Raw genomic sequence first — 57,671 nt, forward strand, 5'->3', positions numbered from 1 at the left:
TAACCCTGCTGCACACCCACATACTGAATTAATCACAACAAAAGTTGTTTCATCTTCTTTCACTTGATTAAAATAATCTTCGACCGATTCACTTGTTTCTAACGATTCAAAACCATGATTGGTTAGTTCACTTCTCATTCCATTGGCAAGTGATTTCATATATTCTTCATAAGCATTCATTTCATTATTCTCCTTTATTTCGGTTAGCAATTTGCTTCCAAACGGAACCAACAGCTGCTTCACCGTTCTTAATTCGTTCATAAGCCATTTGTACTTGAAGTTTGACATCAAATGCCGGATCTTCTAAATGTTGCTCTAAATAAGTTAAACTACTTTCATCACCTTCGTCAAAGATAAACATTGCTGCACGCCATCTGACAATCGGATGTTTATCATTTAATGCTGCATGCATTATTGGTAAACTTTCTTTATAACCAAGGTCACTTATAGTATCACCTGCAGTTCGACGCACTGTTAAATTATTATCATTCATCGCTTTATGCAAGGCCGGTAATACTTTTCTATCTTCTATCATACCTAAAAATACGACAGCAAGACGCCTAATCTGAGGCTTGTCATCTAGTAGCACAGCTTCAAAAAATGGCAGATCAGATAAGTCTGGATTCGGATAATGATCTATCTTTCGATAACGCTCCTGCCAATCTTCAATCGTATTATATTCATCCAAAGTAATTTTTTCTAATTTCTTGGATGTATCTATATACTGATTTACTTTACCTTTTGCAATATATTCTGTCAGAACATCATCAGGAAATTTAGCATCAATTTCTTCTTTAATAGATTGGATGATTTCATCTGTCTCACCATATCTTACACCGTAATCAATCCATTTACGGAGTAAAATAACATTATCATCATCATTTTGTGCAGCTAGCATCGCATCGATAAATCTTACATCCAGTTGTTTACGTGATTCTCCATCTTTATCTGTAACTTTTATTTGATAAGGAATACTTTTAAATTCTAGTACTTCAACTTTCTTTTCACCATTATCCACAGTTATTTCTTGCTGAACATCAATCTCTTTTTCAAAAACAGATTTAATTTGTGGTAGCACTATTTCCCAATCGGACTTCGGCGATTTATCAACAGAAATAAAATCCATAACATGAAAAACTGATTTTACATCTTCTATTTGAAGTAATGCATTGATAAATGCGGGATTAGTCTCATGTATTGTTGAATATGTATTGCTTTTCATATCTTCTTTTTTATAATCAAGTGTTATCTTTAATGTGTTAGGACTTGGTGTTGGTTCGATTTTTATGATTCTCATAATAGCTCCTTACTGCAATATATTGCCGAGTTGTTTTATTTCAATACCTACAGAACATTTCTTTATACAATAGTGATGTGCGTATGTTTTGCCATACGCTTTGCGATGGTATGATTTAAGCATACATCCTTCACAATAATGATCCGTTAAAGTATCGATTTGTTTTAAAGTCACTTTTTGTTGCAGGTTCATAATCTCACCTCAAAAAATAGTATATCAAAACTGCAAAAAAATTGATGCTCATTTGTTTCCTAATAGATAACTTGCAAATTCCACAGATACACTCTATAATACATAAGTTGAATTTTTATAGAAAGAGGTTTGCTATGAGTAATGAGTTATGGGCAGCAGCTGCCTTTTTGTTAACGTTTTTATGTATGGTAATAATGTACCGTTTTTTTGGAAAAGAAGGTTTATTTGTATGGGTTGCGATTGGTACAGTAATTGCAAATATACAAGTAACAAAATCTGTTGAATTATTTGGTATTACTGCAACTTTAGGGAATGTACTTTTTGCGTCAATTTACTTAGCAACGGATATATTAAATGATAGATATGGACGTAAAGTAGCGAAAAAAGCGGTATGGTTAGGATTTGCTTCTGCTATTATAATGACAATATTAATGACGGTATCATTACAATTTACACCAACCGAAACAGATATCGCACAAAAAAGCATGCAGACATTATTTGGTGTCGTACCTAGAATTGTATTAGGATCAATCATTGCATATATTATCGGACAATATGTAGATGTATATTTATTTAATTTAATTAAAAAATATTTTTCGTCAGAAAAAACATTTATCGTTCGAGCTTACGGTAGTACGATATTTAGTTCTATCGTTGATACAGCTCTATTTTCATTGATTGCTTTTACCGGATTGATGCCAAATAATATCGTATTTGAAATCTTTATTACTACTTATATCTTTAAATTAGCTTCAACGTTATTAAATATTCCTTTCGGTTACTGGGCAAAAAGTTATCATAAAACAGACAACCTTTAATAACGTTTAAATAATATACACAAAAAAGAACACGAGGTATATATAATGGCTCAAATATTTATTGATGCATCAACAAAGCAGAATCCACTTCATAGTGCATGTGGAATTGTACTCAAACTTGACGATAAAACGATTGAATATGGAGAATATTTAGGTGCAGTTGACAATCATATTGCAGAATGGCAAAGCCTGATTATCGGGATGAAGCTTGCCATAGCTAATGATTGTAAAACATTACTGATAAAAAGTGACGCCAAAATTGTTGTTGATTCTATTGATAAAAATTTTGTGAAACAACCTCTGTTTAAACCTTATTTACAGGAGTATCTTCAGTTGAAACCAAATTTTGATTTAACTATTATCAATTGGATACCTAGACATCAGAATAAACATGCAGATACAATAGCGAGAAGAACTTTGCAGCAATACTTATAATATTGCTCAAAGTTCTTCTTTTAATATCTTCTCCATTGTAATCAATACACCATTTTCGTCATTACTTGGTATTTCATGCTTTGCGATTGATTTAACTTTGTCATTTCCGTTTGCCATTGCAAAAGAATTTTTAGTAAGTTTTAGCATTTCAATATCATTATCACTATCACCAAACACATATAAATCATGCATTTTTGCACCCAATATATTCATTACCTTTTTAATCGCAACCGCTTTATTTATTCGTTTATGAGTAATGTCGATACAATTAAACCCACTATCTACTGCAATGCTTGACTGGCATAAAGCATTTAACTGAGCAATCAACTCTTTCATATCACCTTTTATTTCAATTGTGATTTTAGTAATATCATTCATTTCATTCAAATTATTTATAATTAAATCGTTATAATAATGCTGCATTCGACTAATAAATTGTTCTCCAGCCGCCTTATTTACATAAGATTTTTCTAATATACTAATTACATAAGAATAAATATGTTTATTATCTAAATACATTAAGACACGATTTATATCAGTTGTATCAAGAAATTGTGTATCAATTATTTCCTCTTCTCTCGCAATGACTGCACCATTAGAGCCAATAAAGTATATATCGTTGTGCTTAAAAAAAGTTTTAAGATGAGAAATGGTATTGCTACTTGCTACTATCAACTTAAATTCATCTTTATATTCCGTATTTAATTTTTCAAAATATTTCTTATCATAAGCATTATTACTATCTAGAAACGTGCCATCCATATCCACTGCAAATACTTTCATAAAATCATCCTTATTCACGTGAAACAATATTCATTTCACTTTATATTGTGTTGACTTCCCTTGTCCTACTTTTACGATAAATCCTTCTTTTTGAAGTTGTACCAATGCCCTTTCGATTGTTTTACGACTGATATCTGCCAGCATTATCTCAAGGTCTTTACGCGCGATTGGTTCAAATGATCTATTTAAAATATTCAGCACTCTATACTGCGGCGTTATTTTCTCATTTAATATTAACTGGAAATTAAAATCTAAAGCTTCGTAAGATTCGATTATTTTTTTAAAGTAATAATTCATAAAAGCCTTTATATCCTCAAAAGGAAAATAATCAATATTCTTTTTCTTTAATCTTTTATAATTACCAACAATGTTTTCATAAATCAGTTTATCGATACTTTGATATTGAGTAACTAAAATATTTGATTTATATAATAGCAAATTCAATAATAAACGAGAAAATAAATGCGTATTATTAGAGAAAAGATTAATATGAATGCATTCAAATACAAATTGAAATATCTCAGTTAGTATATTTGTGTTCGGCAGATCTATTACATTATTGTAATGTATACATAATTCTTTGATAGCATCTTTTTGAGCTTCGGTAATATTGGATACTGTTTCGTCGTCTCCTAAAGACATCTCTAAATAAATTGCACAAATTGATTCATAATTGATGTCTATAAATTCATAATCCTCTACAATATATAACATCGCATCTCTAAATCCACATATCTTTGCTTCAATTTCATTATTAAATGATTTTTTAAACTGTAGCATCTGCAATAACTTTGTATCAGATACAGAATATCCAGATAAGGCACAACCATATTTTACATTGTGATATAATCCTGAAAATTTAAGTTTCTCCAATGTAGCAGTATTATATTGTAAATAAATAATTTGTTTACCTTTATACTCGTGAATTTTAGTCATTAAATTCACAGCATTAGAATTATATTTTTCCATAAATACACCTCTTTATCAGTCATTTTATTACATATGACTTATAAAATAAAGGAAAATTAAAGAGAAAAACATAATCAGTAATAAAAATAAATAATAAGAAGGATACAGTATAATAACATTTATTAGGCTATTACTTTATTATTTCAAATGTGTAGTATATAATATTTCCACCACTAAAAAATGGAGGGTATGATTATGACTTCTTTAACGATCCAACAAGCTATATTCATCTCAAGTAAATTACGTGCTCAACTTGATAATGCAACAGAAAAATTCAGAACAGAGTATCGCGTTCCGATTGCATTAAATAATAAAAGCATCATTACAGAAGAAAAAAACGCTTTAGTACATGAAACAATACACTTAATTGAAAGTTTAAAGACTGATATCTCAAATTTAAAAACAGCAATTCATAGAGCTAACTGTAATGCTCAGATTGAATTTGAAGATAAATTATACACGCCATCAGAACTCCTGGAGTCTCTTAAAATCGAAAGAAACATCGTCAACATGCTTGAAAATAACATTTCATTTGGATATGGACAGGAGCGAATTAAAGCTGTTGCTGGTGTTGGAATCGTTGAAGAAGGTATTATCGATGAAAAATACGTTCGTAGCTATATCGAGCAATTAGAATCCTCTGCCAACAATAAATCAATGTTAATCGATCGTTTTAATAATGAGTATACAATAGAAGTTGAGATGAATAATCAAGTATAATTGTCTTCCTACTTATTAGATGTTTAGATTAACTACATCTCATGGTTATTCTTCTTTGGTAGAAAGTCTTATTTTGTCATTGAATGGAGCCGTTTTTCGTTTTACTTATCATTTACGTCTTACGTATACGAAGATTACGGAACCCAATTTTTGATCTTTTAACTTTCGATGGGTGTAAACCAAAAACGCAGAATAGCTCGTTTTGCCTTTCAACTATTCAAAAGAGGATTAGACATTGTCTAACCCTCTTTCTTCACATATATTCTTGTTTAATAGTTACCTGGACACCAGATTCGACCATTTGGACAAGGTTTTGTCGTTGGTCTTTCAGTAGTACGTTGCTCAGTTGTTGCCTGTTCAGTTGTCGGTGATTCGGTAGTTGGTAGTTCAGTTGAAGGTTCTTCCGTTGATGGTGTTGTAACAGTATTTCCGACTTCAACATATTTGATATTTTGACCTTTATCAGTTGGTACTTTAAATGAATCTTGTGCATCAAATACTACTGAACCTCCCGGAGCTAATGCTGATGGTAGATTTATAATATGAATTGGTTTAATTGAACTAAAGCCAGACTCACCTTTAAATCCAAATTTACCTGTGTTTTCTTTCTTTTCTAATGCAATTCTAAAATTCGTCAAAAATTCGCCTACAGACATTGTTGGACTAATATGTTTATGAATCGCACGTTGTAATGTTTCAATCGTTGTACCTTGATCTTCTAATATTTCCTTAAATATAGCATCACCATTATCAGATTGTGTTCTTAAGTATTGTCCGAAGAGATATGATAATGAATAATTTGATAGTACATCATCATTATTATTCCATTGTAAGACAGATCTACCATTGGCAATTGTCATTGATTTATTAAAATAATCAATACGTTTTGTTAATACTTCTTTAGAATATATTTGTTCTGCTGCCATCGAAAATGCTTCATTTAACCACGTATCCATCTTACCTGTTATAAAGTCACCTCTCTCAACAATGACATTTCGATTAAAATTAACCATATGTTGATACTCATGTGCTAAAGTCGTATATATTTTTGTAACGTCCATCTCTGCATTTTTACCCATTGATGGATACGTGTCCATGTAAAAAGTTTCTGATAAGTTAGAACCCTGCATCATTAATAGATCTCTCGGATGAAAATAGCCTCCAACATAACTTTTTGTCGTTTCATAATCATCTTTAATATCGAAAACTAAAATGTTTATTTTTCCATTCTTATCTATATCTGATGGTTTTGAAAATTTAGACTCTACGAGTGGTGCAATCTTATTATCAAATTCCTGACCAATTTGTGTTGCTTTTGCTTCTGTTACACGGTTATCTGCTACCCATACTTGTGCTTTAGAACCATCATAAAATAATTTTGCTGTCGTTTTCTCATCGGCTTTTGTCACTGTGCTTATTGTAGTAAACACACGCGTATCACCCTTTTTATAATCATTAGTAATTGTAGGTATCTCTGCTTTACTTTGTGTACGTAAAGATTGACTTACCTTTGGTACATCAAAAGTTTTATCAATCTTGTGAATCTCCTGATCTTTGTTAACAATTGAAGTAATATTTTTAGTAGCCATTTTAGGATAAAGCATATTAGTATTTATCGTACCTATGTTTTCCGAAGTTCCAAGTCGATTCGTATTTTCGTTATTAATGATATACGTTTTTGCATCTGCGTTTGAAGTCATTGATGAAACGAGCGTAATTGTTGTTAATCCTGTAATCGTATATTGAAGTAACTTTTTCATTATGAAGCTCCTTTATGTTTTATTTATTAAATTCAATATATATTGTTAATTAATTATTTACAATACTCTGAATATTACTTTGCGGTATACCGCAAAGTAATATTCTTTGTTTAAAGTATCAAATTTAATCTATATCACTTTGATATAAAAGGATTAACCAGCATTTTTAACTTTTTATTAACATCATAATATTTGTTCAATTGTCACAAATAACAAAACCCTCTATGCATTAAATTTTGCATAAAGGGCTTGTGATTACAATTTCGCTATAAAATTTTTGGCAACCTTTAGTTCGTATTGATTACATATATCGATCATTGATTGCAAATCAACTGAATATGGCATTTCACTGATAATTTCATCTAACTTTAGCGGTACTTCTGTATGGATTGCTGCAAGTTGATGAGAAAGCTTTAAAGCATCTGCTGCTTCATTGATTTTATTTTGCTGTCCTTTCGGAAGTTCATCAATATGATCAAGTACACCTTCAACACTACCATATGTCTGAATTAATTTAAATGCTGTTTTTTCACCAATACCCTTCACACCAGGATATCCATCTGCAGTATCACCCATAAACGCTTTAACATCAATTAATTGCTTTGGCTGAATTTGATATTCTTCGATAAATCGAGCCTTATCATATTTATTGTAAATATTAAATCCTTTTTTTGTTAACCATACTTCTATATGATCATCCAGTATTTGAAGTAAATCACGATCGCCACTTATTACTTTTATATCATATGTGTTATCTAGCGCATTTGCTAACGTCCCAATGACATCGTCAGCTTCGAAATTTTGTATGCCAATATTATGAAATCCGAGTTGTCTTGAGATTTCCTGCACCATATCAAATTGAGGAATCAACTCGTCTTGTGGTGCTGGACGATGAGATTTGTAGTTAGGATCGATTTCGTTTCTAAATGTTTTAGCCCCCATATCCCAACAGACTATTACATGATGGGCATCGGTGTCATGAATCGCACTTACAACATGTCTTACAAATCCTTGAACACCGTTTGTAGGAACACCTTCTGAATTTTTCATATAGTTTTTGTGTAAGCTTGTAGCGAAGAAATGACGAAATAACAATGCCATTCCATCAACGATTAATAAATTGTTCATTTTATTCACCAGTTTCTATTTGATTTGGATATTTTGACACCCACTCTGAATAACTTCCTGCATATAGTCTGACATTTTGATCTAACGTCTTTAAAGCGACATATAATGGTGTCGCACTTAAGCCTGAACCACAATAAATAATGCTTTCTTTCCCTAAAACATTTTTGAAGACATTTCTTAGTGTTTCGTCATCTTTCGGTACACCATTTGCATACACTTCACTAAAAGGAATATTGATTGCTGACGGAATATGCCCCGCAATCTTATCCATTGGTTCAACTTCGCCAATATAGCGTTCATGGGCACGTGCATCAATAAGTACGACATCTTCTTGAGGAGCCTTAATTAAGCATTGGATATTTTTACAGAAAGTGATGATATCTTTATTAAAATTTTGGTTTAAATCTCTATTTGCTAATTCTTTATATTTTTCCACCGCCATTTCATACTCTTTGTCGGTGCATTTATAAAATTTTAATGTTGCATGCTGTTTTCCTTCAATTGGATCTTTAGTCGACTTCTCAAACAGTTTCAAATCTTCATAACCTTCCTGTATAATGAAACATTCAAGACCTACAAGATGACACAGAAATACAAATCGAGTGCCATAAAAACTATTGCGATTATCATAGCCTATTATCGTCTTTCCTTGAGCAAATGCTTCAACAATATCAATAAAATCATTTAAATCAGGTAATGGATGTCGTCCACCTGAAAGAGGATTGTTACCCATTAAAAATGAATGAATATACGCTGCTCCTTCAATTCTTTCTTCATGATAGTTTTGAATACTTTGTTCTAAATTGTCCATTATACCTCGACAATCAAATAGTACCGCATCATTATTTTGTACCAGTTTATATGCTTCTTGTTCTTTTATCCATATTTTCATGATTACACCTCTATTTTTTGAAACGCTTCTGAAACTTCTTCTTTTAAAGCATGATCAATTTGTTGTTGCATTTTATCATGCATTGTTTGATGCATCATTTTATTTTTTTCTGAAATATAATTAGATAATTTTATTGCTTTGTCGTCAATAAGTTTTAAAATTTCATTTTCATACATATCAATTACTCTAATTAGCGTTTGTATCGTTTTTTGGTGTATTTCTTCATACAGTTCAGTTTTCAATGCCTGATTCATCAACTGTTTCTGCTTAATATTTCCTAAGTTTATTGTATGAATTTCATCAGTTAGCTTACTAATACTTACGTCATTAGGATTTAGTAATTGTTCTTTATATTGTAAATCTTCATAAATCTCTTGTTGTTCTAATTGTTTCGATAATACTTGACTTACCTGATTGAAGTTCAACTGTACACCCTTATTTAATCTCGGCATAATCAAATATAAGTCTTCATTTAATTTTTGTTGAACAGCATGTAAATAACTTTGATGTACTATAGACAAATCAGAAGAGGTATTGATTTCTTCTTTTAGGACATCATACAGCTGTATTTTCATCTTGTCTTTAAGATATGTTGTTTGTTCTGTCAATGTATCTTTTACTGAACGTATTACAGTATCTTTTACATTTAAATCGATTGGACCAGATGCTAACCACTCTGTGTAATACTGATTTCTTATTTGTATTTGATTTTCGTACTGATCATAATTACTAACAAGTGCTTTTGCTTTTTCGTATAAAACAGATGTCTGGTGATTAATTTGCTTGATTTTCTGTTGTTTACTTGTTGTAGTTACAAATTGTTCAATCGCAGTTTTAAAGATAGTAAATTTCTCATCATAAACATTTAATGCATTACGACTTGATACTGGATAAATAGGATCATCAATCTTTAAGGTTTGTAACTCGCTTGCTAAATAATCTACAACTGAACTTAATTCCTGGTCATCTTTTGCTAAATCTACTGCATTAATAACAAAGAAATTCTGACTATCTTCGTTTATTATTTCTACTTCATTTAAATAGGAAAGAAATGCTTTATCTTTTTCTGTATAGACATGATTATAATATGAAACATAGATTAATAAATCACTATCAGCAATTATTTCCGTTGTTTCTTTAGTATGACGGCTATTCGTACTACCAGTTCCTGGTGAATCAATAATGATTTTATCTTTAAGAAAATCATTTTGTATTCCGAGTGTTATCTTCTGTACAAAAGCTGCATGAGCATCTTCTGCGGTAAACTGCTCAATTTCATCATCACCTACTTCGATTGTTGTCTGATTGTCTAAATATTTAGCATAAAAATCATAATTTTGAATAATCGCTTCAGCAAAATTTCTGTTTTGAGCAGTAAGCTGATCAAGGTTATCTTTAAATCGTTTGATCCATTGACGAATTGAAGATACTTCTATCGTTGAAGTTAACATCATATCATTTAATGATTTTAATATATCTTTTTCTAGCTTAAATGTAACATAATTCTTATTGCCATATTGAATCTCTGTAATTGAAGCAGTTGTCGGATTTGGAGAGGATATCAATATTTCTTCCTTTAGAAGTGCATTGATCATCGCACTTTTCCCTGCACTAAATGCGCCAAATACAACAATTTTAGTTATATTTTGATTCAATCGTTCAATTTGTGCATTTATTTTCTTTATATCAGTCTTGAAATACGAAACATCAGACAAATGTTGAAGTATTGATTTACTTAAATTTAAATCCTCATTTTCATTAGTATCTAATTTATTAATTTTTGAAATTTCTGTTGGTTGTTCATCACGCATTTCAAAAGTGACATATTTTCTATCAATTAATTTATCTACTGATTCATCAACATGAATATAATAGTGTAAATAGTTTTTTGTAGTGATTGATTTTAATAATGATTCATTCTCAAAATATTCATCAAACTTCACAGTTTCTTCACTAAACTCATTATTTGTATTTAAAATAGACATATTTATATTTTTTATGAACTGGTCATGCCATTTCTTTTGCTGGTTAACAATCTTGCGTTCGATGAATAATTTTAATTCCTCTGAATAGATTAATACATAATCATTTGTGATAGAAGTTTGTTGCTTAATTAACTCCTTAACATCATCTTGTGATATTTTAAAAACAAGTTCATTGATCATATTTGGATTAATTAAGTATTTTGAGAATTGACCATAATATTCTTTTAGCTGAAATGTAATTTGTTTCTCAATCAGAGCATTCAGTGATGCAACAACAGTTTCCACTTTTTCATCCTGAATCGCCAGCAATTTTGCTTTTTTACCAAATAGTCCAGGTACTTTATAGTTATCTGCAAAAGTTTCGAGCATCTCACGATTTTTCTCGCGCATTTCAAATGGCATTAAATAAGCATTTTTAATAATATCTTTCACACTATTCAACAATAGCTGTGCGTTATTTGCATCAGTTAATATCGCCTGTTCAGCATTCATTGCTACATTAGCACTTGCTTTCTCGTATGCAGTATCTATTTCATCTTCGTTAACATTCATAGTGGATAGTAAATTCGCTTTAATTTCATTCAGATAATGTATTTGTGCCGTTTCAATATATTCAATCATACGTTCAAAATAATGCGCTTTGTTTGTTTCTGCAATGTGTGCATAGCGCGTCATTAAAGGAATCACATTATCAATTTCATTATTAACACTATCATAAATTGATGTATATAAAATATGCTCAATCTTAAGTTGCCAACGTTCAATATTATCATTTATAGCAGTTTTAAAATCTTCAAATGATAATTCTTCTTCCTGATGTTTATCAATCTGATTTATTATCAACACGACTGGGACGTTTAATTGATTTAATGCTCTAATTTGATCAAAGTTTTTTTCTGAATTTACATGATTATACTCAACCGTATAAAAAACAACATCACTTATAAGTAAAAATTTCATTGTACTTGCTTCATGGTTTTTAAATGTTGCATCAATTCCTGGAGTATCCTGAATAACGGTACCATTATTAAATAGATGAGAAGATTTTTTAATTTCAACGGATTCTATTTTATGGTTAAGTGTATTTACTCTTTTTATATCTTCATATTGATTTAAATCACTATATGTATGATTATCAAGATTGATGCGTACATTTTTAGTGTCACTGATAATAATCTGAGCTGTATTACTTGTTGTAGGTACTGGTGAACTCGGTAAAATATTCTCATTAAATATATGATTGATTAATGATGATTTACCTGATGAAAAATGCCCGATGAAGCTAATAACAACTTGTTCCTGATGTACTTTTTTAATGATTTCATTGATTTGTTCTACTAAAATCACATTATTCGACTTCTCTACTTCTTTTTTTAATTGATATAATTGCTTGATCTGCTCATGATGTTTCATAACATACCTCATTTATATATATTTATTTGTGAAATTTTTAACGAAAATAAAAAAAGTGTGATATTTATCACATTAATAAACTTTGTACTCTATTATTATAAAGAAAGAAAAGCTATTAAGAAAGGGTGTTCATTATGGCAGAGGATAAAAATTTAAATCAATCACATGATCCGATTCAGGTTAATGAAGAAGTTCATCATGATTTAGATTTAAGAGGCACAATGGCGTCAGTATTATTTTTAGGCGCTGTGTTTGTTGTAACATGGTTTGCAATTTTTATTTTATTTTTAGAACGTGTATAGGAGGGGAATATTTTGCATAAGTTAGAGAAAATTTGGCTTGGATTAGGTATGGGATCACTTGTTTTATTTTTAGGTATTATTTTTGTTTCTGCAATACATAGCGGTCATGAGCCAATTGCCAGTGGTCGAGAATTTATTGATCCAGAATTAATTGATAAACATGAAGTATTCAGCAAACCTGGGTTACATAAAGTGGAAGGTAAAGATTGGGATTACGAATTAGTATTCGTTGTTTCTGCTTTTAACTATAACCCAGGGGAAGTTGAAATTCCAAAAGGTGCAAAAGTAAAAATTATCGCAACAAGTCGTGATGTCGTTCACGGTTTTGAAATTGCACAAACAAACGTTAACATGATGATTGAGCCAGGTCACATTTCAACATTCGTAAAAACATTTGATAAAAAAGGTGAATACTTATTATTATGTAACGAATATTGTGGAACTGGACATGCAGACATGAAGTCAAACATTAAGGTGGTAGATAAGAAATGAACGCATTCAAATTAGATAGCGGCGTATTTGACGATCGCTCTACTTATAGAAACCATCATGCCGAAGAAATGGCAGAACGTGTAGAAATGGACCGTAAAGATGGTAAATTAATTATGGCACATATGTATGTAGCAATTGTGTGTTTAATCATTGGAGGACTGGCTGGTCTTCTACAAACATTAGTACGTTCAGGACAATTAAAATTACCAGCTGGTATCGGTTATTATCAAATATTAACGGTTCATGGTATTATTTTAGCTTTAGTTTTAACAACATTCTTTATTATGGGATTTCAGACTGCAGCAATTATTAGAACATGTGGAAAGTTATCTCCTTTACAAAGAAAACTAATTTGGTTAGGTTTTTGGGTAATGTTATTAGGTACTGCAATGGCAGCTACAATGGTATTACTTAATAAAGCAACTGTTTTATATACATTCTATGCGCCACTTAAAGCACATGTTATCTTCTATGTAGGTATGGCATTAGTCGTTGTAGGTTCTTGGATTTCTGCAGCAGGACAAATCATGCGCTATGCACAATGGAGAAAAGAACATAAAGGGCAAAAATCACCGTTACTTTCTTATATGGCTGTTATTAACAATGTTATGTGGATTGTATGTTCTATCGGTGTTGCAGCAACTGTATTATTACAAATGATTCCTTGGTCATTAGGTTTAGTTGAACGTATCGACGTTTCACTTAGTCGTACATTATTCTGGTACTTTGGACATGCATTAGTTTATTTCTGGTTATTACCAGCATACATGTCATGGTATGCTGTTGTTCCAAAAATTATCGGTGCTAAAGCTTTTAGTGATAATTTAGCACGTATGAGTTTTATGTTATTCTTATTCTTCTCAATTCCAGTAGGTATTCACCATCAGTTAACTGAACCTGGTATTGATGTTACTTGGAAATATGTTCAAGTTGTATTAACATTTATGGTTGTAATTCCATCATTAATGACTGCATTCAGTTTATTTGCAACTTTTGAAGCATATGGACGTAAAGTTGGTGCAAAAGGATTATTTGGATGGATTAAAACTTTACCATGGAATGATGCACGTTTCGTATTACCATTCATCGGAATGGCAGCATTTATCCCTGGTGGTGCAGGCGGTTTAGTTAACGCTTCAGCTCAAATGGACCAAGTTGTACATAACACAATCTGGATTACTGGGCACTTCCATTTAACAGTAGCAACAGCAGTTATCTTAACGTTCTTTGGTACAATGTACTGGTTAATACCCCATGCTACAGGTCGTGTCATGACAAAAGCAATCAACAGATTAGCAATTATTCAAGGTGTTATGTGGGCTATCGGTATGTCAATCATGTCTGGTGCAATGCACTATATCGGATTATTTGGGGCGCCTCGTCGTTCTACTTATTCTGAATATGGTGGTTCAAAAATTGCAGCTGAGTGGATTCCTTACCAGGTAATGCAAGCAGTTGGAGGTACAATTTTATTTATCTCTATCATCTTAGTAGTTATCGTGTTCATTCAGTTAGCATTCTTTGCTCCTAAAGGATATGAAGCATTCCCAGTTTCAGTTGCAATGGATGAAGCAGCACCTGCTTATAAATTCGTTGAAAACTGGAAATTCTTAATTATCGTTACGATTGCATTAATTTTAGTAGCGTATACAGTACCTATTGGACAAATGTTTATGGATCCACCTCCTGGTGCTAAAGGTATGGGTGAAGGAAAACTTTGGTAAAATTAAAACATCAAGCGAAAGCTTGATGTTTTTTTATTTTTATATTCATTATTTCTCACTATTAATTTCATCTATTATTTCTTTAATCGCATTAAAACTTTCTTTTTTTAATCCAAAATCAAACGTATTATTGATTACCATCAGTTCATCAAATCGATACGTTTCATATAATTTTTTAATTTCATATTTAACTTCTTCTTTTATTCCAATAAAATAACGTCCTCTGTTCTTCTCAATGATACGTAAATCCTCTTCACTATAATCATTTTTATTAACCTGTTCCATTGAAGGGATAACAGTATCTCTACCTTTAGTAACATTTAATAACCAATGATCTAATATACGTCTTTGCATCTCTTTTTCTGCATCATCTTTCACAACAATGATAAATGTACAAAATATCGTATATGCGCGTTTCATAAATGCATTAGGAATAAACCCCTGTTGATAAATTTTTATTGCACTGTCTCGATATTTATCACTGATAAAATTACCGAAAACAAAACCTATCCCTAATTTTGCAGCCCTTTTAGCACCATTATCAGTCAACCCTAACGTAAAAATTTCTGGATGATTTTCAATCCTAGGTCCAGCTTTAACTCCTCGATAGTGATGTTCTATAGGTAAAGTGTTACGCATAAATCCTAAAAACTCTTCTAGCATTCTATCGTAATCTCTCACCTTACTTGCGCCACCGTCAGTTAAGGCTTTTCTCGTAATTTCACTTCCACCTGGAGAATTTCCTAGGCCAATTGTCACACGACCAGGAAACATCACTTCTAGTAAATTTGCATTTTCAGCGATCTTATAAGGACTATATTGCGGTAAAAGAATACCTGCAGAACCTATATTTATCGTAGAAGTTACTGATAATAATCGTGTCATAAGTATTTCTGGTGAATTGCTAATTAATCCAGTCGTATTATGATGTTCAGCAACAAAATATCGATCATACTTCAACTCTTCCGCAAATTGTACAAGCTCAATCGTATGCGCTAAGGCATCCATCGGTGTTTCTCCACGTGTCATTGGGACTTGATCTAATATACTTAATTTCAATGTATTTTCACCTTCTTTTCAATACATTTATCATAAACAAAAAACCACACAAAACATATATTTATGCTTTGTGTGGTTACATTTATTTAAAGGTTTGTCGACAGCCTCTTTTATCTCTCGCCCCAGTATTGATAATAGGTACATTCAATGTATCCATTAAATAATTTTCGACGTTTTGTCGCTTTTTTGCCAACTAATACTTCAAAAGTCTTTAAACTTGTCAAAATATATAGTGACCATTTAGGATTTTTTTCAATCAGTTCTCCTAAATACGTATACATTGCTTCCACTTCCGCTCTCTCTCCGATACGTTCGCCATACGGCGGATTACCAACAATTGCACCCTTTTCACTGTTTAATGTAAGATCATGAACATTCATTTGTTTAAATTCAATGATATCTCCAAAGCCTACTTCAATCGCATTATTACGCGCAATTTCAACCATGTTCGGATCAATATCACTTGCTGTAATCGATATTTCTTTATCATATTCAGCAACTTCTTCTGCCTTAACACGTTCTTCATCGTACATACCTTCAGGAATGATATCCCAGTTTTCACTCACAAAATCTCTGTTAAATCCTGGTGCAATATTTTGAGCGATCATTGCTGCTTCAATTGCAATTGTTCCTGAACCACAGAAAGGATCAATAAATGGTATTTCTCCTTTCCAGTTAGATAACAATACAAGTGCAGCTGCTAACGTTTCTTTCATCGGTGCTTCACCTTGTGCGAGACGGTATCCACGTTTATGTAATCCGGCTCCTGAAGTATCGATTGTAAGTAATACTTCATCTTTAAGAATCGCAACTTCAACTTTATATAATGCCCCGTCTTCACGTAACCATCCTTGCTGGTTGTGGGCTTTTTTTAGACGTTCAACAATTGCTTTCTTAACAATTGCCTGGCAGTCAGGTACACTGAATAACTTTGATTTTAAACTACGTCCCTGCACAGGAAAACTTCCATTTTCACTGATATAATTTTCCCACGGTATATCTTTTGTTTGATCGAACAATTGTTCGAAAGTTGTAGCATAGAAACGTCCTACAACAAGTTTAACGCGATCTGCGCTGCGTAACCAAAGATTTGATTTAACGATTGCGCGTGCATCACCCTGATATAATACACGTCCATTCTCTGTTGTCGTTTCATATCCAAGGGCCTGAACTTCTTTCGCTGCAACAGCTTCCATCCCCATAGGTGTAGTGGCTAGTAATTGATACATAATTTCCTCCAAGTTTACATAATACTTTTATAGTAGAATGTAATGTTTATTAATTCCATTGTAACACGATAAATACGTTCAATAAATAAAAAAAGTCCCCCATTATAAATGGAGGACATCTAGAAAGATATCTCTATAAGCCATGTTCTGTTCCTTAGTACTGCAAATGAGCCTAGATACTCTCGTACGCCGGTGATAATCATCTGTCTGTATTTTCATACCTCTTCTATACGTTCATTTCCGCTAGAAAAGTGCTCCTACCAAATTTGGATTGCTCACTCGAGGGGTTTACCGCGTTCCACCTTTTCTATTTCTAGAAAAGCTACGTCACTGTGGCACTTTCAAGTTACTCAGACCATATCATAGACTTAGGTCTATTCACTGCCGTCAAATTAATGCCCTGGCTTATTGTTTCACCAGGCACGATCACTACAGCCATCTCAGGCATGTGTGAGCATGGACTTTCCTCTATACAAAGTATAGCGATTATCCGAGATATCTTTTAACATTATTAAATTATAGCATCAAATGCATTGAATTGCGATGACTATTATTTACCGAACACTGCTTTTTCAAGATTAGAAATACGTTTTAATAAATCGTAGTTATTCGGTGTTTGTTGCTGATGATCACTTCTACCTGTTGCAACACGCATACGAAGGTTTTCAATTTCACGTTTCAATTTTGAATTTTCATCAGAAAGCTTTAATAATTGATTGTTCATGTCTGCCATCTTTTGATAGTCTTCTATCACTTCATCTAGAAAACTATCTACATCTTCCGGTTTAAAACCGCGTACCATCGTTCTTTCAAATTCTTTTTCATAAATATCTTTTGCAGATAATTTTAAATTCATTTCTGACATAATAACACCTCTAATTTTCTTGTTCTCTCGTATATTCATCTATAAAATCTGATAAGTCGAAAAAACTGATACTATCCATAGTATATTGATTTTCTGTCATAAAATCAATGAGCGTTCTTTTAAAGAATTTAGGACTTGCTTCATGCTCTTCGTCATAAAATAATAAAGTACCTTCAGTATTATCCAAAATGAACTGATTCGCCTGACTAAACATATATCCACCTTTATAAGTATCCTGAAACACACTATTTATATAATCTGCTTTACTGATAATCTGTTGATAGTATAATTGATTTTCTTCATTCCATTTTTCTGTGTGACTTAAAAATGGCGTGATAATGCCCAATTTAATATCATATTGTTTTTTTAATCGAATCGTTACTTCAGCTGCCCATAATTCCGTACCTAAATTCCCTTGAATAATGACCCATTCAAGACCTTCTTCAATATATGATTTAATTTTATCCTGAAGGAAGAGTTTTATATATCGTACTTCAGGCTGATTATTTTTAAAAATACCAATCTCATACGGTTTATATCCAGTTATATATAAAGTCTTCATTACTATATCCTTAAACTTTTCCTATTACTCTGTTGATATATTGAAGATCATGATTGACTGCTTTGAATTTGTCAATAAATATTTTTTTACTCGTCTTATCAAAAAAACAATCGACAGATAACTCTCGAATATATAGCATCAGCAATGATAATTTCTTTTCATTCATTAAAGGTAAAGATAATATCTCTTCTTTATAATTATTTAATTGATTTAAATTTGCATCTACTTGTTCAGTAAATGGTTGTACATCAATAACAAAGTTAAATATTTCACCATTTTTTGCGCTATGAAAGTACTGATCAATCTGTTGCATATTTTCAATTAAACTTTTAATACAATTTTGTAACATTTAACTACTCCTTTCACAAGTTGTGTTAAACTCATTGTATATGAAAAAATAAGACATCACAATTAGGATGAATAAAATGGTCAATTATCCAAATGGTAAGCTTTCTAAGTCTTTAGACTTAGTTACAAATACTATAAATAATAGTAAAATTGAATATGGAAAACGTGGTATGAAATTTGAAGATGAAATCGACAACAGCAATCGATATTATCTCCAAAACAATCTGGCAATTATACATAAAAAACCGACACCGATTCAAATCGTAAAAGTAGATTATCCGAAACGTTCGAAAGCAGTAATCAAAGAGGCTTATTTCAGGCGTGCCTCAACAACTGACTATAATGGCATATATAATGGTAAGTATATTGATTTTGAAGCTAAAGTTACCCAAAATAAAACGAGTTTTCCACTGATCAATATACACCAGCATCAAGTTTCACATATGCATCAAGTTTATCGTCATGGCGGTATTGTCTTTATTTTAATTTGCTTTTCCAGTCTTGAAGAAGTATATTTATTACCGTTCGAAAATTTTTATCATTATTGGCAAAGATACAAAGACGATGAAAAGAAATCTATTCAGTTAAAGGAAATTAAAAAAGATGGTATATTGATACCATATACATATCGTCCTAGAATTGATTATTTAAAAGCAATACAATCACTATATTCTATTTAAGATTAATGAGAGAGAGGATTTAAGAATGGCTAAAAAGAAAAAAAGTTTAAAGAAAACGATCTTACAAGTTGTAGGTGTGCTTGTCGCATTATTTACAACGATGGTCGTTGCTGGTATGCTACTGTTTCTATATTATGCATACAATGCTCCGAAATTTAATGAGTCAGCATTACGTGATCAATTACCGACTAAAATTTATGATAAAGATAATAATCTAGTAACCATATTATATATGGGACAAAAACGTGAGAAAGTTAAGTTTGCAGATATTCCAGATACGATGCGCGATGCTGTACTTGCTACTGAAGACAATCGTTTCTATGAACATGGCGCATTAGACTTTAAACGATTAACAGGTGCAGTATTCAAAAACTTTACTGGTGGATTTGGTTCGCAAGGTGCTTCAACTTTGACACAACAAGTAGTTAAACGTTCTTTCTTAACAGATCAAAAATCTATTGAACGTAAAGCACAGGAAGCTTACCTATCTTATCGATTAGAACAAGAGTATGATAAAAATCAAATTTTTGAGATGTATATGAATAAAATTTATTATTCTGATGGTATCTATGGTGTTAAAACAGCAGCTAGATATTATTTTAATAAAGATTTAGATCAACTATCACTTGCTGAATCAGCATATTTAGCTGGACTTCCACAAGTTCCTAACACGTATAATTTATATGACCATCCAGAAGCTGCAGAAAAACGTAAAGATACTGTTTTATATTTAATGAATCGTCATAAACGTATCTCTAAAGCTGAAATGGAACAGGCGCAAGCTGAAGACTTATCAAAAAATTTAGTACCTAGAACAGCTGCGCAACGTCAAAATATAGAAGAAAATGATCCGAAATATGCATCATACGTCAATGTAATAAAACAAGAATTAAAAAATAATAAAGAATTTCAAGGCAAATCATTAAGTGATGTGTTAACTAGCGGATTAAAAATTTATACGAACATGGACAATAATGCACAGATTTCACTGCAAAACAATGTTGATAACATGAATATCTATAAAAACAAATATCAACAAGCAGCATCAACGATTGTTGATACACAAACTGGTGCACTTGTTGCTATAAGTGGTGGGCGTAATTTTACAGACGTCGTTGATAGAAACCTTGCAACAGACGTACATCCAGTTGGTTCAACAATCAAACCATTCTTAAGTTATGGTCCAATTGTCGAAAATGAACAATGGGCAACGAATCATAAAATACAGGATGAATCAGAATACGATATAAATGGTATCAAATTTAAAAACTATGATACGCAAAACCACGGCGTTGTAACAATGCGTGATGCTATCCGTCGTAGTTTAAATATACCGGCATTAAAAATCTTCCAGGAAGTAAAAAAGGAAGCTGGTAATGATGCATCTTATGAATTTGCCAAAAATGTTGGATTAGAATATCAATCAAAAGACTTAGGTCCTGCTGAAGCTTTAGGTGGATCATCTTCTGAGTTCTCTCCTACTCAAATGGCAAGTGCATTCTCTACTTTTGGTAATGGTGGTACATACAACAAAGCGCATGCTATTCGAAAAGTTGTGACACAAGATGATGAAACGATTAAGTTTGACACAGTTTCTGAAAAAGCGATGGAAGACTATACGGCATATATCGTAACGGATATGTTAAAAGGATCATTTGAACCTTTAGGCACAGCTTATGGTAGTAGTATTCCAGGTCTTACACTTGCAGCTAAAACAGGTACAGGTACGTATGGCAATGAAACGTATGAAAAGTACAATTTACCTGACAATGCTGCAAAAGATGTCTGGATTGTAGGATATTCACCACGATATACTATGTCTGTTTGGATGGGGTTCACTAAACTTGCTGAAGGCGGTGCTAATTCATTCGTTGGTCCTGAAGAGCAAGCATTACCAAAATCTTTATTTAAACAAGTAATGAGTGAAATCAGTCCAATAGATGGTCAGGATTTTGCAATGCCTGATTCAGTTGAAAAAATCGGTACAGATGTTAAAGTAAAAGGTCAACAAGATAATAATGATGTTTTAACAGGAAAAAATGATAATTCATCTACTACAGAGTCAGACTCAACGACAACTTTTCCTACAGGTTCTTTAGATGAGCAAACAGAGGCAGCGCGTAATAACAATGAACGTGCTGCTGAAGCTGCTAAGAGAGCCTTAGAAGAAGCAGAACAGGCAGAACAGGATGCGAAGAATCAAATTAATAACCAGTCATCTAGCAACGCTGAAAAAAAAACTTCTAATTCAAAAGACAAGAATAAAAACAACACCACTGAGGTTGTAACAGAAAATATACCTACTACAATGGAAAGAAGAACAGCTGAAACTGTTCCATCTAGCCAATCTGCAGATCAAAAAGCTGCTGCTGACTTGAAAGCAGCGAGTGATAAAGCTGCTGCAGACTTAAAAGCTGCAAGTAATAAAGCTGCTGCTGATTTAAAAGCCGCAAATGAACGGGCAGCACAAAATTTAGGTCAATAAAAAAGAAGCGAAACAATGATGTTATCGCTTCTTTTTTATGCTTTTTATCGCAATTAACTTATTGATTTCAACAAGCATTGTCTTCATTTGCTGATAACCCATAAAATGATGTTTACGCTGTTCAATATACTTTATACGTTCAATAAAATTTAAAGGTCCTATTTGAATACTATCAGCTTTAAGTTCAACATTGGGTTCTAAATCATTTAATGTTCTCATTAAATACAGTAATCCTTCATAATATTCATCAAGTAATTTTATTGCATCAATACTATTCAATGTTCTATTTTTACTGTGCTGATCAATTTGTTCTTCCAGCTCACTCATTCTCTCTTTCATGATACAACCACCTTATGACGTTTCTTACCTTCTCTGCAATCCTTTAACAATGGACATTCAAGACATTTTGGATTGCGCGCTGTACAATGATATCGGCCAAAGAAAATTAATTGATGATGCGTTTTGTTCCATCGTTCTCTCGGAATCTTATTACATAATGTTGCTTCAACCTGCTTTACATTATCTTTCCATTTACATATACCAAGTCTCTTAGATACACGTTCTACATGCGTATCAACAGCAAGTGCAGGAATTCCAAACGCTACTGATACTACTACATTGGCAGTCTTTTGACCAACACCTGGTAATGCAACAAGTTCAGAATGTGTCTGCGGAACTTTTCCATCATATTTATCTATTAAAATACGACATAATGCCTGAATATTTTTTGCTTTATTCTTATATAAACCGATTGAGCGAATATCATCCATTAGCTCCTCAATCGGAACATTTATATAATCTTCTGGTGTTTTGTATTTTTGAAATAACGTTCGAGTTACTTTATTGACAAGAACATCTGTACATTGTGCCGATAATAATACAGCAATTGTTAATTCAAATGGATTGTCATGAACAAGTTCACATTCAGCATCAGGAAACATTTCATCAATAACATCTAACATTTCTAAAGTTTTCTTCTTACTTTTCATATGGATTCTCTCCGTTCACCCAATCAAAAACAGGAATATCAGGTACTGTTTTAGATAGCGTTTTTGACGGCTTATATTCATTACTTACTATTTTTGATTCATCAATCGTCTTAACATTACGTTTTTTCCAGTTCAGTAATATTCGATCGATATATTTAATACTCAGTTTATTATGACTGCTTGCTTCGTTTAAAGCTGTAATAATTAGTGGCGCAGAATGCTGATCTGTATCTATCCAATGAGAAATCGTTTCGATTTCAATAGGTGTTAAAGGTCGTGCAAATGTTGCTTCAAAACGTTCAAATATTTCTTTAAAACTCGTTTGTCGTACATTGACATCGTTAATTTTTTCTTGTTCTTCTTGTAATCTTAATAATTGCGATTCTAATGGTGTTAAATCGTAACGTTCTTCAAATGACACATCATTATATTTTTTTACATCAATTTTTATAAAATCTTTACTGATTAAGTTTTGTAATATCAACATCACTTGCGACTTGTCAACACTCATCGCATTGCTAATTGTCTCAAATGAAGGTAAACTACTTTCATTTGATAATTCTATTATTTTCATGATCATGATGAGTTCTGTTTCACTCATCCCAAGTTGATGATATTGTTCAAAAAGAATACGAGGAATGATGACATCTTGTTTAAATATACTCATTGTTTCCCCCTTGGTGATAGAAAAATCGTACAGATATAAAATTATATCTATACGATTTAATATTATTAATCTATATTAACTTAAATTTTATGGATATAAACGATTCAGTAAACGTGGGAAAGGACTCGTTTCACGAACGTGTTCTACACCTGAAAGCCATGCTACTGTTCGTTCTAATCCTAATCCGAAACCAGAGTGTGGTACACTGCCGTATTTACGTAAATCAGTATAATAACTATACGCAGCCGGATCTAAACCATGTTCTTTAATACGTGATTGAATTAATTCAAGATCCCAAATACGTTCTGAACCTCCAATAATTTCACCGTACCCTTCTGGTGCAATTAAGTCTGCACATTTAACTGTTCCTTCTTCATCAGGATTAGGCTGCATATAGAATGGTTTAATTCCTGTCGGATAGTTTAAAATAAATACAGGTAAATCGTAGTGATTAGCAATTGCTGTTTCATGCGGTGCACCGAAATCATCGCCCCACTCAATATCATCAAATCCTTGTTCTTTTAAGAATTGAATCGCATCAGTATATGATATACGTGGAAACGGTGCTTTTACTTTTTCTAATTTCTCAGTGTCACGACCTAATAATTTTAAGTCTAATTGACAGTTCTTAAGGACTGACTGAACAATATATGAAACATACTGTTCCTGAACTTCTAAACTATCTTCATGTTCGTAAAATGCCATTTCCGGTTCAATCATCCAGAACTCGATTAAGTGTCGACGTGTTTTAGATTTTTCTGCACGGAATGTAGGACCGAATGAAAATACTTTACCGTGTGCCATCGCTGCCGCTTCCATATAAAGTTGTCCTGATTGGCTTAAGAATGCATCTTCTTCAAAATATTTCGTTGCAAATAATTCGCTTGTGCCTTCTGGTGCAGATCCTGTTAAAATCGGTGGATCAATCTTTGTAAATCCATTGTCGTTAAAGAACTCATATGTCGCACGTATAATTTCATTTCGAATTTTCATTACCGCATGCTGACGTTTAGAACGTAACCATAGATGACGATGATCCATTAAGAAGTCTGTACCATGTGCTTTCGGTGTAATAGGATAGTCCACTGATTCATGAATCACTTCTATGCCTGTCACTTCCATTTCATAACCGAAATCTGAACGTTCATCTTCTTTAATTACACCAGTGATATATAAAGATGTCTCCTGCGTAATACCTTTTGCAACTTTAAATAATTCTTCACCAACTGATTCTTTTACGACTACTGCTTGCATAAAACCAGTTCCATCACGTAACTGAAGGAATGCAATTTTACCGCTTGATCGTTTATTTAAAATCCATGAACCGATTGTTACTTCTTTACCTACATATTTACTCGCTTGATTAATCGTTATTTTTGTCATGTTTATTTCTCCATTTTCTCTTCTACGAATTCTTTAATGCGTTTAATCGCTTCATGCATTGAATCTAAATCCGTCGCATAGCTTAATCGAATATTATTTGGTGAACCAAAACCTGATCCAGGAACTACCGCAACTAATTTTTCTTCTAATAATGCAGTCACAAAGTCCTCTGTATTTTCATATCCACAAAGTTCCACAGTTTCACTTACATTAGGATATAGGTAGAATGCACCCTTTGGTTTAATACATTGAATGCCTGGTACCTCCATCAGTTTAGGATAAATCTCATCTAGACGACTTTTGAATATACCATTCATTTCGTTTAAGAAAGTTTTATCTCCATTGTATGCTTCAACGGCTGCCCATTGAGAAGGTGTTGTCGGGTTACTTGTAGAGTGACTTGATAAATCCGTCATCGCTTTAATTAACTTTGCATCTCCACAAGCATAACCGATACGCCACCCTGTCATAGAATGACTCTTTGAAACACCATTGATTACAACTGTTAATGCTTTGATGTCATCATTAAAGCTAGCGATACTCACATGTTCACCATCGTATACAAGTGTTTCATAAATTTCATCTGATACTACGACAATATTATTTTCTACTGCCCAGTCTGCAATTTGTTGTAATTCTTCTTTCGTGTAAACCATTCCACTTGGATTACTAGGTGATGTTATGACAAGTGCTTTTGTTTTGTCTGTTTTCACTTTATTTAGCGCATCAATAGTAACTTTATATTCAGTTGTTTCGTCACTATCAGCATAGATAATTTTACCGCCAGCTAATATTACTTGTTCAGGATAGCTTACCCAATAAGGAATTGGGACAATTACTTCATCTCCCTCATCAAGTAATGCCTGAAATAAATTGTAAAGTGCATGTTTGGCACCACTTGCTACCATAATTTCATTTAATCCATAATCTAAATTATTATCATCTTTTAATTTCTTTTGAATTGCTTCTTTAAGTTGTTTCATTCCACCAGATGGCGTGTATTTCGTTGCACCATTTTGAACGGCTTCGAATGCTTTATCAATAATATTTTGAGGTGTATTAAAATCTGGTTCCCCTGCTGCTAAACCAATAACAGGTTTTCCACTTGCTTTTAATTCATTTGCTTTAGCTGTTATTGCTAAAGTCGTTGATGGTGTTAATTTTTGAACACGTTGTGATAATTCCACGATTCCTCATTCCTCCCAGGATTCATTATAAGAACAGTTTACCAATAATTAAGTCATTTATTAAGTAGTTTAAGCTAGAATTCCGAAAAACTTTTGTAGAGTGTATACATAAATTTCTCAAAATCCTCAATATTACCCTCTTGCTTATTAAGGTTTGAAAGTATATGACTGAATTTAGTTGCATAGCGACTATCTACTATTCTTCTATCAAAACAAATCATCCAACCACGATCTTTTTCGTTCCGAATTAAACGCCCAGTAGCCTGGTGTAGTTTATTGACAGCGATAGGAACCTGATAATCTAAAAACACATCTTCAACTTCATCTTTCATTAGAGCAATATTTAAATCTTTCGGATGCATAAAAGGTAAAGAAACAATCATTACGCATTTTACACCGTCATACTTAAAATCTATACCTTCATAAAATGTTTGCGTAGCGAGCAATACACCTTTTTCTAATTGATTAAATTGCTGATTCAGTTTCGTAGTATTAACATCACTATTTTGCGTCAATATCACTTGGTCAAGTGCTGTTTCATATAAGTAGTCTCTCAAAATTTCAACTTGTTGATAGCTATTTAGTAAGATTAATGCTTTACCATCATAATTGTTTAAATACATCAATATATATTCCAGACACTTTTCAATATACTCTTCCTGTTGTTGATAATTGAAAGGTGGAATATCTGTAGGTATATACAAAGGTGCTTTATATTTTTCAAATGATGCATCAAATTTTATATATTTCTTACTTTCCATAAACAAGTCTGATAAAACGTTATGTTCATTGATTGAATTAATAGTTCCTGAGATAAATATTTTTGATTGAAATGCATCTAAAATATATTTTTCAATCACTTCTTTTACTTTTTGTTCTTTTAAAATAATATGAATGCCTGATTTATTGTGATTATTAAACATGATATAAAGCTCACCATGTAACAATATATTGTTATAACATCGTTCAAAGTTTTCTTTTAAGTTAATAATCATTTTACGTTGGATTGTCGTAATATTAGGTGCAAAAGCAATCGTTGACAGTGTGTGCATTAATTCAAGCATTAAAATAGCTGGTTCATCTGCTTTCTTGATTTCAGCTTGTATAATACGATCTGAATAATAATGTGTAAGCAGGTAATCAAATAACTGTTCATACTTTTCATTTAATTGCTGTAATTCATTATTGATGCTACCGTACTGGAAAAATGTCAAATCATTTAGTTTTTGTTTGTGACTAATAGCACTTTTATCAAATTCCTGCAATGTCTGAGATATTAAATATTTTATATCCTGATATTTCAGTTCAAAAGTTGTGTATTTCAACGCATAATTGAGTATTTGATGTGCTTCATCTATAATAATGTGTTGATAATTTTCAAACACATTATATTTTCGATTAGATAAAAGATGGGCATGATTCGTAATACCAAGATGGGCAGTTTCAGGATAAGGATCGAACAAATAAGTTTCGCTCTGTTTTGGGATATAAAGACTACGCATCAATTCAAAGTAAATTTTACGACCACCATTTAAATTCAGTTGTTCGATATCACCATCGTTACCACTCATTAAAAAGATGATCAACTGCATTTTTAATATGGAAATATCATGATTAATTTTTGAATCCTTTAATAGATAGTCCACAAATTCAAGTGTTAAATAATGATTTTTACTTTTTATAATTTGATAAGGCAAATTAAGACCATTTTCTTTTAAGCGTGCGATATCATAATCAATCATTTGATTTTGTAGCGCTATCGTTGAAGTAGAAACAAGGACTGATTGGTTCGTCTGTGAAATGAAATAGGATGCAGCAATTAAATAACTTAATGTTTTACCACTTCCTAATTCTGCTTCAATTGTTATTTCCGATTGATGTTTTAAACTCTTATATATTTCATATGATAATTGATATTGCTCATCTCTATATATAAAATCCAGTTGCTGTATCGTACTTTCAAAAAATGCTTCGAATGACATATCAATATTTAAACTGTCAATTTGTCTTTGACTTTTAACAAAATTTATACCGTATATTGTTTCATAATCAACCCGATGACTCTTATAATCTCTTATCAAATCAAATAATATTTCATCAAAATTGTATCGAATATGTTTAGCGTAATTATATAATGATTTCAATGTCGTAATGGGTAGTTTACTTAATTTATCTAATGCAATCTTCAATATTTCAGTTGTTGCTATGGCATCATCTATTGCCCGATGTGCATTGGTAAGATTGATATGTAATTGTTCTGCTAAATAAGAAAGTTGATATCTCGACATTTGAGGAAATACTATTTTAAATACATCTACAGTGTCTATAATGTATTTAGGATCATACTTAATATTACACTCTTTAAAATATTTTCTTAAGAAATTCAGGTCAAAATCTACATTATGGGCAACAAAGACACAACCTTCTAATCGTTCCTTAAGTTGAAGAGAGATTGTTTGGAATGTTGGAGCATTCTCGACCATTGTGTTATTTATTTTTGTTAATGATTGAATAAACGGTGGAATTGGCTGGTGCGTGTGTACGAATGAATCAAATGTATCGATAATCTGATTATTTTGCATAATACAGACACCGATTTGAATCATTTCATCCACTTCCAGATTATTCCCTGTTGTTTCTAAATCTACAATAGCATATTTTAATGCCATAATTTACACCTACACTTCTATATCAGCACTTATGAAATGATGGAGTTCTCCAGAGTTATCTATCACAACAAGTACACCATCATCTTTTAAATCAATGGCTTTGCCATAAATTTGTTTATTACCTTCAGTATACCTTAACGTTCTATCCCAAATCATTGAATAGCCTTTATAAACTTCTTTTATCTCTTTAAATGGCAAAGTTAAAAAAGCTTCATAATAGTGTTCAATTGAATCTATTAACGCTTTGATAAAAATATAACGATCGGTCTTTTTTTTAGACTCAAGTTTAAAACTTGTAGCAGTATCTCTAATGCTTTCATCAAAATCTTCGATTGTATGATTGATATTTATACCGATGCCGCAAATGATCGTATGAACACCATCAGAATCTCCATTGATTTCTGTTAAGAAACCACAAACCTTCTTATCATTGATATATACATCATTCGGCCATTTAATTTTTGGTTCAAGCTGTGTTACATTTTTTATCGCTTCAGCGATCGCAATAGAAATAAACAAATTAAACGTGGCAATTTGCTGATAACTAATATTAGGATGTAGCACAAGACTCATCCACAAACCAGTATCACGTTTAGAAGCCCATGGACGTTTAAATCGACCTCTACCAGCTGTCTGAATTTCGCTTAATATAAGTAACGGTTCATCAAATTCCATTAATAATTCGTGTGCTACAGTTTGAGTAGAAGTTACCTCTTCATAGACAAACTGTTTTTGAAATATTGAATCCGTTAATAGATAGGATAATAAATCACTGTCCCAATGATCTGGAACTGACGTAATGCGATATCCTTTATTCTTAATTGATTCAAACGTAAATCCCTGTTGTTTCAATCCTTCAATTGCTTTCCAAATCGCTGTTCGTGAAATGTTGAATTCATCTGCCAGTTTTTGTCCAGAAATATAATAATTTTTATGCAACAATAAATATTCAAGTATATCCTGTTTATATTTAGACATGATTGTTTGCCCACTCCAATATATTTTCTTGTGTATTACTTAGTCGACCTTCTATAACTTCTAATTCAATTTTGTTTATCATCGTCTTTAACCACGGTCCAGGTTTTTTATTCATATGTTTCATTAATACATTACCATCTATTTGTAATTCTCCTCGTGTTCGGATGGGCAATTGCTGGTATGCGTTTTGAATACCATTTATATCTATATTATCCTCAAATAAAATGGCTTCATTTTTAATAAATTGATATACACTTTGTATTAAATTAATATCATAACGATATACAAATGACTTTAAACTCATTTTAGGCTGATTAAAATAATCAAATATCAAGACGCAATCCTTAATATTTTTCTTCTCTTGATTTGAAATTTTAAAGTCTGATATTTTCTGTGTTAAATCATGTCCTTCATTTATTTCACAATTTATAATATACGCAATATAAACGGTAAAATTTACTGGTGTTTCAATCAGATATGCATTGGTATTACCTTTTATCTCTTTAAAGAAAGGTATATAGCCATGTAATGTCTGATAAAACTGATTTAATGCTTTATATACACCTTTACCCATCAATAGCTTCTTCAACTCTACTACTATGCGCTCAATAGAAACTAATGCTATTGTTGAAGCTAATTTATCGAGTGCCAGCATTGTGTTTTTCTCGATATGAAAATCTAAAATACTTTGAAATCTAATTGCACGCATCATACGCAAGGCATCTTCTTCGAAACGATGTGCTGCATTACCTACAGCACGTATTTCTTTATTGATCAAATCATTTTGACCTTCAAAATAATCGATAACTTCGTGTGTCTCACTTAATGCCAGTGCATTAATTGTAAAGTCACGACGTTCTAAATCAGATTTTAGATCGGATACGAACTGTACCTGTTCGGGACGTCGATGATCTATATAATCTCCATCTACACGAAATGTCGTTACCTCAAACTGAAAGTCTCGCCACAATACGATGACTGTACCATGTTCAATACCAACAGGTACAGTCTTTTCAAAAATCTTAATAATATTTTCTGGCAGACAGTTTGTAGTAATATCGATATCATTTACATCTTTTTTCAGTAATAGATTGCGCACAGCACCGCCTACAATATACGCTTCGTAACTATGCTTATGTAATTTTTCAATGACCTCACTTGCGGCGTTTATCATTAAATGTGTTTCGTAATTTAAATGTGATAACTCTAATTTCATAACTACTCCATTATAATTTTTAATTTTTTACTAAAGATTGATAGATTGTTTCGTACTGGTCGGTAATAATCGTTGAATGAAATCTTTTATTAATATCTGCTTTCATCGCTGACTGAAATTCAGCATATAACGAATCATTCGTTAACAATTCAATAGCATATTCGCTCGCTTTGACTGTATCCCCAACTTCAACAATATAACCTGTTTCGTTATGTTTTACTACCTCCTGAATGCCACCTGCAGTCGTTCCGATACAAACAACACCTGTATGCATCGCTTCAAGTAATACTAGCCCAAAACTTTCTTTCTCACTCATCAATAGAAATAAATCAGACATCTGATAATAACTTGCCACTTTATCCTGTTTTCCTAAAAACATGACATCCTCAAGAATACCAAGTTTTTTAGCATAGCTTCTTATTTTTGAGAGTTCTGGACCGTCTCCAAGTAATATAAGCTTTGATTTCAACTTGGCCCTTACTAAACTAAACGTTTTAATAACATCCTGTATGCGTTTTACTTTTCTAAAATTAGATACGTGTATCATCACTTTATAATCATCTGGTATACCGTAGCAAGCTCTCAATGCTTTATTATCAATCGGTTCAAAATCCTTTTCATTGATAAAGTTGTATACGGTTTTGATTTCTTTTTGAGGGCTGATGATATCATAAGTTTCCTTTGTTAAAGCATTACTCACACTTGTGACAATATCGCTTTCTTCAATCCCGAATTTTATCGCACCTTTTAATGTTGAATCGTATCCAAGTACAGTGATATCAGTACCATGTAATGTCGTAACAATACCCACATCTTTTCTGGCAATTTGACGCGCAAGAATCCCACATATTGCATGTGGTACTGCATAATGCATATGCAAAACATCAAGGTCATAAACATTGATAACTTCAGCAATTTTTGTTGCTAGCGTAATATCATAAGGAGGATACTGGAAAACTGAGTATTGATTTACATCAACTTGATGTATTGTAATATTCGGCATTTGAAACTGTATTCTAAATGGCGTGTTAGAAGTAATAAAATGGACTTCATGACCTCTCTCAGCCATCTTTATTCCTAGTTCCGTTGCAATAATACCTGATCCTCCCATTGTTGGATAACATGTTATTCCTATCTTCATAATAACCTCCTATAATGATTCAAAATATGTAATAATCGCTAACGCACTACCTTCATTTGTAGCAAGCGGGACATCATATACATCTGACAATCGCAATAATGCACTAACATCCGGTTCATGTGGTTGCGCTGTTAAAGGGTCTCTAAAGAAAAATATTGCATCTATAGCCTTATTAGCGACTAAAGCACCAATTTCCTGGTCCCCACCGAGTGGTCCTGATTTAAAACGTGTTACATTTAAACCTGTTCTTTCAATAACGCGTAACCCAGTAGTGCCTGTAGCAAATAATTCGTGTTTGCTAAATTCATCGATATGATTTTCAATAAATTGAACTAAAGCATCTTTTTTCTGATCGTGTGCGATAATAGCAAATTTCACTCGGTATCCACCCTTTCAAAGCGATTTTTATCTCTATTATTAAATTTATCCATCGTCTGATTAAAGCTGTTCGTCAAATCGATATTCATCGAGTTAGCAAGACAAATTAATACAAAAAGATTATCTGCTAATTCTAATCCAATCTCTTTTTCTTTTTCGCTTAATTTCTTTTGTTTAGGTCCGTATACATGATTAATTTCTCTTGCTAGTTCTCCAACTTCTTCTGTTAATCTCACCATATTTTCCATCGGAGTAAAATAGCCTAGTTTAAATTGCTTTATATATGCGTCTACTTCCTGTTGCATTTCTATTAATGTTTTCATAATTACCTCCAAAATATTAACAATATTATGTATAATTAATTTTATAAAGGGGGTTAATAAATGCAAAAAACTTTTCAAATTAAAATTATTAATATCATCATGATTCTTATTGGTGCATTTATTTTTAGTTTTGGTATCGTAAATTTTAATATGGCAAACGCACTGACTGAAGGTGGTTTTACCGGTATTGCTTTAATATTATATCATTTATTTCATTTCAGCCCTGCTATATTGAATTTAATCTTTAACATTCCACTTTTCTTTGTAGGTTATAAATTACTCGGTAAACTTTCATTTATCTATACCTTAATTGGTACTTTAAGTGTATCGTTATTTTTAGGTATTTGCGAAAAATATCCTTTACATATAAATTTAAAAGATGATCTTCTACTCGCCAGCTTATTCGGAGGTGTTTTTATCGGAGCAGGGCTCGGCATCATCTTTCGTTTTGGAGGTACAACTGGAGGCGTCGATATACTTGCCAGACTAATGAAAAAATATTTCGAAGTACCTATGGGAAGAACGATGTTCGCTTTCGATTGTCTCGTTATTTTGGCAACGTATTTAACATTAGGTGATTATCGCATTACAATGTATACACTCGTCTGTGTATTTGTTGGAGCGCGCGTCATCGATACAATCCAGGACTCAGGTTACTCTGCACGTGGTGCAATGATTATTTCTGATCAACATCAGGCAATCTCTGATGAAATAAGTAATGTATTAGAACGTGGTGTTACATTAATTTCTGCACATGGACATTATTCTAAAACTAACCGTCCAATTGTTTATTGTGTCGTGCCAAGAAATGAAATCACACGTCTAAAGCAGGTCATTAACAGTATAGATCCACATGCCTTTGTATCATTGCTAGATGTACACGACGTGTTAGGCGAAGGATTTACTTTAGATGAATTTAAAAAGCCGATAGAAAGATAGTATAAAAATTATAAAATATATAATTAAAACCGACCATATCTTTAAATCAACGAATGATTTATAGATATGGTCGGTTTTATAAATTAGTTATATTAATTATAAGTTTCTTAATGATTCAGCATTATTAATCTGAATTTCTTGCCATCATAAAAAATCTTAAGAACTCTGCAACAGCTACTGCAGTCGCTGCAACATATGTCATTGCTGCTGCAGATAAAACAGTTTTAGCATGACGGTATTCTTCTTCATTAACAATATGCAATGCTTCAATCTGGTTCATCGCTCGTTTACTTGCATCAAACTCAACCGGTAATGTAACGATTGAGAATAATACTGCAAATGACATTAACACAACACCAGCCCATATAGCCATTGTTCCAATGCCACCACCTTGTTGGCTCATACCAGTTAATACTGCACCAATCATGATAAGCATGTAGCTAAATGTTGTCCCTAAATTTGCTAATGGTACTAAAGCACTTCGTACTTTAAGCATTCCGTAACCTGTAGCATGCTGAATTGCATGACCAACTTCGTGTGCAGCAATTGCAGTTCCAGCAACACTTGGTTGTCTGAAATTAGATGGACTAAGTACTACAACCTTTTTATTAGGGTCATAATGATCTGATAAGAACCCTTCACCTTCAATAACTCGAACATCTGTAATACCGTTTGCTGCTAAAATTTCTTCAGCTACTTGTTGTCCAGATTTTCCACTTGTAGAACGTACGCGACTATATTTATTATAAGTAGACTTTACTTTATATTGGAAATACATCGGTACTAACATAATGATAATAAAATACAGGATATAACTCATTAATGTATTGCCTCCTTATACTAGATTAGTTTTATTTTATTAAAATGGTCAAAATTAATCAAATATAATGTCCTTATCCATGATGTAAAGTAGTAGCCCAAAACATAATATCGATAACCAGTATGAAAAATATCCAATATGTTGTATGTATTCATTCAACATACTATATACAGGATACTGCATATAGACATAATCTATGACATCATTATGAAATACCCACATTGCAGTAAGTAAAACGTGTTTTAAGCTTATTTTGAATAATGGAAAGAAAAAAAGTGCCTGTATTGCCATTATGGCATGTGATACACACAGCATTAAACCGATAGCTGTCACCTGACCTAATTCAATAAAGGTAAATATATTCATCACTACTGCCCATATGCCATATTTAATAAGCGTGATAAATGCAAGGCATTCAATCAACGGTAAATGTTTTTTTAATAATATAGCAGTAAGTGCGATAATTAAAAATAAAGTAGCTGTCGGACTGTCAGGTACAAAAGGAATAAAGTACCACTTTGTTTCTTCCAATTGCCCCATATACCAATAATATCCGTAAATTGTTCCTAAAAGGTTACACAAAATAATAAAAATAAGAAAAATTTTATTCTGAATCCAGTAATATATTTGGTCGATCATCATGCACCTCATAAAAAAAGAATCATCACATGGATGATTCTTTAGTTATTATTTCTTAAGTGGTTTACCATTTTCGTCAGTTTCTTCTAAACCTTCGATAAATTTACCAACTTCTTTAATTTGTTCTTTTGTTAAAGTATCTTTAAATGATGGCATTGCACCACTACCTTTTTCAACAAAACCTTCAACAGCAGCTGCAGGTAATTGAGATTTAACTAAGTTAGGGCCTGAACCACCAGTTAATTCTCCACCGTGACAACTTGTACAGTTAGATTTAATAATCTTTTCGTACGTTGGATCTTTCTTATCTAAGTTAGTGAATACAATCTTACCTTGCGCTGCTTGTTGTTTCCAATCATGGTAATGAGAAGATTCCCATGTTGTATAGAAGATTATAGCAACTGCAAGTAACATAAATCCAGAAGCTAAAGGACGTTTTGTCCATTTACGCTCAGGGCCTCTGTCTAACCATGGTGCTAACATTAAAGCACCGAAAGCGATACCTGGCATTACAATCGCACCAAATGTATTAAATGGACCTGATGCGTAAGTATATTTTAAGATTTGATATAAGAATAAGAAATACCAGTCAGGTAATGGTGTGTAACCTGTATCTGATGGATCTGCGACACGTTCTAATGGTGATGGATGCGCAACTGTTAAACATAGATATGCAACTAAGAATACTGCACCAGTCATCCATTCTTTTAATAAGAAATCAGGCCAGAAACTTTCTGTTTTACCTGGAAATTCTGAATAATCTCGATTTAATTTTGGTTTCTCATAAGATTTAATACGAGAATCACCAACAAACTTCATACCTTTTCCGCGATGCATCTATATTACCTCCTTTTATAGTGTATTCGTGTTTATAGTGGCCCCGAAATACCTTGTTTTCTGATCATGATAAAGTGAGCTGCTAACAACGCGAATAAACATGCAGGCAAGAAGAATACATGAATAGCGAAGAATCGCGTTAATGTTTGTGCACCGACAATTTGTGGATCACCGGCTAATAATGTTTTAACCCATGGACCAATAAACGGTACAGATTCTGCAATTTGTAAACCTACTTTTGTAGCAAATAATGCTTTCATATCCCAAGGTAATAGATAACCTGTAAATGATAATCCTAACATTACGAAGAAAATTAATACGCCGACTAACCAGTTTAATTCACGAGGTTGTTTATAACTACCTGTAAAGAATACACGAAGCGTATGTAAGAACATCATGACTACAACTAAACTTGCACCCCAGTGATGCATACCACGTACAATAACACCAGCTGCAACATCATTCTGTAAATAATAAACTGATTTCCATGCATTTACGATATCTGGTACGTAGTACATTGTTAAGAACATACCTGATAATACTTGAATTACTGTGATGAAAAACGTTAAACCACCAAAACAATAAACGAATGCAGAAAAGTGATAAGCAGGGTTAACATGCTCAGGCACCTCATGATCTGCGATATCGCGCCAAATTGGTGTAATATCAAGTCTGTCATCGACCCAATCATAGATTTTATCGATCATTTTTTACCCTCCTATTTCACTAATTCATTTGGATGTTTTTTACCGATTGTAAGCATACCGCCTTTATCACCAGTTTCATACTGATCTAAAGGTCCAAGTGGTGGTGTACCAGGAACATTTGCCCCATTCTTCTCGTAACGACCATTATGACATGGACAGAAGAATTGGTTTGGATTTGATTTATCACCGTTCCATGTTACTGTACAACCTAAATGTTTACAAACTGGAGACATTGCAATAATGTTTTCCCCATCTTTATAAACCCATGCAAAATCTGTTACTTCGCTCGTATACCATGCATCTTTTTGTTCGTATTTGAAATCCACTTTCGTTGGTTCCTCAGTGATTTCCGAAACTTTAAGGCTAGTCGTAATCATATCTCCTGCAGCTCCAGATTTAAACACAGGATCTAATGCGAAACGCCCCAATGGCATAACCATACCAGCAGCCATAAATGATCCAACTCCCATTAAGGAATAGTTTAAAAATTGGCGTCTTGTGACACGTTGGCTCATTTAATTTTCCCCCCTCTAACGCGATTCTTTTATATAAAATATACTAGGACATATCAATTTTAGCTTATTAAGGTGGCTTGGTCAATAAGATGTCACAATTTATGTAATAAAATTGTCATTATTTATTCCATAAAATAATAATTGATTTCATCAATGATTTGATGTTCTCTTGTACGAACTCCTGTTTCATTTCATGGTCTAATGTTTCTAATGGTAAAATATTTATTTTATGTACATTTTCTTTTTCAAGATTAAATTTTTGTGGTATCACAAATACCAGGTTTTTAAATCCGAATGTTTGTAATTGTGATTCGATAGTATCAAGGATTTTAATATCATCTATGAGCTGAATAGGTGGTACTACTAACAGACGACCTTTAAATTGTTGTTCTACTCCCATCGTTACATATTGAATCATTTCATAATGATCAGCGATATCCATCAAATGTTTTGAGTAATCCACCGGTACAACTGGAATAATTGCAGTGTCGATATATTCAAGTTGATCCTGCAAAGTTTTTAGATCCTGATGATTAAATAACATGTTTTCTTTTCTCCTCTAAATCCATTTTTAATTGCGTAAGCATTGCAAAACGTTTTTGGTTTTTTGTGAGCAAAGTGTCTTCAATGGCGAAACGAATTTGCTCTGTCAAATATTCATATAATTTTTGATTCGTAAAAATCTCATACAAATCCATCTTTAATTCAAAATATTCAACGTTCAAATCATTTTCGTCCATTACTAAAAAATCTATTTGATACATTAGCTCCTGCTGACAAAGAATATCATACTTTAAATCACTAAATAATATATTCACATATAATAATTTATCGTTATTTAGCAGATAATGAAAAATGACATCACTATCTGTATAAATGCCATGACTTAAGATCAAATGCACCTTAAAATGATTAAAAATGATTAACTGATCTTTTAGTTGGGTCGTTTTTTTAAATTGTATATGTTCTAAAATATTTGGTTTATCTTTTATCAAATTAAGTAACCACACTGTATTTTTATCATGAATTTCATATTGATTGAGTAAATACTTTATGAATCCACTACGTTCATCAATCATATTGTAATTCATTTAGCATCAATATCCGAATTCGGGTCGATTTGAAGTATTAACGCATACAATTGTTCGGCAAGATTTACATCTGCAATCTCACGTGCATAGTTATAATAATCCGTTAAGAATTGCGTATTGTCTTTTAGCACATTATAGCTTTCGGCATAAAAATGTTTCGCTTCTGTATCTTTTTCTAATTGTTGATAACTAAAAGCCAGATGCCACATCACTGTTGGATCTAAATCTTCTTCGTCTATATATGCAAATAATTTCACAAGATCTTCATATGCTTCTTCTTCTCTATAGTAATCAGCAAGTAATAATGATGCTTCAACATATGATGGATCTATTGTTAACGCCTGAATTAAATATTCAACCCCCTTTTCATTATGCATCTTAATCATGATGCGTCCTGTATCAACAAGCAACTCTTTATAAAACTCATTTAAACATAAACCTTTTTGTCCTACAATGATTGCATCATTGTATTTACGTTCGCTTTCTAACAAGTTTACGAGTAATAAATAAGCCTGCATATAATCCGGATCTTTATCTAATAAGGTTTGCAATGTTTGAATACTGCGTTCTATTCGATCTGCTTTCTGATAACTGATCGCCATCTTGAAATAATCATCACTTAGCATATCTTTATCATCTATTTTTTCGTAATGTTCTACCGCTTCTTCATAGTCACCTGATTGAAGTACACAATCAGCTAAGCGTGATTGAATATTAACATTATTTACGCGATCTATACCATTACTCATCAAATACTCATAGTTGCGCGCTGCTGGTAAATACTGCCCGTCAAAATAATATAGTTCAGCGAGTGCGAAGCTAATGATTGGATCCTCACTAGACATCGAATATGCATGTTTAACTTTTTCAATCGCGACTTCAAGCATATCCTGCTGTTGATAGATATCAGCTTCTAACATTAAACGTTCTACAGTTAGTGGTGTATTATGTAGTACCTCTATCGCCTTATCATGTTGATTATCGTCAATTAAACATTCAATATAATAAGCCATAACATCTGGTTCATCAGGATACAGCTCAAATAATCTTGCGAACACCTTCAATCCTTGTGGATTAAGGCCATATTGCAATAATGTATCCCCGAGTTGAAATAAAGCGTCATGATCATCAGTAAATAGTGCACCGTCAATTGATTCGTCCAGGTTGTCCAAATTTTGCAGATGAATCTGATCAATGATCTGATAAATATCCATTAGTTTCCTCCTTGTAGTGTTCTTAAATCATCCATAAATGATGGATACGATATATTAACTGCTTCAAAATGATCAATTTCAATATCTTCATTTTCTAATAAATTCGCAATTGCAAGCAGCATACCAATACGATGATCATTAAAAGATGAAAATCGCGTGTTTAGCATCGATTCTTTTTCATGCCCATAAATTATCATACCATCATCAGTAGCTTGTAAATGATAACCGAGCTGATTCAAACTTTCAACTACCTTGTCTATTCTGTTCGTTTCCTTTACCTTCAATTCTTCTGCATCACGTATCACACTTCTGCCATGTGCCTGTGTCATCAATAATGCAATAATCGGTATTTCATCAATTAGTGTTGGCATCATATCTCCATAAACATCTATTGCATTTAACTGGGCTGTATATTTCACCTCTATATCGCATATCGGTTCCGCACCGTCAGAAACAGAATTTAAAGAAATTTGTCCACCCATTGCCTGTACAACTTCAATAATACCAGAACGTGTAATATTTGTTCCTACATTTCTGATGACAATATGACTTCCGGGAATGATTAAACCGGCTACTATAAAGAATGCAGCAGAAGAAATATCACCAGGCACTTGTACATCAGTAGTTACTAACTTATCTATGGAATGAGCTGGTAAGTGAATATAATCATCTTGTTTCTCAACTTCAACACCAAACTGTTGAAACATGAGTTCTGTGTGGTTACGTGAAGTCACCTGCTCTTTTATCCTTACATCGCTTTCTGCATACAAACCTGCAAATAATATTGCTGACTTAACTTGAGCACTTTTAACCTGCATATCATATGTCATCCCATTAATATTAACATCATTATTCATGCTATTGATAACAAGCGGTGTACGACTATTATTTTGACTACCAGTAATATCCACACCCATTAAACGCAATGGATCAATGACACGATCCATCGGTCTTTTTGCTATTGAATCATCACCACTCATCACAGACATAAATGGCAGCCCGGCAAGTACACCTGACAATAAACGTGTCGTTGTGCCTGAATTACCAGTGTCCAGCACTTGTGTTGGTTCAACAAAATTACGATAACCTTGCGCGTTAATTATTATTTCTTTATTTACTTCATCAATCTGAATATCCACGCCTAACTTTCGGAAAATATTTATCGTACTTAAACAATCTTCACCTAATAAAGGGTCTATAATTTTCATTTTTCCTGTCGATAAACTACCTAAGATAATTGCACGATGTGTGATCGACTTATCGCCAGGTACTTTTATCTCGCCTGTTAATCCTTTACTATTCACCATAACAACTCCTTAATACAGTAACCCAGCGCTCAAAAGACTTTTTCAATGTGCCGTATTCAAATGATTTCAAATAAAACACATCTTCTAAATGACCTTGTCGTTGTTTCATGACAACAAAACTAATACTTTCAGTTTCATTTTTCTTATCTTTACTGAGCAGTGCGTAATAATGTTCAAATGATTTCACTTCTACTTCTGGAAACCCTAGCTGAATCAGCCAATGATAAAACTTTTCGATTACATTTTCTTTATAACCACTTAAAATAAGCGCATACATCATCCCATGTATAACAGCAATACCATGTGGCAATTTGTGCGAAAATTCTAAAGCATGACCTAACGTATGTCCAAAGTTTAAATATTTACGTACGCCACTTTCTAACTCATCACGCTCTACGATATTCAGTTTTGTTTGAATGCCATAAGTAATCCATGTTTGCATTTTATTCATTTCTTTTAAATCATCCAGTTTATTAAATACCTGCATTAATCTTGATAAATCATCATTTACGATATCACTTATCTGATTTACTTTGTAATTCCCATTCAATAATACGTGCTTCAAGATTTCAGCAAACCCACTTAAAAGCTCAGCATCATTTAAAGTATTCAAAAAAGAAATATCATATATCACTATATCAGGTCGTTTAAATGCACCGATTAAGTTCTTACCATTGTTAGAATTAATTCCAGTCTTACCTCCAATTGCTGCATCATGAGCTAATATCGTAGTCGGTACCTGAATAAACGAGATACCGCGTAATAAACTTGCAGCAACATAGCCTGTGAAATCTCCTGTAGCCCCTCCACCGATAGCAAGCAAGCAATCATTACGTTTAATATTCTTTTCAAGCAAATACTCAACAATTACACCAAAATAATGCATTGTCTTCACACTTTCGCCTGATGGAATCAACACTTTTTCAATAGCATATCTTTTCAGGAATGTGTCTATTTTTGATTTGTGAAGACGATACACATTAGTATCGATTAATGCGTAGCATTTGTGATAAGAACTAAGATCATATTCTTGTTCCAGTGCATTTTCTGAAACAATAATCTCATAATTTTTCACCTTATGGTCCGCCTGATAATTTGTAATGAGTTTCATCTAGAACTCCTTAATATAAGTTTTGTGACGTTCAATATTATCTTGTAATTGTGCTAAATCATTGGATTGAAACTCATCTAGTATTTCTTTCGCAATCTCAAAAGCAACAGCATGTTCACATACAATTGATGCTGCTGGCACAGCACAGCTATCACTGCGTTCTATAGAAGCTTTATATACTTCCTTTGTATTAATATCGACTGAATCAAGCGGTTTGTATAGTGTAGGGATAGGCTTCATTACAGCATTAACGATAATTGGCATGCCATTGGTCATCCCGCCTTCAAATCCTCCAAGCTGATTAGATAAGCGATAATATCCTGACTTATCATAACCAATGGGATCCTGCACTTGACTACCAGGTAAATGCTTCATATCATAGCCTGCACCAAATGACACTGCTTTAAAGGCGTTAATACTTATCACAGATTGCGCCACTTTACCGTCTAATTTACGATCGTAATGTACATAGCTTCCTAAACCAGCTGGAACGTTCTCTACGATAACCTGTACTTCACCGCCGATAGAATCCCCATTTGATTTTGCCTGATCGATTGTATCTCGCATCTGTTGTGCAACATTGTCATCTATACAACGCACATCATTATTATCATTATTTTCTTTAATCGTATGAATTGGATAATCGTTATTATCTCTAGCACCACCAATTTCAACGACACGTGAAAATATATCAATACCCAGCTGACGCAATAACACTTTACAGACAGCACCTACTGCAACACGCGCAGCCGTTTCACGTGCACTAGAACGTTCTAACACATTACGGAGATCACGATGACGATATTTCATGCCGCCTACTAAATCAGCATGTCCTGGACGTGGTTTGGTTATAACACGTTTTACAGGTTCTGTATCATCTTTTGGATCTACACCCATCACTTTCAACCAATGTTTATGATCATCATTTGTAATCACTAAAGTAATCGGTGAGCCAAGTGTAACACCATGCCTCACACCAGAAGTTATCTCTACAGTATCTTTTTCAATCTGCATACGTCTACCTCGGCCATAACCACCTTGACGTTTAAATAATTCCTGATTGATCTTATCGCTTGAAAGCTGCATGTTAGAAGGCATACCTTCTATAATGATAGTGAGTTTAGGACCATGTGATTCTCCCGCTGTTAAAAATCTCAAAATAATCGCTCCTTAATATTTATCATTACTAAATCTTATCAAATATATGCTTGTTTCTCCAATGTATTATATTTAAATCCAAATAAAAAAAAGACAGTCATCAAAATGATAACTGTCTATCTTATGAATTAATACACCCAAGTAGATGTAACTAAGTTGTAATCTATAATTTCTTCTTGTTTGAACCATAATGCGATTTCTTTTTCCGCCGATGCTACTGAATCAGAACCGTGGATAATATTTTTACCAACTGTCATACCATAGTCACCACGAATTGTTCCTGGTGCACTTTCAGCAGGATTAGTTTTACCAACTAATGTACGTCCAATTTCCACTACATTCTCCCCTTCTAAAACCATTGCAAAAACTGGTCCAGAAGTAATGAAATCAACTAATTCTCCGAAGAAAGGTTTTTCACTATGTTCACCATAATGTGTCTTTGCTAAATCTTCAGACACTGTCATTAATTTAGCACCTACAATTTTAATCCCTTTGTTTTCGATGCGTTTTACGATTTCTCCAACAAGTCCTCGTCCTACGCCATCAGGTTTAATCATTAAGAAAGTTTTTTCCATTATTTATCCCTACCTCATTGTTTTTTGTGTAGCCTAGAATATTTTATCATTGTAAGCGATTTCTTTCAATTCCTAATATACACGGTAAAGCATTTTTTCATGTATTTCCAGAAGATGCTTTTTTTCTTCGCTATCTGGTAATTGATTTAAATGATATCTTGCTTTCTCCGCATACTGTTTACTTAAGCGTTTAGTAGCTTCAATGCCATAACTTCTAACATTGATGATAATGAATTCAAATATCGCTTCGTTTTGTTTATTTTCCAGATTGATGATAGTTTGTTCTAACTTTAATCTTTTAGGATTATCTTTATTATTTATAGCTGCCATTAATGGATATGTGATATGTCCATTACGAATATCGCTAGCAACTGGCTTACCTAATGTTATTTCATCACTTGTATAATCCAACATATCATCTATAATCTGATAGCTCATGCCGATATAATGCCCAAATTTGCGAATATGAAATAATGATGATCGTTCAACATAAGTACTCATCGCACCAAGTACACAACTGGCTTCAATTAATATCGCAGTTTTACGATTAATACGACGTAAATATTGTGTAAATGATATTGGATATTGGAATCGATCTGCCATCTGATCAAACTCTCCGAAACATACTTCCAGAATGGTCTGACTAAATACTTTATGAAAATCTGTTTGATTAATATCACTAATATTTATTAATGCTTTAGCCAGTAAAAAGTGACCTGTTCGAAGTGCAATATCTTTATCAAATGCAGTATGGACACTCATTACGCCACGACGTTTATCACTATTGTCAATATAGTCATCATGAACTAAACTTGCCATATGAATTAATTCTAAGCTTACAGCAGTATTTAATAGATTTTCATAATATTTATCATCACCCATCAGACCCGTTAGTAAGACAAACATCGGTCTGACACGTTTGCCACCTGATTGCAATGTATGCATACTTGCCTGTTGTATCACATTTGAGTTGCTATGGATAACTTGATTCAAATGCGCTTCAACTCTTGTGATATGTGGTTTTAAATATGACTTATAACTCATTGCAACCATCCATTTCTTTTATTATTTCTTAGGTTTGTAAGCTTTATGCATCGCACTTACGCCACCAGTAAATCCTTTAAATTTAATATGGGTAAAACCCACACCTGCCATTAATTTTGCTAATGTATATTTATCAGGGAAATCAAAAGCTGATTGTTGTAACCAGCTATATTCTTTCATTGATTTTGCAAATACTTTTCCAAACAATGGCATAACATATTTGAAATACAACGTATAACCTTCTTTAAAAACAGGCATGGTTGGATGACTTGTTTCTAAAATCACAATCATGCCACCTGGTTTTAAGACACGATAAATTTCTGCCAATCCTTTTTCAAAGTCCGGTAAGTTTCTTAAACCAAATCCAATGGTTACATAATCAAATTGATTATCTTCAAAAGGCATATCCATTGCATTTCCATGAATCAGCTCTATATTGTCATAGCCCTTTACTTTCGTCTTCGCTACTTCGAGCATATTCTCACTAAAGTCAAGGCCGGTTACGTGACCGCCTGGTCCAACCGCATTAGCCATCTGTATCGTCCAGTCACCTGTACCGCAACAAACATCTAAAGCTTTCGACCCTTTTTTCACTTTCATTTGCTTCATCGTATATTTACGCCATTCTTTATGTTGATTGAAACTAATAATGTCATTTAATTTATCATATTTTGTTGAAACGTTTTGAAAGACGTTATGTACCATTTCAGTTTTTTCTTCGCTTGTCATTGGTTTTGACATTTAAGCCACCACTTTCATTTATGTATAGTTAAGCCATAAAAGGCATTACAAAAATATTATCGATTTTTTCTTTCACTTCAGGATCATTTGACTGCGAATATAGTTGCTTAAGTTCATTTTGTCTTGCAACACATTCAGTAAGTACTTGATATTGCGTTTGTTGGAAAGGTGATGCTAAATAACGATAGAATAATGCACTTAATAAATCGGTTGAGAGCACATATCGATCTTTATTGCTATCATCCACCATATCCTGCATGCGCATACTTGTGTCAATCGCAAGTATCGCACATTTCGTTTGATCATCAAGATCTAACAATTTCGTTTGTGCTAATATATCCTGGTTGACTTGTATCATTTCGAAAAAGGGATATCGCTTCTTTAATTGGTCAATATCGTTTAGGAATCTTTCATAAAAGCTCATCGTCTTTACCTCTATCGTTTATTCTTTTTCTATTATAACTTAATAATAGAAAATTTAAACAAGATTAAACCGATTAGGACAAAAATAAAAAGCCCTATTCGGGCTTTTTATAACACAATTATTTAACTGCGTCTTTTAATGCTTTACCAGCTTTAAATGCTGGGACTTTACTAGCTGGAATATCGATTTCTTTACCAGTTTGTGGGTTACGACCCTTACGAGCAGCACGTTCACGAACTTCAAAGTTACCAAAACCGATTAATTGTACTTTCTCACCATTTGATAATGATTTTTGAATTGATTCAAAAACAGCATCAACAGCTAAACCTGCTTCTTTTTTAGTTAAGTTAGCACTTTCTGAAACCGCATTGATTAAGTCTGTTTTATTCACGTCAATTCACCTCCCCAAAGGTTATGTAAATGATACGAAAGTATCATTCTGTAATGACTTTAACATAATAAACGTTGTCACTGCAACGATTAATACAAAAAAATGAATAAATTTTTCATTTTAATGCTGAACTGTTCTGAAAATTGGTTCATTTTTCTCATTTATTGTATATGGAACAGAATATGCTGGTAATACTGGAGAATCCTTGTAAAGAATGTATCTGATATCTGTACCTTTCTTTAACTTAAGATTATTTTCATTAATCTTTTTACCAAGATCAATCGTATAATCGATTTTAAATTCATTACCACCATTAATATATATCGGTAGACTTTCATCACTATATGGACTTTTTACTGTTGGATACTTTTTTAGTCCGTATTTTTTATAGTCTATCTTATAAAGGTTCGGTCCAATTTTTTTGCCTAAAGCAAGCGTATCCGATTTTGTCTCAAGTCGTATCCTTAAATTTTTCAAAGCTTCAGAAGTTCTTAAGTCGATTAATTTAACAGTAGGATTTTTTTCTACATCCATTAAAACGTATTGATAGTAGCCTCCCATTTCAAAAGAACTTCCTGGTAATTGTGATAAATATTTTGGTTTTAATTTTTCAAAATCGACTGGATGTTTTAAATAAATCTCATAAGACATATCTCTTTCTTTAATCGGGAGTAAACCTCCACTATCTTTTTGATAGCTATCGACAGCACTTTGTACCATTTTTAATTGATCTTCAGGCGCTACTTGATTTTGAGCAAGTTCTTCTTTCGGATACATACAACCTGATAAGATAAATGATACTACAAGCAATAATCCAATAATTCTTTTACCCATGGCTTGACCCACCTAACACGACAAACATGAGTAATGCACTTATAATGAGCGCAATATAAGCTAAGCCGGTAACAATTACATTTAAAATTTTATTTTTTACTTTAAAACGCGCTACGTAAATTAACATCATAGCAAGTAACATAAGACCTAATGAATAAAAAGAAACCCACATTAGGTCCATTTTAGATATATTGAACATAATTTCCCTCTATTCATTCTTTTTTTCTCGGCTCATGAGTTCCATGACACCCGTATTAACATCTAATCCTTCAAATAATAATTTATAGAGCGCAGAAGTTATCGGCATTTCAACATTAAAAGCTTTAGACATTTCATAAGCTGCTTCAGTAGTTCTAACACCTTCAACAACCATCCCCATCTGAGCTAATGCTTCATCTAGAGTAGCTCCTTTACCAAGCATATTCCCGCACTTCCAGTTACGTGAATGTACTGATGTACATGTTACAATTAAATCTCCAATTCCAGCTAAACCTAAAAATGTCATTGGATCTGCACCCATCTTAGTACCAAGTCTCGTAATTTCCGCTAAACCACGTGTCATAAGTGCAGCTTTAGCATTATCACCATAACCTAAACCATCTGTAATACCTGCTGCTAATGCAATAATATTTTTTAAGGCACCACCGATTTCTACACCGATTAAATCATCGTTAGTGTATACTCTAAAATATTCATTCATAAATAAATCCTGTGCGATACGAGCAACAGATATATCTTTTGATGCAACTGCTACCGTTGTCGGTTGTTTAACGGCGACTTCCTCTGCATGACTTGGACCACTTAATACACCTACACCTTTTAATAGCGCAGTATTCATTTCCTCTTCAATCATTTCAGAGATACGTTTAAAAGTTAAAGGTTCGATACCCTTGGAAACATGTATGATTATTTTTGGTGCTTCACTTACATCATTGATTTGAGCCGTTACAGAACGTATCGCTTTTGTCGGAACAGCTAAAATTAATATTTCAGCATGATGCACTGCTTGTTTCAAATCAGTTGTTGCTTTTAAAGAGTTATTCAATTGTGCCGCAGGTAAATATTTATGATTCGTATGTTGTTCATTTAATTCATTAATTGTCGCTTCAGTTTTACCCCACATCAGACAATTATGACCGTTATCAGCGAGGACATTTGCTAGTGCAGTACCCCAGCTTCCGGTACCAATTACAGAAACGTTTGTCATTAATTACACCCCTTAGTTTCGTTTGCGGGCAATAATATGAACTGGTGTGCCCTCAAATCCAAATGCTGCTCTTATTCTATTTTCAAGGAATCGTTTATATGAGAAATGCATCATTTCTACATCATTTACAAAAACAACAAATGTCGGTGGTTCGATAGCAACTTGAGTTGAATAGAATATATTTAATCGACTGCCATTATGTGTTGGCGTTGGATTCATCGCAACAGCATCTGTTATAACTTCATTTAAAGTACTACTTTGAACACGTTTACGGTGATTTTCACCTGCTTCATTGATGAATGGGAATAATGTTTTTAATCGTTTACCTTCAAGTGCAGAAACGAACGCAATTCGCGCATAATCTAAAAATTGGAAGTTCTCTCTCACTTTATCTTCAAATTTCTTCATCGTTTTAGAATCTTTTTCGACGGTATCCCATTTATTCACAACGATGACAACTGCTTTACCTGCTTCATGTGCATAGCCCGCAATTTTCTTATCCTGCTCGATAATACCTGTATCAGCATCAAGCACGACTAACACAACATTTGATCTTTCTATCGCTTTTAAAGCTCTCAGTACTGAATAACGTTCAGTTGTTTCATATACTTTACCTTTTTTACGCATACCAGCAGTATCAATCATAACGTATTCCTGATCTTCAAATGTATAAACCGTGTCAATTGCATCACGTGTTGTTCCTGCAATAGGTGATACGATTACACGTTCTTCACCTAATATTGCATTAATTAAACTAGATTTACCTACATTTGGGCGACCAATTAAAGAGAATTTAATGACATTATCATCATATTCCTCTTCAGGTTGTTCAGGGAAATGTTTACTAGCTTCATCTAATAAATCACCGATACCTAGCCCGTGAGAGCCCGAAATTGGGAAGGGTTCTCCAAATCCTAATGAATAAAACTCATATATATCAGAACGCATTTCAGGATTATCAATTTTATTAACCGCAAGCACGACTGGTTTACTTGATTTGAATAATAATTTTGCAACAAATTCATCTTCAATCGTAATACCATCACGTCCATTGACCATAAATATGATGACATCTGCCTCATCGATTGCAATCTCAGCTTGTGCGCGAATTTGTTCCTGGAATGGTTCGTCTCCAAGTTCTATACCGCCTGTATCAATAATGTTAAATTCATGCGTCAACCATTCTCCGCTTGAATAAATTCTATCTCTCGTAATCCCCGGCGTATCTTCTACAATTGAAACACGCTCTCCTATAATCCTATTAAAAATTGTAGATTTCCCGACATTCGCTCGGCCTACAATTGCTATTGTTGGTTTTGTCAATTTAGTTCTTCCTCTCAAATAATATCTGTTCTATTTTAACACAGAAAGTGTGTTTATCAAATCGATATAAAAAATGCCGATATGTATACAGTATAATCTGTATACATATCGACATGTATTTTACATATTATAAATTTAAACCTTTAAATTTATCTCCGAAAACATCACCTAAAGTTGGTGCGTCTTCATCCGTTGTAGTTTGATTATTTAAATAAGAAGTATCAAAGTCTTCAGTTTGTTCTTCAGTTGCTTTAATTGATAATCCAATACGTTTTTCATCTTTATTAATATCTAAGATTTTAACTTTAACTTTTTGACCAGCTTCTAATACTTCATTTGGATTTCCGATATGTTCATGGCTAATTTGTGAAATATGAACAAGACCTTGTAAACCTTTGTCAATCTCAACAAATGCACCGAAGTTCGCTAAACGCATTACTTCACCTTCAACCACATCTCCAACTTTGAATTTTTCATCAATTGTTTCAAATGGCCCAGGTAAAGCAGCTTTAATTGATAATGACACACGTTCATTTTCTGGATCAACACTTAAAATTTTAACTTTTACTTTATCACCTACTGATAATGCATCTTCTACTTTATCAATATGGTCATGTGTAATTTGAGAAATATGAACTAAACCATCTACATCGCCAATATCAACGAAAGCACCGAAATTTGTCATGCGAAGCACTTCACCTTCAACCACTGCACCTTCTTCTAGATTTTGTAGACGTTCTGATTTTAAAGCTTTGTTTTCTTCAGCTTCAATCACTTTATGATTTAAGATTACTCTATTTTTTTCTTGATCTAACTCTTCAATTTTTAATGTTAATACTTTTCCAACATAATCAGAGAAATCTTCAATATAGCTTGTAGAAATTAATGATGCCGGGATGAATCCACGTAAACCAACATCTACAACTAATCCACCTTTAACAGCTTCTTTAACTTCAGCTTCTAAAGTTTCTCCATTCTCAAACTTTTGTTGTAAGGTTTCGAATGATTCAGATTCATCTAATTTACGTTTAGATAAAATGTAGTGACCATCTTCTTCTTTGTCTTCAATCTTAGTCACATATGCTTCAATTTCATCGCCAACTTTTACAACATCTTCCGCATTTTCAACGCGTAAGCTTGATAATTGACTGATTGGAATGATTCCATCATATTTAGCACCATCTAATTGTAATACAACATGTTTCTCTTCAATTGATTGAACAGTGCCTTTTACTTTGTCACCTTCATTAATTTCTAAAATCATGTTTTCGTTAAATTCTTCTGTCATTAGGAACGCCTCCTCAAAGTTTACAGCTTATAGCTTATAATAAACTTCTTATAAATCGACGATAAAGTCAAGAAATTCGCTTTATTTATCGATAATTTCACGTGCTAATGTAATGATGTTATCTTTCACCGCTTCTATCGTCATACCAGTTGTATCAATTTCAATCGCATCATTCGCTTTAACTAAAGGTGAAATTTCGCGTGTCATGTCGAGATGATCACGACGTTCCATGTCTTTAACGAGATCTTCGAAATTTGCTTCAATGCCACGCTGCTGATTATCTTTAAGTCTTCTTTCAGCACGTTCAGTTACAGACGCTATCATATATACCTTAAGTTCCGCATCTGGGATAACATGCGTACCGATATCACGACCATCCATCACAACACCCTTTGCAGCTGTCATTTCCTGCTGTATACCCACAAGTTTCTCTCTTACAGCTTTTTGACTTGCAACATGACTTACATTTAAAGTTACATCATTTTCTCGAATGCGTTCTGAAACATCTTCTCCATTTAAATAAATTTTTTGACCGTTATCATTGACAATTTTTAAATTTATATTTTGGACAAGTGTTTCAAAATCTACTTCAGGTTGTGCTAAATGTGCAAGTGTTATAGCACGATACATCGCACCTGTATCGACATAAACCATGCCAAGTTCAGATGCGACAAGTTTTGCAATGGTACTTTTACCAGCTGCAGCAGGACCATCCACTGCAATATTTATCTTTTTCATCTTATTACCTACCTTGTCGTTTAATCTTAATTATTTTATCATAGTAGTTATACGTTGTATATTTGGAGGATAAATATGAAAAATATTCTTGTGATGCATACTGGTGGTACAATCAGTATGTCTGAAAATGCTGAAGGATTTGTTACAACAAATGATGTTAATCCTATGTCAAATATCCAGTTGGATACCTATGCAAATATTACTGAAATCCACCCTTTTCAAGTGCCATCTCCACACATCACTATTCAACATATGAATGAATTAAGAAAAAAGATCATTCAGGAAATCTATAACGAGAATTATGATGGTATTGTAATCACTCATGGTACTGATACATTAGAAGAAACAGCATATTTTCTGGATTTAACACTGAATGTAAGTATTCCGGTCATATTAACTGGTGCAATGCGCTCTTCAAATGAGATTGGATCAGATGGATTATATAACTATATTTCTGCGATAAAAGTCGCATGTCATGAAGCAAGTCAAAATAAAGGCGTATTAGTCGTATTTAACGATGAAATTCATAGCGCCACAAACGTCACTAAAACACACACATCTAACACGAGTACGTTCCAGAGTCCCAATTACGGACCTCTCGGTATTGTTACTAAAAACAATGTTTATTTTCACCACTTACCGATACTCAATCATCCACTTGTAAAAGTAGATGAAACAAAGAAAGTTGGATTAATTAAGGCACATAGCGACCTTGATGAAGCATTGCTTTCTTTCTTTGTAGATAAAAACTACGATGGCTTAGTAATTGAAGCACTTGGTCAAGGCAATTTACCACCTTCAAGTTTAGCCGGCATCAATAAACTGATTGATGCAAAAATCCCAGTAGTACTTGTATCTCGCTGTTTTAACGGCATAGCAAGTAATACATATCACTATGAGGGTGGCGGCTATGAATTAAAAGAAAAAGGACTTATTTTCTCGAATGGATTAAACGGCCAGAAAGCAAGACTTAAACTTTTGATAGCTTTAAGCAATAATTTAGACCAGGAAGCATTAAATACTTATTTCAGCAAATAAAAATAGGACATCACTGTCCTATTTTTATTTTGACTTTTTATAAATAATGCTTTCTGCGATCATGCCACCGTGAAATTTACCATTCTCAATGAAAATAGTATTCGCATCATTCCCCGCTGCAATTACGCCTGCGATATATAGATTTTCTATACTTGTTTCCATTGTTTCGCGATCATAAAATGGTGCTGTACCAAATTCATTTGTCACCAGTTCAATGCCCATTGATGCTAAAAATTCATAGTCAGGATGATAACCGATCATTGCAAATACTGTATCATTTTTTACAGTTATTTCACCGTTAGGCGTATTAATCGTAACACTAGTTTCATCAATATCTTTCACACAACTATCAAAATATAGCTTAATTTTTTCATGATTAACAAGAGATTCATAAAGCGGTAAAATCCACGGTTTCACACTTTTAGAATAAGTACTTCCTCTATACACTGCAGTAACGCGAGCACCCGCTTTCTCAAGTTCTAGTGCAGCATCTATCGCAGAATTCTTTCCGCCAATAATGAGGACATCCTGATCAAAATATGGATGTGCCTCCTTAAAATAGTGATGAACTTTTGATAAGTCACTTCCTGGTACGTCGAGTGTATTATGTTGTCCATAGTAACCAGTTGCAACCGTTACATATGTACATTCATATGTTGATTTCGTTGTACTTACGATGAAGCTATCATTCATCTTCTCAACCTTTAATACTTCTTCATTCGCATGTATTGTTAAATCGTGGTGCTTAACCACTTCGCGATAATAAACTAAAGCCTGATTTCTTTTAGGCTTATGTTCTTCAACAATAAATGGTACATCACCGATGCCTAGTTTTTCACTTGTCGAGAAGAAAGTTTGATGGGTTGGATAATTGTAGATTGCTTCTACCACATTTCCTTTTTCAATGACGATGTTTTCAATACCAGCTTTTTTTTGTTCAATACTCGCTGATAACCCACAAGGACCTGCGCCAATAATTATACTTTCAATCTTAATCACTCTTTTCACCTTCCGAAAAAAAGAGACTCAATTTAGAGTCCCCTTTAATTAATTATCTTCCTGAATATCTAATACTTTAAATCCATTTTGCTTTAAATATTTAGTAAACTTCTTGATATTTTTATGATCTTCAACTTTAACAATCATTCTGCGATGCATTTTGTCTGTTTCATCAAATGTTACAAACGAAATGGCATTTAATTTAAATTTAGATAAAGCTGAAGCAAGACGTTTAATACGTCCTTCTGCATCAATAGAAGTAATCGCGATACGAACACCAGGTTTACTCATACCAAATGCAGATTTAAATTGTTCCATAACGTCATAACGTGTTACAACACCTAAAAATTCTTTGCGATCATTGATAATACTCAAAATTGGAAAATCCTGTAATGTTAAGAATGATTCTTCAAAGAAAGTTGTGTCATTCACACTATATTCGTCTAAAGTTAAGATTTCACCGATTTTAGTTTCTTCCATAAATTCATCACGTAATTTCGGTGTTTTCATAAAGAAGAAATGTCTAAATATGTCGTATTTCGTTGCTGTACCTAGATATTTTCCTTCTTCTACTACAGGCATACCATCAATACCATGATGTTCTAATTTATCCAAAACACTTTTAATTGTGTCATTTGGATTTGCTACGTAACATTTTTCTTTCGGAATCATTATCGTTTTTAAATACATAAATCCATCCCCTTTGTATATAGTTATTCTGGTATTACTAAAGTTTGACCTGCAGAAAGATTGTTACCAGAAATGCCGTTTGCTCTTCTGATTTTCTCAACGTTTTCCGGAGATCCACTTCCATAATATTTAATTGCTATACGGTATAAGTTTTCTTTTGCACCAACAACATGTGATGCACCACCATTTGTTCCCGTATTATTTGAAGAAGTAGCATTATCAGCATTGTTGTTTGTAGTTGAATTACTATTGTTTGTTGATGCATCGTTATTGTTTGTTAATGCTGCATTATTATTAGTTGATGTATTGCTATCATTTGAATTTGTAGCAGTATCTTCAGTGCTTTCTTTCTCTGCTACTGCACTTTCTGTCGTAGCATCTTCCGTCGTTTTATTATTTTCTTCTGCCACTTTTTCTTCTGATGCTTTTTCTTCTGTTGATTTAGTTGCTGCAGTTTTATCTTTATTTTCTTTACCTTTGTTAACAACAACTTCTTCTGTTTTAGGTTTACCTTCATCCTGATTATTAATAAAGTTACTTAATAAGAAAATAATAGGAATCAACAATAATATCGCTGCAAGAAACGGTAGATACTTCTTCATTCCATTACCATCATCTTCTTTTTTGTCTTCAATCTCTTTATGGTCATGCTGCTTTTTATTAGCTGATGTTGCAGCTGCGGCAGTACCTGTTGCACCCGCACCAACTACCGCTGCACCTGCAGCAGCTTTTTTCTTCTTATTATTAGATTCTTTTTGTGATACTTCCTTTTCTGTCTGTTGCTGAGCTGTATTTTTATTGCCATGAATTCCACTTTTATTTGAAGCAACATTTCCAACTACGCTTCCGCCAACACCTGTAGCTGATGCGATAATTGAGCGATCTCTTTTTTTATTTTCTTTTACCGCTTCTTCCTTAGTTTCAACAGTATTTTTATCTGTTTGCGCATCATAAGTTACTTTTTCATCGGGTTGAATTGATTTTTCACGGTTTTTTCTTTCCTGTGAACGATTTCTTCTTGAAGCGCCGCGTGGTGGAAAAATTTCATTTGATTCAGCTTTATTTGCTTGATTACTATCAACTTTATCATCATTAACTGTTTCATTTTCAACAGTTTGATCTTGGTCTGTCAATTCATGGCTTTCACGTTCAATTTTTTGTTTACTCTTTTCAAATTCATCTTTGAAATTATCTCTTGACACAATATCCACCTACTTAATTATAATTTTAATAATACATACTTATTATAGACAAAATATGCTCCTTAAGTAAAGACATATAAATCATTAAACAGTTGATTTAGAAGCGTTTTTCCGAACTTTTTTTGAACATGATAATTTTGCTGTTCAAAGAAGATTTTAACTTGTTCATTGCATTGCGCACAACTTTTACACTTTAATATATTATCATGCTTTATATTTTTTAAATCTCTTACATTTTGTTTGTTTAAACTGGATTGATTTAATTTTTGTGTGAAACAGTTTTTTTCATTAATGTATTCAATCATTTGTGTCAATGCTGTTCGCTTCATATACTGGTGTTGCCTAATTTTTCGTAATATTTCTTCTCTGTTATACTTTGCTGAAAGTATATTCATTAATTCCTGCTTTTCTTCAGTTAGTGCTGCACCTTGAAAATATAAATCTATCTCAGTATGCATCAATTCATTTAATTCATTAAGACGGTATGGAAGAATCTCATCATTTGGACTATATAATAATATAGATTGTGATAATTCACCATCTCTCCCTCCTCTACCTATCTCCTGAATAAACTGAAAAATAGATTTAGGCATATGATAATGTATTACTGTTCTAATATTTGATTTATTAACACCCATACCAAATGCATTCGTCGCACAAATCACCTGTATTTCATCATTCATAAAGCGTTGTTGTACTGACATTCTTTCTTCATATTGCATATCTGCATGATAGCGTTCTACCATTATCCCTTGTTCTAAAAGATATCTATACACGTATTCAACTTGTTTCTTTGAAGAAAAATAAATAACAGTTGCAGCAGATGCTTTTAAAGTTTCTAAAATAAAGGACAGTTTGTCTGCATCATCATTTGTATTTACTACGGATAAAAAGATATTCTCTCTTTCCGTTAAATAATCCATTACTGTTAATTTTCTTTTAATAACGTGCTGAATATCATATATCACTTGATCGTTTGCAGTGGCAGTTAATGCAATAACCTGTGCATCATAATAAGACACAATTTCATCAATCATCAAATAATGGGGGCGGAATTCATACCCCCATTCAGAGATACAATGTGCCTCATCTATTACAATTGCTTCGCAACGATAGTGCTTTAAATAATTCAGACCATTTGTAACCAGCCATTCAGGTGAACAATATATAAAATCATATGTCTCAATACGAGATAGTAATAATTGTTTGTCCATATCATCTAACTGACTATGTATACAGCATGCTTTGATCTTTTTTTGTTTAAGCTGCATAACCTGATCTTCCATTAATGCAATTAATGGCGATATGACTATGGTCTTTTTATTATTTACCAGCATCGGCAATTGGAAAGTTAGAGATTTCCCAGAACCTGTAGGTAGTAAAGCTAGTACATCTTTACCATCGAGAATCTTTTGTACAATTTCAACTTGATTTTCTCGTAAGCTTTCTATACCAAAAGTTTCTTGTAAAATTTTATTGATTGCATTCATTTGCATTGCTCCATTTTATATTTTACGATTGCGATTTTTAGTTTGAAATAATCCTTTATCGGCGAAATTTCATACAATGTCTTTAGTTTCCCGTATCGATTGTTTTCGATAATTTCTTTGATGGTTATATATTCTTGTTCTGATAGATAATTTGAAACATCCAGAGGATAGTCTTTAATCAATATTTCAATAATATGATCCTGTATCGTATGTATTCTTACTGATTTATTTCGCTGAATCATATCTATTGAGTCGCCATTAATTAATCGCCGATACGTAT

The 57,671-nt window shown here is 32.8% G+C and carries 62 protein-coding genes and 1 other RNA gene (2 of these 63 cut by a window edge); 10 read left to right on the plus strand and 53 right to left on the minus strand.

What is annotated here, in order from left to right:
• The 3 genes in view from JJJ02_RS05310 to JJJ02_RS05320 are tightly spaced (at most 9 nt apart) and all read right to left on the minus strand, a layout consistent with a single transcriptional unit that may run on beyond the window.
• On the minus strand, positions 1 to 180 hold the start of the coding sequence (locus tag JJJ02_RS05310) for a BrxA/BrxB family bacilliredoxin (protein ID WP_240837843.1). It extends 255 nt beyond the left edge of the window; 180 of the gene's 435 nt are visible here — the first part of the coding sequence; its start codon is at positions 178 to 180; the stop codon falls past the left edge of the window.
• 4 nt (positions 181 to 184) lie between these two features.
• Positions 185 to 1,297 (minus strand): virulence factor, encoded by a 1,113-nt coding sequence (locus JJJ02_RS05315; protein WP_240837845.1) that lies wholly within the window; start codon positions 1,295 to 1,297, stop codon positions 185 to 187.
• 9 nt (positions 1,298 to 1,306) lie between these two features.
• Positions 1,307 to 1,489, minus strand: a complete 183-nt coding sequence (locus JJJ02_RS05320) for a zinc-finger domain-containing protein (RefSeq protein ID WP_099578140.1) — start codon at positions 1,487 to 1,489, stop codon at positions 1,307 to 1,309.
• Between the two features lie 134 nt (positions 1,490 to 1,623).
• Here JJJ02_RS05320 and JJJ02_RS05325 point away from each other — a divergent pair, with 134 nt between their 5' ends.
• Together JJJ02_RS05325 and JJJ02_RS05330 are read left to right on the plus strand one after the other, a co-directional pair.
• On the plus strand, positions 1,624 to 2,307 hold the full coding sequence (locus JJJ02_RS05325; RefSeq protein ID WP_240837847.1) for a queuosine precursor transporter: 684 nt from the start codon (positions 1,624 to 1,626) through the stop codon (positions 2,305 to 2,307).
• A 45-nt stretch (positions 2,308 to 2,352) separates the two neighbouring features.
• A complete protein-coding gene (locus JJJ02_RS05330; RefSeq protein ID WP_240837849.1) occupies positions 2,353 to 2,742 on the plus strand; it encodes a ribonuclease HI family protein in 390 nt (129 codons plus the stop codon).
• 6 nt (positions 2,743 to 2,748) lie between these two features.
• Here JJJ02_RS05330 and JJJ02_RS05335 read toward each other — a convergent pair whose 3' ends face one another.
• Complete coding sequence (locus JJJ02_RS05335) at positions 2,749 to 3,525, minus strand: Cof-type HAD-IIB family hydrolase (protein ID WP_240837851.1); 777 nt, start codon at positions 3,523 to 3,525, stop codon at positions 2,749 to 2,751.
• Positions 3,526 to 3,555: 30 nt separating this feature from the next.
• Positions 3,556 to 4,494, minus strand: a complete 939-nt coding sequence (locus JJJ02_RS05340; RefSeq protein ID WP_240837852.1) for a Fic family protein — start codon at positions 4,492 to 4,494, stop codon at positions 3,556 to 3,558.
• Positions 4,495 to 4,689: 195 nt separating this feature from the next.
• On the opposite strand from JJJ02_RS05340, the gene JJJ02_RS05345 reads away from it, so the two are divergent.
• The gene (locus tag JJJ02_RS05345) at positions 4,690 to 5,214 is read left to right on the plus strand and encodes a hypothetical protein (protein ID WP_240837854.1); all 525 of its coding nucleotides are present in this window, start codon (positions 4,690 to 4,692) and stop codon (positions 5,212 to 5,214) included.
• Positions 5,215 to 5,483: 269 nt separating this feature from the next.
• Here the strand turns inward: JJJ02_RS05345 and JJJ02_RS05350 are convergent, their stop codons facing one another.
• The 4 genes from JJJ02_RS05350 to JJJ02_RS05365 form a co-directional block, all read right to left on the minus strand.
• The gene (locus JJJ02_RS05350; RefSeq protein ID WP_240837856.1) at positions 5,484 to 6,974 is read right to left on the minus strand and encodes a M30 family zinc metallopeptidase; all 1,491 of its coding nucleotides are present in this window, start codon (positions 6,972 to 6,974) and stop codon (positions 5,484 to 5,486) included.
• A gap of 255 nt (positions 6,975 to 7,229) precedes the next feature.
• Positions 7,230 to 8,102, minus strand: coding sequence for a 5'-3' exonuclease (locus JJJ02_RS05355; RefSeq protein ID WP_239243001.1), 873 nt, complete (start codon positions 8,100 to 8,102; stop codon positions 7,230 to 7,232).
• Between the two features lies 1 nt (position 8,103).
• Positions 8,104 to 8,994: a sulfurtransferase gene (locus tag JJJ02_RS05360; RefSeq protein WP_240837858.1), complete on the minus strand. Its 891-nt coding sequence runs from the start codon at positions 8,992 to 8,994 to the stop codon at positions 8,104 to 8,106.
• A gap of 2 nt (positions 8,995 to 8,996) precedes the next feature.
• Positions 8,997 to 12,392 carry a dynamin family protein gene (locus JJJ02_RS05365; RefSeq protein WP_240837860.1) on the minus strand — a complete coding sequence of 1,132 codons (3,396 nt, stop codon included), beginning with the start codon at positions 12,390 to 12,392 and terminating at the stop codon, positions 8,997 to 8,999.
• Positions 12,393 to 12,526: 134 nt separating this feature from the next.
• Between JJJ02_RS05365 and JJJ02_RS05370 the strand changes: the two genes are divergently transcribed.
• From JJJ02_RS05370 to JJJ02_RS05380, 3 genes are all read left to right on the plus strand, one after another.
• Positions 12,527 to 12,694, plus strand: a complete 168-nt coding sequence (locus JJJ02_RS05370; protein WP_096076475.1) for a cytochrome c oxidase subunit 2A — start codon at positions 12,527 to 12,529, stop codon at positions 12,692 to 12,694.
• Positions 12,695 to 12,706: 12 nt separating this feature from the next.
• Complete coding sequence (locus JJJ02_RS05375) at positions 12,707 to 13,186, plus strand: cupredoxin domain-containing protein (RefSeq protein WP_239243004.1); 480 nt, start codon at positions 12,707 to 12,709, stop codon at positions 13,184 to 13,186.
• Between the two features lie 68 nt (positions 13,187 to 13,254).
• Positions 13,255 to 14,910, plus strand: a complete 1,656-nt coding sequence (locus tag JJJ02_RS05380) for a b(o/a)3-type cytochrome-c oxidase subunit 1 (protein ID WP_240837912.1) — start codon at positions 13,255 to 13,257, stop codon at positions 14,908 to 14,910.
• A gap of 48 nt (positions 14,911 to 14,958) precedes the next feature.
• Here JJJ02_RS05380 and JJJ02_RS05385 read toward each other — a convergent pair whose 3' ends face one another.
• The 6 genes from JJJ02_RS05385 to JJJ02_RS05410 form a co-directional block, all read right to left on the minus strand.
• Positions 14,959 to 15,969, minus strand: a complete 1,011-nt coding sequence (locus JJJ02_RS05385; protein WP_240837862.1) for an MsnO8 family LLM class oxidoreductase — start codon at positions 15,967 to 15,969, stop codon at positions 14,959 to 14,961.
• A 110-nt stretch (positions 15,970 to 16,079) separates the two neighbouring features.
• Positions 16,080 to 17,198, minus strand: coding sequence for a THUMP domain-containing class I SAM-dependent RNA methyltransferase (locus JJJ02_RS05390; RefSeq protein ID WP_240837864.1), 1,119 nt, complete (start codon positions 17,196 to 17,198; stop codon positions 16,080 to 16,082).
• Between the two features lie 131 nt (positions 17,199 to 17,329).
• Positions 17,330 to 17,696: RNase P RNA component class B (rnpB, locus tag JJJ02_RS05395), an RNA gene on the minus strand.
• Positions 17,697 to 17,748: 52 nt separating this feature from the next.
• On the minus strand, positions 17,749 to 18,063 hold the full coding sequence (gene gpsB, locus JJJ02_RS05400; RefSeq protein WP_099578161.1) for a cell division regulator GpsB: 315 nt from the start codon (positions 18,061 to 18,063) through the stop codon (positions 17,749 to 17,751).
• A 10-nt stretch (positions 18,064 to 18,073) separates the two neighbouring features.
• Complete coding sequence (locus JJJ02_RS05405; RefSeq protein WP_240837866.1) at positions 18,074 to 18,625, minus strand: SLOG family protein; 552 nt, start codon at positions 18,623 to 18,625, stop codon at positions 18,074 to 18,076.
• A 10-nt stretch (positions 18,626 to 18,635) separates the two neighbouring features.
• On the minus strand, positions 18,636 to 18,974 hold the full coding sequence (locus JJJ02_RS05410; protein WP_240837868.1) for a DUF1798 family protein: 339 nt from the start codon (positions 18,972 to 18,974) through the stop codon (positions 18,636 to 18,638).
• Positions 18,975 to 19,050: 76 nt separating this feature from the next.
• Here JJJ02_RS05410 and recU point away from each other — a divergent pair, with 76 nt between their 5' ends.
• Together recU and JJJ02_RS05420 are read left to right on the plus strand one after the other, a co-directional pair.
• A complete protein-coding gene (gene recU / locus JJJ02_RS05415; RefSeq protein ID WP_240837870.1) occupies positions 19,051 to 19,653 on the plus strand; it encodes a Holliday junction resolvase RecU in 603 nt (200 codons plus the stop codon).
• A gap of 25 nt (positions 19,654 to 19,678) precedes the next feature.
• Positions 19,679 to 22,138, plus strand: a complete 2,460-nt coding sequence (locus JJJ02_RS05420) for a transglycosylase domain-containing protein (RefSeq protein WP_240837872.1) — start codon at positions 19,679 to 19,681, stop codon at positions 22,136 to 22,138.
• A 21-nt stretch (positions 22,139 to 22,159) separates the two neighbouring features.
• Here the strand turns inward: JJJ02_RS05420 and JJJ02_RS05425 are convergent, their stop codons facing one another.
• The 11 genes from JJJ02_RS05425 to JJJ02_RS05475 form a co-directional block, all read right to left on the minus strand.
• Positions 22,160 to 22,477: a YpoC family protein gene (locus JJJ02_RS05425; protein ID WP_239243010.1), complete on the minus strand. Its 318-nt coding sequence runs from the start codon at positions 22,475 to 22,477 to the stop codon at positions 22,160 to 22,162.
• Positions 22,474 to 23,127: an endonuclease III gene (nth, locus tag JJJ02_RS05430; RefSeq protein WP_240837874.1), complete on the minus strand. Its 654-nt coding sequence runs from the start codon at positions 23,125 to 23,127 to the stop codon at positions 22,474 to 22,476. Before nth ends, JJJ02_RS05425 begins: the two co-directional genes overlap by 4 nt.
• Positions 23,117 to 23,794, minus strand: coding sequence for a DnaD domain protein (locus JJJ02_RS05435; RefSeq protein ID WP_240837876.1), 678 nt, complete (start codon positions 23,792 to 23,794; stop codon positions 23,117 to 23,119). The genes nth and JJJ02_RS05435 overlap by 11 nt, the downstream gene beginning before the upstream one ends.
• An 87-nt stretch (positions 23,795 to 23,881) precedes the next feature.
• Complete coding sequence (asnS, locus tag JJJ02_RS05440; protein ID WP_240837878.1) at positions 23,882 to 25,177, minus strand: asparagine--tRNA ligase; 1,296 nt, start codon at positions 25,175 to 25,177, stop codon at positions 23,882 to 23,884.
• A 2-nt stretch (positions 25,178 to 25,179) separates the two neighbouring features.
• The gene (locus JJJ02_RS05445) at positions 25,180 to 26,364 is read right to left on the minus strand and encodes a pyridoxal phosphate-dependent aminotransferase (protein WP_240837880.1); all 1,185 of its coding nucleotides are present in this window, start codon (positions 26,362 to 26,364) and stop codon (positions 25,180 to 25,182) included.
• Positions 26,365 to 26,438: 74 nt separating this feature from the next.
• Positions 26,439 to 29,033 carry a helicase C-terminal domain-containing protein gene (locus tag JJJ02_RS05450; protein ID WP_240837882.1) on the minus strand — a complete coding sequence of 865 codons (2,595 nt, stop codon included), beginning with the start codon at positions 29,031 to 29,033 and terminating at the stop codon, positions 26,439 to 26,441.
• A 9-nt stretch (positions 29,034 to 29,042) separates the two neighbouring features.
• A complete protein-coding gene (locus JJJ02_RS05455) occupies positions 29,043 to 30,011 on the minus strand; it encodes a biotin--[acetyl-CoA-carboxylase] ligase (protein WP_240837884.1) in 969 nt (322 codons plus the stop codon).
• Positions 30,004 to 31,227 carry a CCA tRNA nucleotidyltransferase gene (locus JJJ02_RS05460; RefSeq protein ID WP_239243014.1) on the minus strand — a complete coding sequence of 408 codons (1,224 nt, stop codon included), beginning with the start codon at positions 31,225 to 31,227 and terminating at the stop codon, positions 30,004 to 30,006. The genes JJJ02_RS05455 and JJJ02_RS05460 overlap by 8 nt, the downstream gene beginning before the upstream one ends.
• A gap of 19 nt (positions 31,228 to 31,246) precedes the next feature.
• On the minus strand, positions 31,247 to 32,368 hold the full coding sequence (gene bshA, locus JJJ02_RS05465; protein WP_239243015.1) for an N-acetyl-alpha-D-glucosaminyl L-malate synthase BshA: 1,122 nt from the start codon (positions 32,366 to 32,368) through the stop codon (positions 31,247 to 31,249).
• Between the two features lie 9 nt (positions 32,369 to 32,377).
• On the minus strand, positions 32,378 to 32,746 hold the full coding sequence (gene mgsA, locus JJJ02_RS05470) for a methylglyoxal synthase (RefSeq protein WP_239243016.1): 369 nt from the start codon (positions 32,744 to 32,746) through the stop codon (positions 32,378 to 32,380).
• Positions 32,743 to 33,069 carry a nucleotide pyrophosphohydrolase gene (locus tag JJJ02_RS05475; RefSeq protein WP_239243017.1) on the minus strand — a complete coding sequence of 109 codons (327 nt, stop codon included), beginning with the start codon at positions 33,067 to 33,069 and terminating at the stop codon, positions 32,743 to 32,745. The genes mgsA and JJJ02_RS05475 overlap by 4 nt, the downstream gene beginning before the upstream one ends.
• A gap of 60 nt (positions 33,070 to 33,129) precedes the next feature.
• Here JJJ02_RS05475 and JJJ02_RS05480 point away from each other — a divergent pair, with 60 nt between their 5' ends.
• On the plus strand, positions 33,130 to 34,008 hold the full coding sequence (locus JJJ02_RS05480; protein WP_239243018.1) for a YitT family protein: 879 nt from the start codon (positions 33,130 to 33,132) through the stop codon (positions 34,006 to 34,008).
• Positions 34,009 to 34,132: 124 nt separating this feature from the next.
• Here JJJ02_RS05480 and JJJ02_RS05485 read toward each other — a convergent pair whose 3' ends face one another.
• The 22 genes from JJJ02_RS05485 to cmk form a co-directional block, all read right to left on the minus strand.
• Positions 34,133 to 34,828 (minus strand): zinc metallopeptidase, encoded by a 696-nt coding sequence (locus tag JJJ02_RS05485; protein WP_111744944.1) that lies wholly within the window; start codon positions 34,826 to 34,828, stop codon positions 34,133 to 34,135.
• 54 nt (positions 34,829 to 34,882) lie between these two features.
• A complete protein-coding gene (locus JJJ02_RS05490) occupies positions 34,883 to 35,467 on the minus strand; it encodes a DUF1405 domain-containing protein (RefSeq protein ID WP_396614720.1) in 585 nt (194 codons plus the stop codon).
• A 48-nt stretch (positions 35,468 to 35,515) separates the two neighbouring features.
• A complete protein-coding gene (locus tag JJJ02_RS05495) occupies positions 35,516 to 36,304 on the minus strand; it encodes a menaquinol-cytochrome c reductase cytochrome b/c subunit (protein WP_239243020.1) in 789 nt (262 codons plus the stop codon).
• A gap of 32 nt (positions 36,305 to 36,336) precedes the next feature.
• On the minus strand, positions 36,337 to 37,011 hold the full coding sequence (gene qcrB, locus JJJ02_RS05500; RefSeq protein ID WP_239243021.1) for a menaquinol-cytochrome c reductase cytochrome b subunit: 675 nt from the start codon (positions 37,009 to 37,011) through the stop codon (positions 36,337 to 36,339).
• Positions 37,012 to 37,022: 11 nt separating this feature from the next.
• A complete protein-coding gene (locus JJJ02_RS05505) occupies positions 37,023 to 37,526 on the minus strand; it encodes a QcrA and Rieske domain-containing protein (RefSeq protein ID WP_099578198.1) in 504 nt (167 codons plus the stop codon).
• A gap of 118 nt (positions 37,527 to 37,644) precedes the next feature.
• A complete protein-coding gene (locus JJJ02_RS05510) occupies positions 37,645 to 38,070 on the minus strand; it encodes a DUF2487 family protein (RefSeq protein ID WP_111715018.1) in 426 nt (141 codons plus the stop codon).
• Positions 38,060 to 38,617 (minus strand): YpiB family protein, encoded by a 558-nt coding sequence (locus JJJ02_RS05515; RefSeq protein ID WP_239243022.1) that lies wholly within the window; start codon positions 38,615 to 38,617, stop codon positions 38,060 to 38,062. Before JJJ02_RS05515 ends, JJJ02_RS05510 begins: the two co-directional genes overlap by 11 nt.
• Positions 38,614 to 39,831, minus strand: coding sequence for a tetratricopeptide repeat protein (locus JJJ02_RS05520; RefSeq protein WP_240837888.1), 1,218 nt, complete (start codon positions 39,829 to 39,831; stop codon positions 38,614 to 38,616). The genes JJJ02_RS05515 and JJJ02_RS05520 overlap by 4 nt, the downstream gene beginning before the upstream one ends.
• On the minus strand, positions 39,831 to 41,138 hold the full coding sequence (gene aroA / locus JJJ02_RS05525) for a 3-phosphoshikimate 1-carboxyvinyltransferase (protein WP_240837890.1): 1,308 nt from the start codon (positions 41,136 to 41,138) through the stop codon (positions 39,831 to 39,833). The genes JJJ02_RS05520 and aroA overlap by 1 nt, the downstream gene beginning before the upstream one ends.
• Positions 41,128 to 42,249, minus strand: coding sequence for a 3-dehydroquinate synthase (aroB, locus tag JJJ02_RS05530; protein ID WP_240837892.1), 1,122 nt, complete (start codon positions 42,247 to 42,249; stop codon positions 41,128 to 41,130). The genes aroA and aroB overlap by 11 nt, the downstream gene beginning before the upstream one ends.
• The gene (gene aroC / locus JJJ02_RS05535; protein ID WP_240837894.1) at positions 42,250 to 43,407 is read right to left on the minus strand and encodes a chorismate synthase; all 1,158 of its coding nucleotides are present in this window, start codon (positions 43,405 to 43,407) and stop codon (positions 42,250 to 42,252) included.
• 128 nt (positions 43,408 to 43,535) lie between these two features.
• Positions 43,536 to 43,982, minus strand: coding sequence for a nucleoside-diphosphate kinase (gene ndk / locus JJJ02_RS05540; RefSeq protein WP_240837896.1), 447 nt, complete (start codon positions 43,980 to 43,982; stop codon positions 43,536 to 43,538).
• Positions 43,983 to 44,054: 72 nt separating this feature from the next.
• Entirely contained in the window at positions 44,055 to 45,026 is a 972-nt protein-coding gene (hexs-b, locus tag JJJ02_RS05545; RefSeq protein WP_240837898.1) for a hexaprenyl-diphosphate synthase large subunit, read from the minus strand.
• Positions 45,027 to 45,047: 21 nt separating this feature from the next.
• A complete protein-coding gene (locus JJJ02_RS05550) occupies positions 45,048 to 45,755 on the minus strand; it encodes a demethylmenaquinone methyltransferase (protein WP_239243065.1) in 708 nt (235 codons plus the stop codon).
• Between the two features lie 40 nt (positions 45,756 to 45,795).
• Positions 45,796 to 46,191 carry a hypothetical protein gene (locus JJJ02_RS05555; protein WP_239243029.1) on the minus strand — a complete coding sequence of 132 codons (396 nt, stop codon included), beginning with the start codon at positions 46,189 to 46,191 and terminating at the stop codon, positions 45,796 to 45,798.
• Positions 46,192 to 46,309: 118 nt separating this feature from the next.
• Entirely contained in the window at positions 46,310 to 46,582 is a 273-nt protein-coding gene (locus JJJ02_RS05560) for an HU family DNA-binding protein (RefSeq protein ID WP_096076444.1), read from the minus strand.
• 120 nt (positions 46,583 to 46,702) lie between these two features.
• Complete coding sequence (locus JJJ02_RS05565; protein ID WP_239243030.1) at positions 46,703 to 47,416, minus strand: hypothetical protein; 714 nt, start codon at positions 47,414 to 47,416, stop codon at positions 46,703 to 46,705.
• Positions 47,409 to 47,615: a DUF2768 family protein gene (locus tag JJJ02_RS05570; protein ID WP_099578261.1), complete on the minus strand. Its 207-nt coding sequence runs from the start codon at positions 47,613 to 47,615 to the stop codon at positions 47,409 to 47,411. Before JJJ02_RS05570 ends, JJJ02_RS05565 begins: the two co-directional genes overlap by 8 nt.
• A gap of 9 nt (positions 47,616 to 47,624) precedes the next feature.
• On the minus strand, positions 47,625 to 48,623 hold the full coding sequence (locus JJJ02_RS05575) for an NAD(P)H-dependent glycerol-3-phosphate dehydrogenase (RefSeq protein WP_239243031.1): 999 nt from the start codon (positions 48,621 to 48,623) through the stop codon (positions 47,625 to 47,627).
• 12 nt (positions 48,624 to 48,635) lie between these two features.
• Positions 48,636 to 49,946 carry a ribosome biogenesis GTPase Der gene (gene der, locus JJJ02_RS05580; RefSeq protein WP_133423234.1) on the minus strand — a complete coding sequence of 437 codons (1,311 nt, stop codon included), beginning with the start codon at positions 49,944 to 49,946 and terminating at the stop codon, positions 48,636 to 48,638.
• A gap of 127 nt (positions 49,947 to 50,073) precedes the next feature.
• The gene (rpsA, locus tag JJJ02_RS05585) at positions 50,074 to 51,234 is read right to left on the minus strand and encodes a 30S ribosomal protein S1 (protein ID WP_239243032.1); all 1,161 of its coding nucleotides are present in this window, start codon (positions 51,232 to 51,234) and stop codon (positions 50,074 to 50,076) included.
• A gap of 81 nt (positions 51,235 to 51,315) precedes the next feature.
• Positions 51,316 to 51,972 (minus strand): (d)CMP kinase, encoded by a 657-nt coding sequence (cmk, locus tag JJJ02_RS05590; RefSeq protein WP_240837900.1) that lies wholly within the window; start codon positions 51,970 to 51,972, stop codon positions 51,316 to 51,318.
• 75 nt (positions 51,973 to 52,047) lie between these two features.
• Here cmk and JJJ02_RS05595 point away from each other — a divergent pair, with 75 nt between their 5' ends.
• Positions 52,048 to 53,010 (plus strand): asparaginase, encoded by a 963-nt coding sequence (locus tag JJJ02_RS05595; RefSeq protein WP_239243034.1) that lies wholly within the window; start codon positions 52,048 to 52,050, stop codon positions 53,008 to 53,010.
• A gap of 24 nt (positions 53,011 to 53,034) precedes the next feature.
• Here JJJ02_RS05595 and JJJ02_RS05600 read toward each other — a convergent pair whose 3' ends face one another.
• The 5 genes from JJJ02_RS05600 to JJJ02_RS05620 form a co-directional block, all read right to left on the minus strand.
• Positions 53,035 to 54,009, minus strand: coding sequence for a YpdA family putative bacillithiol disulfide reductase (locus JJJ02_RS05600; protein WP_240837902.1), 975 nt, complete (start codon positions 54,007 to 54,009; stop codon positions 53,035 to 53,037).
• Positions 54,010 to 54,057: 48 nt separating this feature from the next.
• Positions 54,058 to 54,699 carry a CBS domain-containing protein gene (locus JJJ02_RS05605; RefSeq protein ID WP_133454872.1) on the minus strand — a complete coding sequence of 214 codons (642 nt, stop codon included), beginning with the start codon at positions 54,697 to 54,699 and terminating at the stop codon, positions 54,058 to 54,060.
• A gap of 23 nt (positions 54,700 to 54,722) precedes the next feature.
• Positions 54,723 to 55,901, minus strand: a complete 1,179-nt coding sequence (locus JJJ02_RS13435) for a LysM peptidoglycan-binding domain-containing protein (protein WP_240837904.1) — start codon at positions 55,899 to 55,901, stop codon at positions 54,723 to 54,725.
• 62 nt (positions 55,902 to 55,963) lie between these two features.
• On the minus strand, positions 55,964 to 57,391 hold the full coding sequence (locus JJJ02_RS05615; RefSeq protein WP_239243037.1) for a RecQ family ATP-dependent DNA helicase: 1,428 nt from the start codon (positions 57,389 to 57,391) through the stop codon (positions 55,964 to 55,966).
• A protein-coding gene (locus tag JJJ02_RS05620; RefSeq protein WP_239243038.1) for a helix-turn-helix domain-containing protein crosses the window boundary here: on the minus strand, positions 57,388 to 57,671 show its 3' end. The gene runs 670 nt beyond the window's last position; the window shows 284 of its 954 coding nt (coding positions 671–954); its start codon lies beyond the right edge, outside the window; its stop codon occupies positions 57,388 to 57,390. The genes JJJ02_RS05615 and JJJ02_RS05620 overlap by 4 nt, the downstream gene beginning before the upstream one ends.

Source organism: Macrococcus sp. PK, from assembly GCF_022501545.1.
GTDB classification, from domain to species: domain Bacteria; phylum Bacillota; class Bacilli; order Staphylococcales; family Staphylococcaceae; genus Macrococcoides; species Macrococcoides epidermidis.

Excerpts from the sequence above, each read along its gene's own strand:
- JJJ02_RS05520 (WP_240837888.1), bottom strand. The coding sequence starts at position 39,831 with ATGGATATTTATCAGATCATTGATCAGATTCATCTGCAAAATTTGGAC.
- rpsA (WP_239243032.1), bottom strand. The coding sequence starts at position 51,234 with ATGACAGAAGAATTTAACGAAAACATGATTTTAGAAATTAATGAAGGT.
- JJJ02_RS05605 (WP_133454872.1), bottom strand. The coding sequence starts at position 54,699 with ATGTATTTAAAAACGATAATGATTCCGAAAGAAAAATGTTACGTAGCA.
- JJJ02_RS05550 (WP_239243065.1), bottom strand. The coding sequence starts at position 45,755 with ATGACAAGCGAAGAAAAAACTGAAATGGTACATAACGTCTTTCAAAAC.
- JJJ02_RS05355 (WP_239243001.1), bottom strand. The coding sequence starts at position 8,102 with ATGAACAATTTATTAATCGTTGATGGAATGGCATTGTTATTTCGTCAT.
- JJJ02_RS05425 (WP_239243010.1), bottom strand. The coding sequence starts at position 22,477 with ATGAAAGAGAGAATGAGTGAGCTGGAAGAACAAATTGATCAGCACAGT.
- JJJ02_RS05450 (WP_240837882.1), bottom strand. The coding sequence starts at position 29,033 with ATGGCATTAAAATATGCTATTGTAGATTTAGAAACAACAGGGAATAAT.
- JJJ02_RS05360 (WP_240837858.1), bottom strand. The coding sequence starts at position 8,994 with ATGAAAATATGGATAAAAGAACAAGAAGCATATAAACTGGTACAAAAT.
- aroB (WP_240837892.1), bottom strand. The coding sequence starts at position 42,249 with ATGAAACTCATTACAAATTATCAGGCGGACCATAAGGTGAAAAATTAT.
- JJJ02_RS05495 (WP_239243020.1), bottom strand. The coding sequence starts at position 36,304 with ATGCATCGCGGAAAAGGTATGAAGTTTGTTGGTGATTCTCGTATTAAA.
- JJJ02_RS05330 (WP_240837849.1), top strand. The coding sequence starts at position 2,353 with ATGGCTCAAATATTTATTGATGCATCAACAAAGCAGAATCCACTTCAT.
- JJJ02_RS05490 (WP_396614720.1), bottom strand. The coding sequence starts at position 35,467 with ATGATCGACCAAATATATTACTGGATTCAGAATAAAATTTTTCTTATT.
- JJJ02_RS05555 (WP_239243029.1), bottom strand. The coding sequence starts at position 46,191 with ATGAGCTTTTATGAAAGATTCCTAAACGATATTGACCAATTAAAGAAG.
- JJJ02_RS05505 (WP_099578198.1), bottom strand. The coding sequence starts at position 37,526 with ATGAGCCAACGTGTCACAAGACGCCAATTTTTAAACTATTCCTTAATG.
- hexs-b (WP_240837898.1), bottom strand. The coding sequence starts at position 45,026 with ATGAGTTATAAGTCATATTTAAAACCACATATCACAAGAGTTGAAGCG.
- qcrB (WP_239243021.1), bottom strand. The coding sequence starts at position 37,011 with ATGATCGATAAAATCTATGATTGGGTCGATGACAGACTTGATATTACA.
- JJJ02_RS05575 (WP_239243031.1), bottom strand. The coding sequence starts at position 48,623 with ATGACAAACGTTTCTGTAATTGGTACCGGAAGCTGGGGTACTGCACTA.
- recU (WP_240837870.1), top strand. The coding sequence starts at position 19,051 with ATGGTCAATTATCCAAATGGTAAGCTTTCTAAGTCTTTAGACTTAGTT.
- JJJ02_RS05345 (WP_240837854.1), top strand. The coding sequence starts at position 4,690 with ATGACTTCTTTAACGATCCAACAAGCTATATTCATCTCAAGTAAATTA.
- JJJ02_RS05455 (WP_240837884.1), bottom strand. The coding sequence starts at position 30,011 with ATGTCTAAATATAAACAGGATATACTTGAATATTTATTGTTGCATAAA.
- JJJ02_RS05480 (WP_239243018.1), top strand. The coding sequence starts at position 33,130 with ATGCAAAAAACTTTTCAAATTAAAATTATTAATATCATCATGATTCTT.
- ndk (WP_240837896.1), bottom strand. The coding sequence starts at position 43,982 with ATGGAAAAAACTTTCTTAATGATTAAACCTGATGGCGTAGGACGAGGA.
- JJJ02_RS05460 (WP_239243014.1), bottom strand. The coding sequence starts at position 31,227 with ATGAAATTAGAGTTATCACATTTAAATTACGAAACACATTTAATGATA.
- JJJ02_RS05615 (WP_239243037.1), bottom strand. The coding sequence starts at position 57,391 with ATGAATGCAATCAATAAAATTTTACAAGAAACTTTTGGTATAGAAAGC.
- JJJ02_RS05510 (WP_111715018.1), bottom strand. The coding sequence starts at position 38,070 with ATGTTATTTAATCATCAGGATCTAAAAACTTTGCAGGATCAACTTGAA.
- JJJ02_RS05365 (WP_240837860.1), bottom strand. The coding sequence starts at position 12,392 with ATGAAACATCATGAGCAGATCAAGCAATTATATCAATTAAAAAAAGAA.
- JJJ02_RS05315 (WP_240837845.1), bottom strand. The coding sequence starts at position 1,297 with ATGAGAATCATAAAAATCGAACCAACACCAAGTCCTAACACATTAAAG.
- bshA (WP_239243015.1), bottom strand. The coding sequence starts at position 32,368 with ATGAAGATAGGAATAACATGTTATCCAACAATGGGAGGATCAGGTATT.
- JJJ02_RS05410 (WP_240837868.1), bottom strand. The coding sequence starts at position 18,974 with ATGTTACAAAATTGTATTAAAAGTTTAATTGAAAATATGCAACAGATT.
- JJJ02_RS05340 (WP_240837852.1), bottom strand. The coding sequence starts at position 4,494 with ATGGAAAAATATAATTCTAATGCTGTGAATTTAATGACTAAAATTCAC.
- JJJ02_RS05515 (WP_239243022.1), bottom strand. The coding sequence starts at position 38,617 with ATGAATTACAATATGATTGATGAACGTAGTGGATTCATAAAGTATTTA.
- JJJ02_RS05570 (WP_099578261.1), bottom strand. The coding sequence starts at position 47,615 with ATGTTCAATATATCTAAAATGGACCTAATGTGGGTTTCTTTTTATTCA.
- gpsB (WP_099578161.1), bottom strand. The coding sequence starts at position 18,063 with ATGTCAGAAATGAATTTAAAATTATCTGCAAAAGATATTTATGAAAAA.
- JJJ02_RS05320 (WP_099578140.1), bottom strand. The coding sequence starts at position 1,489 with ATGAACCTGCAACAAAAAGTGACTTTAAAACAAATCGATACTTTAACG.
- JJJ02_RS05435 (WP_240837876.1), bottom strand. The coding sequence starts at position 23,794 with ATGAGTATATTTAAACAAGATGTCATCATTCCTCGTATTCTTTTTGAA.
- JJJ02_RS05405 (WP_240837866.1), bottom strand. The coding sequence starts at position 18,625 with ATGAAGACTTTATATATAACTGGATATAAACCGTATGAGATTGGTATT.
- JJJ02_RS05420 (WP_240837872.1), top strand. The coding sequence starts at position 19,679 with ATGGCTAAAAAGAAAAAAAGTTTAAAGAAAACGATCTTACAAGTTGTA.
- JJJ02_RS05595 (WP_239243034.1), top strand. The coding sequence starts at position 52,048 with ATGAAAAATATTCTTGTGATGCATACTGGTGGTACAATCAGTATGTCT.
- JJJ02_RS05380 (WP_240837912.1), top strand. The coding sequence starts at position 13,255 with ATGGCAGAACGTGTAGAAATGGACCGTAAAGATGGTAAATTAATTATG.
- JJJ02_RS05325 (WP_240837847.1), top strand. The coding sequence starts at position 1,624 with ATGAGTAATGAGTTATGGGCAGCAGCTGCCTTTTTGTTAACGTTTTTA.
- JJJ02_RS05390 (WP_240837864.1), bottom strand. The coding sequence starts at position 17,198 with ATGTATCAATTACTAGCCACTACACCTATGGGGATGGAAGCTGTTGCA.
- JJJ02_RS05485 (WP_111744944.1), bottom strand. The coding sequence starts at position 34,828 with ATGAGTTATATCCTGTATTTTATTATCATTATGTTAGTACCGATGTAT.
- JJJ02_RS05350 (WP_240837856.1), bottom strand. The coding sequence starts at position 6,974 with ATGAAAAAGTTACTTCAATATACGATTACAGGATTAACAACAATTACG.
- asnS (WP_240837878.1), bottom strand. The coding sequence starts at position 25,177 with ATGACAAAAATAACGATTAATCAAGCGAGTAAATATGTAGGTAAAGAA.
- cmk (WP_240837900.1), bottom strand. The coding sequence starts at position 51,972 with ATGAAAAAGATAAATATTGCAGTGGATGGTCCTGCTGCAGCTGGTAAA.
- JJJ02_RS05475 (WP_239243017.1), bottom strand. The coding sequence starts at position 33,069 with ATGAAAACATTAATAGAAATGCAACAGGAAGTAGACGCATATATAAAG.
- JJJ02_RS05370 (WP_096076475.1), top strand. The coding sequence starts at position 12,527 with ATGGCAGAGGATAAAAATTTAAATCAATCACATGATCCGATTCAGGTT.
- aroA (WP_240837890.1), bottom strand. The coding sequence starts at position 41,138 with ATGGTGAATAGTAAAGGATTAACAGGCGAGATAAAAGTACCTGGCGAT.
- nth (WP_240837874.1), bottom strand. The coding sequence starts at position 23,127 with ATGAAAAGTAAGAAGAAAACTTTAGAAATGTTAGATGTTATTGATGAA.
- JJJ02_RS05565 (WP_239243030.1), bottom strand. The coding sequence starts at position 47,416 with ATGGGTAAAAGAATTATTGGATTATTGCTTGTAGTATCATTTATCTTA.
- JJJ02_RS05335 (WP_240837851.1), bottom strand. The coding sequence starts at position 3,525 with ATGAAAGTATTTGCAGTGGATATGGATGGCACGTTTCTAGATAGTAAT.